This is a genomic window from Ohtaekwangia sp., assembly GCF_036786105.1.
Taxonomy (GTDB): Bacteria; Bacteroidota; Bacteroidia; order Cytophagales; family Cyclobacteriaceae; genus Ohtaekwangia.
On sequence record NZ_DAIQRQ010000039.1, the window covers coordinates 2100 to 48215 of the forward strand.

Annotated in this window: 46 protein-coding genes and 4 tRNA genes; 19 read left to right on the forward strand and 31 right to left on the reverse strand. The window is 44.2% G+C overall.

Features of this window, described 5'->3' with window-relative positions; genetic code table 11:
* A partial coding sequence (locus tag V7Q33_RS15480) for a hypothetical protein (protein WP_333820415.1) occupies nucleotides 1-1368 on the forward strand: 1368 nt, incomplete at its 5' end.
* Here V7Q33_RS15480 and V7Q33_RS15485 read toward each other — a convergent pair.
* From V7Q33_RS15485 to V7Q33_RS15525, 9 genes are all read right to left on the reverse strand, one after another.
* Nucleotides 1358-1615 (reverse strand): SemiSWEET transporter, encoded by a 258-nt coding sequence (locus V7Q33_RS15485; protein WP_331960916.1) that lies wholly within the window; start codon nucleotides 1613-1615, stop codon nucleotides 1358-1360. The genes V7Q33_RS15480 and V7Q33_RS15485 overlap by 11 nt on opposite strands.
* A 160-nt stretch (nucleotides 1616-1775) precedes the next feature.
* Nucleotides 1776-2579 carry an ABC transporter permease subunit gene (locus V7Q33_RS15490; RefSeq protein ID WP_331961645.1) on the reverse strand — a complete coding sequence of 268 codons (804 nt, stop codon included), beginning with the start codon at nucleotides 2577-2579 and terminating at the stop codon, nucleotides 1776-1778.
* Between the two features lie 59 nt (nucleotides 2580-2638).
* Complete coding sequence (locus V7Q33_RS15495) at nucleotides 2639-3529, reverse strand: ABC transporter ATP-binding protein (RefSeq protein ID WP_333820416.1); 891 nt, start codon at nucleotides 3527-3529, stop codon at nucleotides 2639-2641.
* A gap of 55 nt (nucleotides 3530-3584) precedes the next feature.
* Nucleotides 3585-4091 carry a DUF4252 domain-containing protein gene (locus tag V7Q33_RS15500; protein ID WP_333820417.1) on the reverse strand — a complete coding sequence of 169 codons (507 nt, stop codon included), beginning with the start codon at nucleotides 4089-4091 and terminating at the stop codon, nucleotides 3585-3587.
* A gap of 3 nt (nucleotides 4092-4094) precedes the next feature.
* Entirely contained in the window at nucleotides 4095-4574 is a 480-nt protein-coding gene (locus V7Q33_RS15505; protein WP_331974283.1) for a DUF4252 domain-containing protein, read from the reverse strand.
* Between the two features lie 119 nt (nucleotides 4575-4693).
* The gene (locus tag V7Q33_RS15510) at nucleotides 4694-5221 is read right to left on the reverse strand and encodes a DUF4252 domain-containing protein (RefSeq protein WP_333820418.1); all 528 of its coding nucleotides are present in this window, start codon (nucleotides 5219-5221) and stop codon (nucleotides 4694-4696) included.
* Nucleotides 5222-5293: 72 nt separating this feature from the next.
* The gene (locus V7Q33_RS15515) at nucleotides 5294-5806 is read right to left on the reverse strand and encodes a hypothetical protein (protein ID WP_333820419.1); all 513 of its coding nucleotides are present in this window, start codon (nucleotides 5804-5806) and stop codon (nucleotides 5294-5296) included.
* On the reverse strand, nucleotides 5796-6308 hold the full coding sequence (locus V7Q33_RS15520) for an RNA polymerase sigma factor (protein WP_331974289.1): 513 nt from the start codon (nucleotides 6306-6308) through the stop codon (nucleotides 5796-5798). Before V7Q33_RS15520 ends, V7Q33_RS15515 begins: the two co-directional genes overlap by 11 nt.
* An 87-nt stretch (nucleotides 6309-6395) precedes the next feature.
* Nucleotides 6396-7076, reverse strand: a complete 681-nt coding sequence (locus tag V7Q33_RS15525; RefSeq protein WP_333820420.1) for a Crp/Fnr family transcriptional regulator — start codon at nucleotides 7074-7076, stop codon at nucleotides 6396-6398.
* Nucleotides 7077-7111: 35 nt separating this feature from the next.
* On the opposite strand from V7Q33_RS15525, the gene V7Q33_RS15530 reads away from it, so the two are divergent.
* The 5 genes from V7Q33_RS15530 to V7Q33_RS15550 are packed head-to-tail and all read left to right on the forward strand — an operon-like array spanning nucleotide 7112 to nucleotide 10459.
* Entirely contained in the window at nucleotides 7112-7942 is an 831-nt protein-coding gene (locus tag V7Q33_RS15530; RefSeq protein WP_333820421.1) for an MOSC domain-containing protein, read from the forward strand.
* A complete protein-coding gene (locus V7Q33_RS15535) occupies nucleotides 7939-8475 on the forward strand; it encodes a CopD family protein (RefSeq protein ID WP_333820422.1) in 537 nt (178 codons plus the stop codon). The genes V7Q33_RS15530 and V7Q33_RS15535 overlap by 4 nt, the downstream gene beginning before the upstream one ends.
* A complete protein-coding gene (locus V7Q33_RS15540; protein WP_333820423.1) occupies nucleotides 8468-9148 on the forward strand; it encodes an SCO family protein in 681 nt (226 codons plus the stop codon). The genes V7Q33_RS15535 and V7Q33_RS15540 overlap by 8 nt, the downstream gene beginning before the upstream one ends.
* A gap of 20 nt (nucleotides 9149-9168) precedes the next feature.
* Nucleotides 9169-9666, forward strand: a complete 498-nt coding sequence (locus tag V7Q33_RS15545) for a c-type cytochrome (RefSeq protein WP_333820424.1) — start codon at nucleotides 9169-9171, stop codon at nucleotides 9664-9666.
* A gap of 19 nt (nucleotides 9667-9685) precedes the next feature.
* Nucleotides 9686-10459, forward strand: a complete 774-nt coding sequence (locus tag V7Q33_RS15550; RefSeq protein ID WP_333820425.1) for a tetratricopeptide repeat protein — start codon at nucleotides 9686-9688, stop codon at nucleotides 10457-10459.
* A 51-nt stretch (nucleotides 10460-10510) separates the two neighbouring features.
* Here V7Q33_RS15550 and V7Q33_RS15555 read toward each other — a convergent pair whose 3' ends face one another.
* Nucleotides 10511-10936, reverse strand: coding sequence for a DUF2141 domain-containing protein (locus tag V7Q33_RS15555; RefSeq protein WP_331974303.1), 426 nt, complete (start codon nucleotides 10934-10936; stop codon nucleotides 10511-10513).
* Nucleotides 10937-11161: 225 nt separating this feature from the next.
* Here V7Q33_RS15555 and V7Q33_RS15560 point away from each other — a divergent pair, with 225 nt between their 5' ends.
* From V7Q33_RS15560 to V7Q33_RS15590, 7 genes are all read left to right on the forward strand, one after another.
* Nucleotides 11162-11641, forward strand: a complete 480-nt coding sequence (locus tag V7Q33_RS15560) for a (2Fe-2S)-binding protein (RefSeq protein ID WP_331974305.1) — start codon at nucleotides 11162-11164, stop codon at nucleotides 11639-11641.
* A 93-nt stretch (nucleotides 11642-11734) separates the two neighbouring features.
* Nucleotides 11735-13903 carry a xanthine dehydrogenase family protein molybdopterin-binding subunit gene (locus V7Q33_RS15565; RefSeq protein ID WP_333820426.1) on the forward strand — a complete coding sequence of 723 codons (2169 nt, stop codon included), beginning with the start codon at nucleotides 11735-11737 and terminating at the stop codon, nucleotides 13901-13903.
* Nucleotides 13904-13974: 71 nt separating this feature from the next.
* The gene (locus V7Q33_RS15570; protein ID WP_331974309.1) at nucleotides 13975-14388 is read left to right on the forward strand and encodes a c-type cytochrome; all 414 of its coding nucleotides are present in this window, start codon (nucleotides 13975-13977) and stop codon (nucleotides 14386-14388) included.
* Between the two features lie 11 nt (nucleotides 14389-14399).
* On the forward strand, nucleotides 14400-14852 hold the full coding sequence (locus tag V7Q33_RS15575; protein WP_333820427.1) for a nuclear transport factor 2 family protein: 453 nt from the start codon (nucleotides 14400-14402) through the stop codon (nucleotides 14850-14852).
* A gap of 33 nt (nucleotides 14853-14885) precedes the next feature.
* Nucleotides 14886-16076: an XdhC family protein gene (locus V7Q33_RS15580; protein ID WP_333820428.1), complete on the forward strand. Its 1191-nt coding sequence runs from the start codon at nucleotides 14886-14888 to the stop codon at nucleotides 16074-16076.
* Nucleotides 16077-16274: 198 nt separating this feature from the next.
* Complete coding sequence (locus V7Q33_RS15585) at nucleotides 16275-18401, forward strand: outer membrane protein assembly factor BamB family protein (RefSeq protein WP_333820429.1); 2127 nt, start codon at nucleotides 16275-16277, stop codon at nucleotides 18399-18401.
* A 32-nt stretch (nucleotides 18402-18433) separates the two neighbouring features.
* Complete coding sequence (locus tag V7Q33_RS15590) at nucleotides 18434-19045, forward strand: nucleotidyltransferase family protein (RefSeq protein ID WP_333820430.1); 612 nt, start codon at nucleotides 18434-18436, stop codon at nucleotides 19043-19045.
* 36 nt (nucleotides 19046-19081) lie between these two features.
* Here the strand turns inward: V7Q33_RS15590 and rpsJ are convergent, their stop codons facing one another.
* The 20 genes from rpsJ to recF all read right to left on the reverse strand — a co-directional run bounded on the left by rpsJ (nucleotide 19082) and on the right by recF (nucleotide 38122).
* Entirely contained in the window at nucleotides 19082-19387 is a 306-nt protein-coding gene (gene rpsJ, locus V7Q33_RS15595) for a 30S ribosomal protein S10 (protein ID WP_079688288.1), read from the reverse strand.
* Between the two features lie 25 nt (nucleotides 19388-19412).
* Nucleotides 19413-21527 carry an elongation factor G gene (fusA, locus tag V7Q33_RS15600; protein WP_331974323.1) on the reverse strand — a complete coding sequence of 705 codons (2115 nt, stop codon included), beginning with the start codon at nucleotides 21525-21527 and terminating at the stop codon, nucleotides 19413-19415.
* Nucleotides 21528-21541: 14 nt separating this feature from the next.
* Nucleotides 21542-22009: a 30S ribosomal protein S7 gene (gene rpsG, locus V7Q33_RS15605; protein WP_331974325.1), complete on the reverse strand. Its 468-nt coding sequence runs from the start codon at nucleotides 22007-22009 to the stop codon at nucleotides 21542-21544.
* Between the two features lie 12 nt (nucleotides 22010-22021).
* Nucleotides 22022-22447 carry a 30S ribosomal protein S12 gene (gene rpsL, locus V7Q33_RS15610; RefSeq protein ID WP_331974327.1) on the reverse strand — a complete coding sequence of 142 codons (426 nt, stop codon included), beginning with the start codon at nucleotides 22445-22447 and terminating at the stop codon, nucleotides 22022-22024.
* Nucleotides 22448-22620: 173 nt separating this feature from the next.
* Entirely contained in the window at nucleotides 22621-22953 is a 333-nt protein-coding gene (locus tag V7Q33_RS15615; RefSeq protein ID WP_331974329.1) for a DUF3467 domain-containing protein, read from the reverse strand.
* Nucleotides 22954-23059: 106 nt separating this feature from the next.
* On the reverse strand, nucleotides 23060-27370 hold the full coding sequence (rpoC, locus tag V7Q33_RS15620; RefSeq protein ID WP_331974331.1) for a DNA-directed RNA polymerase subunit beta': 4311 nt from the start codon (nucleotides 27368-27370) through the stop codon (nucleotides 23060-23062).
* Between the two features lie 101 nt (nucleotides 27371-27471).
* On the reverse strand, nucleotides 27472-31344 hold the full coding sequence (gene rpoB, locus V7Q33_RS15625; protein WP_333820431.1) for a DNA-directed RNA polymerase subunit beta: 3873 nt from the start codon (nucleotides 31342-31344) through the stop codon (nucleotides 27472-27474).
* A gap of 161 nt (nucleotides 31345-31505) precedes the next feature.
* Complete coding sequence (rplL, locus tag V7Q33_RS15630) at nucleotides 31506-31886, reverse strand: 50S ribosomal protein L7/L12 (protein WP_331974335.1); 381 nt, start codon at nucleotides 31884-31886, stop codon at nucleotides 31506-31508.
* Nucleotides 31887-31923: 37 nt separating this feature from the next.
* Nucleotides 31924-32457 carry a 50S ribosomal protein L10 gene (gene rplJ, locus V7Q33_RS15635; protein WP_333820432.1) on the reverse strand — a complete coding sequence of 178 codons (534 nt, stop codon included), beginning with the start codon at nucleotides 32455-32457 and terminating at the stop codon, nucleotides 31924-31926.
* Nucleotides 32458-32468: 11 nt separating this feature from the next.
* Nucleotides 32469-33167, reverse strand: a complete 699-nt coding sequence (gene rplA / locus V7Q33_RS15640; RefSeq protein WP_333820433.1) for a 50S ribosomal protein L1 — start codon at nucleotides 33165-33167, stop codon at nucleotides 32469-32471.
* An 8-nt stretch (nucleotides 33168-33175) separates the two neighbouring features.
* Nucleotides 33176-33619, reverse strand: coding sequence for a 50S ribosomal protein L11 (gene rplK / locus V7Q33_RS15645; RefSeq protein WP_333820434.1), 444 nt, complete (start codon nucleotides 33617-33619; stop codon nucleotides 33176-33178).
* A gap of 7 nt (nucleotides 33620-33626) precedes the next feature.
* A complete protein-coding gene (gene nusG, locus V7Q33_RS15650; RefSeq protein ID WP_333820435.1) occupies nucleotides 33627-34184 on the reverse strand; it encodes a transcription termination/antitermination protein NusG in 558 nt (185 codons plus the stop codon).
* A gap of 12 nt (nucleotides 34185-34196) precedes the next feature.
* On the reverse strand, nucleotides 34197-34388 hold the full coding sequence (secE, locus tag V7Q33_RS15655) for a preprotein translocase subunit SecE (protein WP_333820436.1): 192 nt from the start codon (nucleotides 34386-34388) through the stop codon (nucleotides 34197-34199).
* Between the two features lie 45 nt (nucleotides 34389-34433).
* Nucleotides 34434-34506 (reverse strand) — tRNA-Trp (locus V7Q33_RS15660).
* 226 nt (nucleotides 34507-34732) lie between these two features.
* Nucleotides 34733-35920, reverse strand: a complete 1188-nt coding sequence (gene tuf, locus V7Q33_RS15665; protein WP_333820437.1) for an elongation factor Tu — start codon at nucleotides 35918-35920, stop codon at nucleotides 34733-34735.
* 206 nt (nucleotides 35921-36126) lie between these two features.
* A tRNA-Thr gene (locus V7Q33_RS15670) sits at nucleotides 36127-36198 on the reverse strand.
* 85 nt (nucleotides 36199-36283) lie between these two features.
* Nucleotides 36284-36356 (reverse strand) — tRNA-Gly (locus tag V7Q33_RS15675).
* 5 nt (nucleotides 36357-36361) lie between these two features.
* Nucleotides 36362-36444: transfer RNA gene (locus V7Q33_RS15680), tRNA-Tyr, on the reverse strand.
* A 211-nt stretch (nucleotides 36445-36655) separates the two neighbouring features.
* Nucleotides 36656-36958 (reverse strand): DUF721 domain-containing protein, encoded by a 303-nt coding sequence (locus V7Q33_RS15685; RefSeq protein WP_331978412.1) that lies wholly within the window; start codon nucleotides 36956-36958, stop codon nucleotides 36656-36658.
* 45 nt (nucleotides 36959-37003) lie between these two features.
* Nucleotides 37004-38122 carry a DNA replication/repair protein RecF gene (gene recF / locus V7Q33_RS15690; RefSeq protein ID WP_333820442.1) on the reverse strand — a complete coding sequence of 373 codons (1119 nt, stop codon included), beginning with the start codon at nucleotides 38120-38122 and terminating at the stop codon, nucleotides 37004-37006.
* 73 nt (nucleotides 38123-38195) lie between these two features.
* Between recF and pdhA the strand changes: the two genes are divergently transcribed.
* From pdhA to ribH, 4 genes are all read left to right on the forward strand, one after another.
* Nucleotides 38196-39239, forward strand: coding sequence for a pyruvate dehydrogenase (acetyl-transferring) E1 component subunit alpha (gene pdhA / locus V7Q33_RS15695; protein WP_331978408.1), 1044 nt, complete (start codon nucleotides 38196-38198; stop codon nucleotides 39237-39239).
* Nucleotides 39240-39330: 91 nt separating this feature from the next.
* A complete protein-coding gene (locus V7Q33_RS15700) occupies nucleotides 39331-40020 on the forward strand; it encodes a tetratricopeptide repeat protein (protein WP_331978406.1) in 690 nt (229 codons plus the stop codon).
* A gap of 26 nt (nucleotides 40021-40046) precedes the next feature.
* Entirely contained in the window at nucleotides 40047-40310 is a 264-nt protein-coding gene (locus V7Q33_RS15705) for a hypothetical protein (RefSeq protein WP_333820438.1), read from the forward strand.
* 271 nt (nucleotides 40311-40581) lie between these two features.
* Nucleotides 40582-41049 carry a 6,7-dimethyl-8-ribityllumazine synthase gene (ribH, locus tag V7Q33_RS15710; protein WP_331978402.1) on the forward strand — a complete coding sequence of 156 codons (468 nt, stop codon included), beginning with the start codon at nucleotides 40582-40584 and terminating at the stop codon, nucleotides 41047-41049.
* Between the two features lie 124 nt (nucleotides 41050-41173).
* Here ribH and icd read toward each other — a convergent pair whose 3' ends face one another.
* On the reverse strand, nucleotides 41174-42400 hold the full coding sequence (gene icd / locus V7Q33_RS15715; protein WP_333820439.1) for an NADP-dependent isocitrate dehydrogenase: 1227 nt from the start codon (nucleotides 42398-42400) through the stop codon (nucleotides 41174-41176).
* A gap of 142 nt (nucleotides 42401-42542) precedes the next feature.
* Between icd and V7Q33_RS15720 the strand changes: the two genes are divergently transcribed.
* On the forward strand, nucleotides 42543-43124 hold the full coding sequence (locus V7Q33_RS15720) for a CAP domain-containing protein (RefSeq protein WP_333820440.1): 582 nt from the start codon (nucleotides 42543-42545) through the stop codon (nucleotides 43122-43124).
* A gap of 154 nt (nucleotides 43125-43278) precedes the next feature.
* Nucleotides 43279-45897 carry an ATP-dependent chaperone ClpB gene (gene clpB, locus V7Q33_RS15725; protein WP_333820441.1) on the forward strand — a complete coding sequence of 873 codons (2619 nt, stop codon included), beginning with the start codon at nucleotides 43279-43281 and terminating at the stop codon, nucleotides 45895-45897.
* Nucleotides 45898-46116 lie beyond the last annotated feature (219 nt).

A 46116-nucleotide genomic window follows, 5' to 3' on the forward strand; every position in this document is an offset into this window, starting at 1 on the left:
ATGACGCTGATCACCGATTTCTCGTCCATCCTCCTCGACACCAGCGATAACACCATTATTCTTCCCCGGCCTGTAAGCGGGCAAACGCTATTCGCAGCGCGCCTCACGCATATACTGCTATACCTCGGGCAGCTTGCCATCGGGTTAACGATCTTCCCTGCATTAGTTATTATTATCAAGTACGGCTTCCTGTTGTTCGCAGTGTTTCTGCTCGCGGTAGCGTTATCGGTGCTTACCGCGGTGTTTGTTACCAATGCCTTTTATTTGCTGGTGATGCAGTTTGCCAGTGAAGAGAAGTTGAAGAACATCATCAATTATTTTCAAATCCTTATGGCGGTGCTCATTATGGGTGGCTACCAGATATTGCCGCGCATTATGGAACGCATGGATATAGCAAGCTATGAATTTGAGATCACATGGTGGAGCTTTCTGTTACCTCCGGTGTGGATGGCTGGCGCACTGGAAACTATACATTACAAACTGACGGACCTATCGCACATCGCGTTAACAATTTGTGCGTTGGTGTTGCCGATATTGGGCGCTTACCTGGTGAACAAATACCTGTCACCTATATTTACTAAAAAGCTGGGCACGATGGGTGCCGGCACGGAGCGTGTTGAAAAACCCAAAACAGAAAAGCAAAGCTATAGCAACAAGATCAGCGGCTGGATTACCAACAATCCGTTTGAGCAGGGTGCGTTTAACCTGATCTATAAAATTCTCGGTCGCGACAGAAAGATAAAGCTAAAGATATACCCGGCCTTCGGTTATGTGTTGATCTTCGGGGTGATCTTTGCCATGCAGGGTAAAAAAGATATTGTGGCCACGTGGCACAACCTGCCCAACACGCAATATCACCTCATGCTGATATACCTGTCGTTTATGATCTTGCAGGTAGCGGTGTATGAAGTTCCTTATTCAGATGATTTTAAAGCGAGCTGGGTATATTTCTCAGCGCCGTTAGATAAACCGGGAGAGATTCTGTCGGGCACACTGAAGGCTATTTTTGTGCGATTGTTCATACCCGGCTATCTGGTAATCAGTGCACTGATACTATTTATCTGGGGATCGCGGGCGGGCGTTGATATACTCTTCGGATTCTTTAACAACTTTTTGATGCTGCTCATCTTCGCGATGATAAACACACGACATCTGCCGTTGTCGATGGCACCGAATGTTCGCAGCCAGTCGGGAAATATAGCGCGGTCGCTGCTTACGTTTCTGCTTATTGGTATTCTGGGCTTTGGGCATTATCTGCTAGCGCGAATACCGTTTATACAGTTGGGCATGATACCCGTGCAGCTTGGTATAATTTTCCTGCTGCTACGGGCGTACAAGCGAACGGACTGGAACCAGCTTACTCTTTAAAGCGCAGTTTGAAGTACAGCAGTGTAGAGGCGAGCATCAGCGTAAGCATGTTGGCAGCGATTACCGGTATATCCTGCACCATAATGCCGTAGATAAGCCACAAGGCTACACCCAGACAAAAGATAGAGAACATGCTTAAAGAAAGATCTTTCGCAGAACGGGACTTCCAGGTTTTAATAACCTGCGGCAAAAAAGCGATGGTAGTACAACCTCCGGCAACCAGTCCTATTAATTGAATCGTGTTCATAAGGGTCAATAAAAGCTTTACAGTTTTCTTTACACGACAAAATTAATGAAACGTTGCGGTGGCAGACCGTTGATGTAATTTTATTAAACTACTTGCTTCTTAAAACGATTGCAGAAATTTTCTTCTTCAAAGCGATTGCATTCGGCTTCCGCGAAAGCGGTTAAATGTCCGAGCGCTTCAGCTTCCAATAGCTGGTATAATTGAAGATGAGTGTCCAACCGAGTACAATGGCCACAGACGACAGCTTGAGGTAGTCCTGTATCTCCTGGAACGCGTAACGGGGGAAAGGCCACGGTATCAGGTACCAGATGGAGCGCATGGGGAAGAACGGTATAACTTCCGGTAAGTAATTATCCACTTTAGCGGCTACAATCGCTTCGATGGCAGGGAACAACAACAGGAGAATGATAGTAAGACCGGCCCGTTGAATGAGTACACCCAACATGAGCGCAAACGACAGGAAGAAGAACAGCTCGAGGAAGTAAGCCGGGAAAAATTCAAGATCAGTCATTATACGATCCAGCTCGATAGAGGGGCTATAGATCATGCCGGTTACAAGACCGATCAGGAAGATCATCACCACACTTATCAAACTAAGCAACACATTCGTGATGATCTTGGAGAACAGAAATTCGCTGCGGCTTAATCCGTCTATTATATTTTGCCGTATCGTTCTATAGCTATATTCATTGGTGATGGAGATTGCCACCAGCACGGCCAGCACAATCTTGAGAAGACCTGCGCACCAGATCAAGTTCATCCACACATCCGGAAAATGATAAAGTGGTATACGGTTGATGTTTAACTTCTGCCCGAAGTCTTCGAATGTGCGTGCCAGCCACTTCAAAAATTCCATACCGCTGGCAGCACCAAGCCCCAGCGTTAAAAAGTATAAACCACCAATTACCCAGAAGGTACGGTAGCTTGTCATTTTCTTCAGGTCTATTTTGAGAAGGTGCAGCATAACGCGCAGATGTATTTATAGTACGATGTTGATGTGATTCAAAATATAGTATAGCTGGCTCACGCACCGGCCAGTATTTCAAGAAACTGTTTCTCCAGTGTCTTTTTCTTTGTAGTGAGGTGCGAAGCCACAATACCTTTCTCGAATAAGAACTTGTTCAGGTCTTTGCTATGAAAACCTTCGCGCATAGCCACCTGGAAACTTCCATTCTCACGACTGATGGATGATGTGCCGGCGAAGGCCAGCAACACTTCGTTCAGGTTCTCTGCCGAAGCCGCCACTTCAACCGTTTCTTCGCCTTTGCCAACCTCATCTACCGGACCAACATGTACCAGTGTTCCTTTCTTTAACACTGCGAAGTGTGTACAAACTTTCTGCACTTCATCCAGCAGGTGACTGGCGAGTATAATCGTTTTACCATTGGCTGCAATCTTTTTGATGAGTTCGCGTATCTCGGCTATACCCATTGGATCAAGACCATTGGTAGGCTCATCAAGTATCAATACAGTAGGATCATTTAGCAGCGCCGAGGCAATTGCCAAACGTTGTTTCATACCAAGTGAATACGTGCGATACTTGTCGTCTCTGCGTTCGTATAGCTCTACCAACTGCAGTACTTTCGGTATATTCTCTACCGGGCATTGCTTGATCATGGCGTTGAGCTCAAGATTTTTCTGCCCCGTGAGGTAAGGATAAAATATAGGATGCTCCAGCACCGCTCCCACCTTCTTGCGGAGATGATGTGTGGGGGCTTCACCAAACCATGTAAAGTCTCCTGCGGTAGGGTTTATCACCCCCATCAGCATGCCGAGTGTAGTAGTCTTGCCGCTACCGTTGGGGCCTAACATACCGAAAACCTGTCCGGCTTTTACTTCCAGCGACAGGTTGTTTACGGCCTTGATCCTGCCAAATTGTTTGGTCAGGTTTTTTATGGAGAGTACGGATTCCAAAAGTTTTTCTTTGTTAGCTATAGTATTGGTAGATCAAACGCGATGAGAATTACAGTTACTCCTCATCCTTGGTAAAATTCCGGATCTTCTTGCCGATGTCGGCACTCTCATCGAGTGTGGAATATAGCTTGGTAACTTTGTCGAGGGCAATCTTGCCCACTATATCCAGCACAAACAAATTCGTGGAGTCGTTGATGAGCACCAGCATGCCTTTGGTGTCGCCATTTTTTTCTTTGATAAAGATGTCGAAGTTCTTTCCCTGGTGGCGGCTGGTCATCGCTTCTTCAAACGACTCGGATTTATAGTTGCTTACAATCTTTTTATAGTCGCCCGTGGCAAAACCTTTTCGCTTGTCGATCATCAGGAACTTCATCTTCTCAATGTCTTTGATCAGCGCGTCAAAATCCTTGTCTTCCTTCTGGTTCAGCATGCGAAGGGTGTTATTGTAAAAGAACAGCGAGAGCGCTTCACTATATTTCTTATGCAACGCTTCGGTTGTGGCGCTCTGGGCTTGTGCAATATGCGCTGAAACCGCCAGCAGGATGATGAGTATATATCGCATGGGTTAGAGACTGGTTAGTCGTTCGTGATTTTTTTCTTCCAGTAATTTCTTAGGATCAAGATAGCCTTTTATTTCGATGGCTGTTAGCTCATCGTCACTTTCTACGAGCAGAAAATAGAGGTTGTTATTCTTTCCGTGTTCCTGCATATAAACGGTAGCATAGTCGCCATTATCGCTGGCAGAAACCATTTCTTCAAAGTCGTCATGCAGCAACAGCTTGCGGAAGCCGCTTACTTTCAGGTCGCGATCGCGTAGCTCGCGCATGGGTATACTCATGATGCGAACACTTTTAATCACTCCAAAATCTTCATCTTCATCCGATAGCCACAGCGCTGTGCGCAATACAAATCCGCCCACGCTGAAGGACACTACGTCTTCGGCACCGTGAAATTTATTTTGCAGTGTCCGAAAGCTTTTACTTTGCGCAAAAGATGTGGACGAAAGCGAACCGATAATAAGCAGGAGTGTTACGATGTGTTTCATATAGGAAGGGATTGGGTTGATGATAACACAGAGATGCAAAAGATATAGAGGCCGTTGCATCGGAGGGAAAAAATCCGGTGACAGTCGCATATAAAGTCACCGGATCATTTTAGGGCAGATTAGTTCTTCTTATTGCCGTCATTCATTTTTTCAAGCTTCTGCAAGCCGTCAACGTTCATTTTCTTGCCGATCTTGGAAACCTGTTTCAGGTCTATTTCTCCAAAGAGGCTCAGGATCATAAAGTCGTCTGTGCCGCCCATGATCATTACCAGCTCGGATATTTTTCCACCGCTTTCCTTGATCAGGAATTTCATGTCTTTGTCTTTATCCCGCACCGACATCAGCTCTTCAAATTCTTTGGTAGGAATCAGCGCGAAGGCTTCTTTATACAGGGCACGTGCATCGGACGTATTTTCTTTACCGAGTATACGCAGACCTTTCAATTTGCTGATGGCGTTGAGCACTTCCTGGTCTTCTTTGCTATCCACTTCCATGTTGGTGAAAAGGCTGAACATCTTGCTGCTCACGGTAACCTGTGTGAACGATTCATCGCCCTGGTATTTTGTGAAAAATTTGGAGATAGCATCCTGCGCAAAAGCTCCGTTCACAGCTACCAATATCAATGCAATTGCAAATATCTTTTTCATAATAATAGTATATTTTCTTGTTTAGAGGTTTTCCCTGTGTGCCCGTGTGTGAGTGGGTGTGGTATATATACTCTAGAGTTTATTATTCTTTTCCTTTTGTTTTTTCTGTATCTCTTCCTGCGCTTCGTTGAACATGTTTATTTTCTTGGCTTGTTCTTCTGCTGTTCCGAAGCTCTTGGAGATCATGAGCAGTGCTTTTTTGGTTTCTTCGAAGGCGAGCTGCGGGTCATCGTAGGTGTCTACCACTTCCTGCGGAGTTGATTTGCGAACTTCGTTGCGTACAAACCAAACTGCCATCAAGAGCACGGCAAGCCCTGCGGCAATGCGCATGGAGTTATAGAATATCTTTACTACCCGGCCACGCGGTGCTACCTGCATTTTGCCAGCCAGCGCAGCATCAAAAGACAGATCGTTGATTGCCTTTTTTTTACTTTCATCGAAGTAATGAAAGAGTGCTGCCGTTTCCTTCAGATGCTCGGGTATATTTCCGGCTCTGAAGTAAGCGTGCAACTGCTGCTCTTCTTCCAGCGAAGTTTCGCAGTTCCAATACTTGTTTAAAAGCTCTTCAATCCGGTTAGAGTCCATAAGCATTAATCTTCATCAGTTTTTCGCGCACAGCATTTCTGGCTCTGAACAGGTTTACTTTTACCTGGTTCATATCCAATTCGAGTATCTCGCAGATCTCGTTATAACTATACCCTTCCACATCGCGAAGGTGTATGACCTGACGCTGCTTTTCGGGCAGCGCTGCAATCAGTTGATTAATTCGCTGCATACTCTCCTGTATTTCTGTTGATTCATGCGGCGTTAACGCTTCGTTGTGAACATTGAAACTTTCTTCAATGGGATCTGTCTGCTTTCGGCTTATGGAGCGGATGCGGTCCAGCGAAAGGTTCTTGGTGATGCGCATGCACCAGGCCTCCCAGTTCTGTACCTCATTCATCTGCTCGCGGCCATTCCACACGCGGATAAATACTTCCTGCACTACATCTTTCGCTTCTTCTTCGCTGCCCACGAATTTCATGGCAAAGCGGAAGAGCTTATTTTTTACAGGCAATACCCGGTTTTGAAATGATTCGAGATTCATCCGTTGAAATTCAATAGCAAGACGCCCGGGTGTACCCGATGTTACAGCCCGTTTTAAAATTTATTAAAAATCTTTTTACAAGATCGTCTATCGCAGGTTATCGAGGTCGCGGATGAGAATTTTTTTGCGGTCGAAGTTTATCAGGTTCTGTTCTTTGAGCTCATTGAGCACGGTGGTAACGGTTTGCCGCGAGGTGCCGGTAAGGGCGGCTATATCTTTGTGGGTAAGCTTGGTGGGTATCATGGTTTCAAACCCCACTTTGCGGCCTTTCCAGGCAGCTGTATCCTTTAAAAATTCAATAATGCGTGTGCGGGCATCCTTGAATACCAGCAGTTCGAGCTTGCGCTCCAGCTTCATCAGACGCAGGCCTATGAGCTTTAATATCTTAAAACTGAGCTCGCGATTTTCGAACATCAGCTCCTTCAGCTCCATGATGGTAAGCGGGCAGATTACCGCATCGCTCATCGCCTGGGCAAAATCCCTGCGCGTATCTTCGCCTGCCAGCGCCAGTTCTCCGAAGAGCTCTCCCGTAGTAAGGATCGATGACACTACTTCTTTCCCGTCATCCAGGTAATGGCCTATTTTGATGCGGCCGTCCACAATCAGGTAAATATTAGAGGCAGCGTCTTCGGGCACATACACAAACTGATCTTTTTTATAGCGGATAAACTCGTGCTTATCGCCCATCTTTTTTACTTTGTGCGGGCAAAGAATGTTGTAAAGGTTAACACTTTCGAAGTACCAAAGTGCGGCTGCGGAGTTTGACATAACTATTAAGTTACTAAAAAATTAAGTGTACGTTCATGAAGAATCTGAAGCTCAGCGAAATCTGGATATATCCCATAAAATCGTTGGGGGGAATACGGTTATCATCGGCCAAAGTTATGGAGAAAGGTCTTCAATTTGACAGGCGGTTTATGCTGGTAGATGATGACGGCAAATTTATGACACAACGTGTTTTCCCCGCTATGGCGTTGTTTAAATTATCTATTCAGGATACAACCCTTACTATTCACCACCAGCAGCAATCTATAGAGGTTCCGGTGGTACCCGCCATCAATTCACCCGCCATTACGGTGCAGATATGGGACAACACGGTGCAGGCACACGAAGTTCACCCTTCGTATAGTCAATGGTTTTCTGAACGACTTGGCATATCGTGTCGCTTAATGTTCTTTCCGGAAGAATATGAACGGCCGGTTGATCCGCAATATAAAGTAAATGACGAGCACGTGAGCTTTGCGGATGCATATCCCTTCCTCATCATTGGGCAGGCTTCGCTGGATGATTTGAACAGGCGACTCAAAGAACCTGTTCCCATGAACCGTTTCAGACCCAATCTTGTCTTTACCGGAGGCGAACCGTATGAAGAAGACACGTGGCGGGAATTTACCGTAGGCCAAAACACCTTTGTAGGTGTAAAACCTTGCGCACGTTGCGTGCTCACTACAGTAAACCAGGATACTGCCGAAAAAGGAACTGAACCACTCAAAACGCTGGCGTCTTATCGCAACCGTAATAACAAAATATACCTCGGGCAAAACCTGGTGGCAATCAATCATACATCCATTCAGGTGGGCGATACCCTATCGGTTCTTTCCACGGTTGCCAATCACATGATCACTACACCATGACATCGCTATATCTCAAAGCTGTTCATATTATTTTTATTGTTACGTGGTTTGCCGGGCTCTTCTACATGCCTCGCTTGTATGTATATATCATTGAAGCGTACGATAAACCCGAACCGGAAAAATCCATTCTGCTCAGGCAACTGAACCTGATGGCGTCCCGTCTCTGGTATGGCATTACGTGGCCTTCGGCGATCATTACACTGGGAATGGGAACATCGCTGCTCATCAACCAGCCACAGTGGCTAACCATGAGCTTTATGCACATCAAGCTTACGCTGGTGTTTCTTCTGTATCTGTATCATATCTCGCTGCAGGTATTGCTGAACCAGCTGAAGAAAGGCGTTGTAAAATATTCTTCGCAGCAGATGCGCCTGTGGAATGAAGTATCAACGTTATTTCTGATCAGTATTGTATTTTTGATCGTTCTTAAAAACGCCCTGAGCATGCTCTGGGGCCTTGCAGGACTGATTGGCGTGGTGATCCTGATTATGACGGGAATGAAGGTTTATAAAAAACTAAGAAAAGATGACTAAGCAATTGACGTGGAGAAGTGAAACGATGCGGGCGGTGCTATACACTGCTCTGATATTGACAACAGGGAGTATTCTGTTATCATCATGCGCTAAAAAAGAAGAGCCGCCGCTGCCCATCTTTGGCGAGCGTGAAGTGGAAGGTAAGGATACGGTATACCACACGATCGATAATTTCAAGTTTGTTGATCAGGACAGTGCCGAGGTAACGAACGATACTTTCAAAGACAAGATCTATGTAGCCGATTTTTTCTTTACTTCCTGCCGTACCATCTGCCCCATTATGAAAACGCAAATGCTGCGGGTATATGATTCCATCCAGAACGATCCGGATGTATTGTTACTCTCGCACAGTATAGATCCTGAATACGACACCGTAGGTTTACTGCATGATTATGCCGAGCGCCTCGGAGTAAAGAGCAACAAGTGGCATTTTGTTACCGGCAATAAAGAAGATATATACAAAATCGCACAGACCAGTTATTTCGCTACCGCCCTCGAAGATAAATCGGAACCCGATGGCTTCATCCACAGTGGAGCATTTTTACTCATTGACAAAGACAAACGCATTCGCGGCAAGTATGACGGCACCAAGGAAGAAGATGTAAACCGCCTGCTGGCCGATATACAGCGATTGAAAAGAGAATACGCGAAGGAGCGGAAAGCTCAGGGCTAAAATTTAAAGTTTAATGTTTAATGTTCAAGGTTCAAGGTCTAAGGCTCAGGTTCTCAACTCGCATCCGGCTCTTTGCTTTTAGCTTTCTGCTTTCAGCTTTTTGCTTTTTACTTCCCGCATCTTGTGGTGAAAAGAAAAAAGACGCTGCTGAAACGAACGCTATATCTTCTGTTAAGGAGCAACAATATTATGTGCACGGCGAGCAGCTGTACCTGAAGCACTGCAGTAACTGTCACCAGGCTAGTGGAACGGGATTGGGTTTGCTATATCCACCCTTAGCCAAATCTGATTTTATAGATAAAAATTTTGAATCGGTAATCTGCCTGATGCGCCATGGTATAAATGGAGAACTGATCGTGAACGGCAAAAGCTTCAACAAGGAGATGCCTGGTATACCATCGCTCACTGATCTGGAGATTGCCGAGATCGCTACCTACCTGTATAACACCTGGGGCCATCAACGCGATAGCGTTGAATTAAAAGAAGTAAGCGCTATACTCGATCGCTGTGCGGAGTGAATTGCCAAGCACGTATAGTATGAGGAAGTTTTTGTGTATCGCCCTCGTGTTTATAGTCTGCATCAGATTATGTATTGCAAACCCGCTCCCGCCCGATCTGTTTACACAAGGACTAGCGCTCGAAAAAGATTTTAAAGTAGAAGCTGCGCTGGAGAAATATGAACAGTTTCTGAAAGCCTATCCCCATCATGCGCAGGCCTTGACACACGCCAGTCGTATGCTCTCCAATATAGGGGGACGCTTGCCGCTCGATAAGAAAGAAGAAAAGATAGCCTACTATACAAAAGCCAAAGCGTACGCACTGCGTGCTCTGCCGCTCAATCAGCAAAGTATAGAAGCGCATTTGGCTTATACTATATCGCTGGGTTTAATGGCTGAAGTAGCAGGCTCGCCACGCGACAAAATTCATGATGCCAAGATCATTCGTTCAGAAGCTGAAACCATCATTCATCTCGACTCTACCTGTGCCGCAGCGTACTTTATTTTGGGCAAATGGCATTTCGAGCTCGCACGTCTTAGCTGGGTAGAACAAGTGGCTTGTAAATTATTCTTCGGAGGTTTACCCGAAGGCGTATCAATGGATGCTGCTATCAGCAATCTCAAAAAGGCGAGTGCTTTACAACCCAACACTATATTATTTCTCTTTGGAGAAGCATCTGCATACCATTATCAACATAACGATGAAAAGGCTGTCAAGTTACTGAAGCAGGCAATGGCCTTGACACCAAAAGAACCGGATGATATACCGCGTAAGAAACGCTGTGCTGACCTTCTGGAAGAAATCGAAGGGTAATAACCAAGAATAACAAAAGGCCGTCCTGATTTTCAAGACGGCCTTTGTTATTTACATATACTTCATATCTATACTGATATCTTTATCCTTTTGATCGGGTTGCAGATCAAATTGAGCCTTCTCAAAAGACGGAGGCCCAACCGCTCCCATAGCATTGTTCGAAAAGCCAAACCCCTCTTTCGGTATTCCGAGCTTATTCTTGTCCATATCTTTATTCTGATTGGCATCGTGCAAAACGCTCACGGCATATTTACCGGGCTTGAGGTTTTCAAACACTACCGTTACCTGGTCTGCTGTTGCTTTGGCAATTTTGCCTTCTTTGGCATTCCGCGGAAAATCTTTATCGTTGTCAAAAAGTCCTACCAGAATATCGCCTTTATGTCCCTTTATATTCTTCACGGTTACCTGCAACGTGGTTTGTGCTATAGCGCTTGCCGCCAGACAGATCATAGCACCTAATGCCATCCATTTTTTCATGCTCTTCGAATTAAGATTCAATATATAAAACTTTACCCGTTTCCGGGTGTACTTGTATTGTTGTAAAAATTATGCCAGTTAGCCATGTCATTTGTCTTCTGCAAATTACCGTTCATCCGTTGTAATCATTTTTTTAAGTGTCCGTATGTTCTCCTTGTCAATTAACGACATCATATCACGAGTAATTTCGTAACTTTCATCTATTCCAACCCAAATACATATATCATGGCATCCCTTACTCTAAAAATCAACAACCAAAGTCACACCATCGATGTTGATCCGAAAATGCCGTTACTCTGGGCTATTCGCGATTTCGTTGGATTGACTGGTACAAAGTACGGTTGCGGAATTGCTCAATGCGGAGCCTGTACTGTACACCTCGGTGGTGTTCCAGTGCGATCATGCTCCATTCCAGTTTCGGCAGCTGCCGGTAAAGATATTCTTACCATCGAAGGGCTCTCTACCGATAATTCTCACCCGGTGCAACAAGCGTGGATAGCCGAACAAGTGCCTCAATGTGGTTATTGCCAGTCGGGCCAGATTATGGCCGCAACAGCTTTACTCAAGAAGACTCCCAATCCAACCGATAAAGATATAGATGCCGCCATGCAAGGGCACATCTGCCGGTGTGGAACGTATCCGCGCATTCGTAAGGCCATTAAAACGGCAGCCCAGTTAATGAATCAAAAAGCTAGTGTTAAATAGTGGTGGTGAGCACACCATACAGTTTATACCATAGATACTATAAGTATAGGCTGTATTCACTGCCCGTATAAATTATACTTATCATCTATACTTATGAGCGCTACAGAAAAGAACATATCACGCAGAAATTTCATCAGGCTTTCCGGCATGACCGGTGCGGCCCTTACAATCGGATTTTATTTTCCAGCCACCGGCAAAGAAGCTGAAGTAATGAAGCTCGAAACCGCCGAAGCAAAAGGCATTGACCTCAACGCATGGATCAGCATTGATACCAACGGCAAAGTAACCATTACCAATCACCGCTCCGAGATGGGGCAGGGCTCGTTTCAGTCTGTTCCGCAGATCATTGCCGAAGAACTGGAAGTAGATCTTAACAACGTAAATATAATTTTCGCACAAGGCAACAATGCCAAGTACGGAAGTCAGATCACTGGTGGTAGCTCTACCATTCGCGGCTCCTATAAAAAATTATTACACCTCAGTGCGTCCGCGCGCGAAATGCTGATACAAGCTGCTGCTAAAAAGTGGAATGTATCTCCAATCGAATGCTATGCTGAAAATGGTTTTGTTATTCATAAATCATCCGGCAAGAAATTCAACTATGGTGAGCTGGTAACAGAGGCATCGAAGCTTGAACCACCGAAATCGGTAAAGCTAAAAGATATTGAGGAGTATAAAATTATCCGCAAGCCCATGCCGCGTCAGGACACACCGCTCAAGACGAACGGCACAGCTATATTTGGTCTTGATAAAAAATTACCGGGCATGATGTATGCCGTGGTGGAACGCAACCCGCGCTTTCAGGGTAAAGTGAAAAGCTTTGACGACACCGAGGCAAAGAAAGTACCCGGAGTAAAACATGTGTTTCCGGTAAAGATGAGTGTGTTCAACACCTTCCGCGAAGGGGTAGCCGTTGTGGCTGACAATTTGTGGTCGGCCATGCAGGGACGCAAAGTATTGAAAGTAGAGTGGGATGATTCTGGCTTTGAACACTTGAGCACAGAACAGCTCTACACACGTATGAGCGATGCACTGAAAAGCAACGACAGCCTTTCTGTACGCACACGCGGAAATGCTGAAGGTGTATTTCAAAAATCTGCCAGCAAAGTGGAAGCTATATATGAAACACCATACGAAGCACATGCCTGCATGGAGCCACTCAACTGCGTAGCACATTATCAGGATGACAAACTGGAGATATGGGGACCTATACAGGGACCAGATTGGGTGCAGGATTTTTTAAGTCCGCTGATGGGTTTACCGAAAGAGAAGATCATTGTAAACATGACGTTTCTCGGTGGAGGTTTCGGCAGAAAAGCGTTTATGGATTATCCGCACGAAGCCGCGATCATTTCCAAAGAGATCAAGGCTCCTGTAAAAGTAGTATGGACGCGCGAAGATGATACTGCACAAGGACCATTCCGTCCGGGGATGATGTATCAGTGCAAAGGCTCTGTTACAGCTAACGGTGGTATTGAATCGTTCATTATGAAATCTGCCGGGCAGAACATGGATCACCAGTGGCCCAATGCTGATAAGAAATCCTATAATAATTCTGCAACAGAAGGTTTCCTCGAAACATACTTTGAATCACTCCCGCACTATAGTTTCTCCGATGCTCCGCTTGATGTGCCCATTCCGGTAATGTGGTGGCGTTCGGTATATGCTTCCACCAACACCTTTGCACTCGAAAGCTTTATGGATGAGTTGGCTGTGAAAGCCGGTAAAGATCCACTCGAATTCCGCAAGCAACACTTTCAGGAAGGACGCTACCACGAACTCGTAAATAAACTGGAAGAAGTATCTGGTTGGAAATCGCGTAAGAAAAACGAAGGCTATGGTGTGGCTATAGCAGAAAGTTTTTCAAGCATTGTAGGAGAAGTCGTTAAAGTATCGAAGAAACCTGACGGCAAACTCAAGGTAGATAAAGTGTGGGCTGTGATGGATTGCGGCTGGTATGTTAATCCGGATATCATCAAGGCACAGATTGAAGGAAGCATCATTATGGGATTAGGGGCAGCCGTAACACATGCCATTCATTTTGCCGATGGCAAAACCGTAGAGCAAAACTTCAATGTATACAAGATGCCTCGCATGATGGATACACCTGAAATCGAGATCCACATTATGGATAATGAAGAAAAAGCAGGTGGCGTAGGTGAGCCGAGTTTACCGCCTATAGCACCGGCTTTAACGAATGCCATTTTTGATCTTACAGCTAAACGCATCCGGAAACTACCTTTTAATCTGGAAGAAGTATAGGAGGCAAAAATTTACCTGCATAGTATCAGCAAAAAACTATACATTTTATCACAACCATTATTTCGACCCACATGAAGCTCAGATCAACATATATGATTATCACCATGATCGCCGCTACCGGCTTTTCATTGCTTGCCTTTCAACAAAAACCCAAGTTCGATATCAAAGCCAGTATAGCAAGAGGGAAGGAGATATATACTACCCAATGTATAACCTGCCACATGGAACAAGGCGAAGGACTGGAAGGAGTATATCCTCCATTGGCAAAGTCTGATTACCTGATGGCCGACAAAAAGCGTTCTATACAGCAGATCATTCACGGAGTGAGTGGAGAGATCAAAGTAAATGGCGTTACTTATAGTGGTGATATGCCCGCTGTAGAATTGACGGATGAACAGGTGAGCGATGTATTGAATTATGTACGCAACGCCTGGGGCAACAAAGGCGATGCTGTTAAGCCTGAAGAAGCAAAGGCAGCGCGCTAACTTATCTCCGCATGAAACAGCTCCTTGTATTTTGTATTTTGCTTCTTTGCTGCTGTGCACAAAAGCCGGAAACGAAACAAGACCAGCTTACACAACAGGAAGTTGAATCGATTGTGGATAGGTACGATCAGGCATGGAATAATAAAGACACGCTTCAGGTAAACGAACTGCTGGGGCCTGACTATATATACTTTAATTCGGAAGGCGGGCTGAGTACACGTATGGAGTCACTTCAATTTCTTGGCGACACAAGTTTTGTAATATTAAATGCAAGGCGATCGGAAGTAGAAACGAAGATCTCTGGAAACGTGGCCGTAGTAAGTTCGCATTGGAAGGGAGAGCTTGTCTGGAAGGGAGATTCCATCCACGACAATCAGCGATGCGGACAGGTATATATGAAACGAGATGGCAAGATACAACTCATATCAGAGCATTGTATTGCGATAAAAGAGCTAAAAAGGTAAATGGGAATGTGATTCGCAAGCAAAGAGGCAAGCATGAAAGATCTTAAAACAATTGTACACGAATCGGCAAAAATAGATTTCAGTCAGCGAAAAGCTGCTGTGGCAACGGTCGTTAAAGTAAGAGGTTCTTCGTATCGCAGCCCGGGCGCACGCATGCTCATCACCGATGACGGCAGGTGGGTAGGCTCGATCAGCGGTGGGTGCCTCGAAGGAGATGCTTTACGCAAAGCAAGACATGTTATGCTGTATAGCGAACCCATGACGGTTACGTACGACACACGCGAAGAGAGCAATCAGAATTTAGGTATTGGACTTGGATGCAATGGTGTGATTGACGTGCTCATCGAGCCGGTGGATATACAGGATATAAACAACCCTATTGCGTTCTTCGAAAGCATCATTAAGATGGATGCCCCCGTAGCACTGGCCACGATATTTGCTCACAATAATGAAAAAGAGATTGGGAAGAAATTATTGATCACTCCGGGAGCTACGAAGCTTCACAATCTGACGGATGTTGCGCTGGAAGAGCTGATCAGCCGTGATCTCGAAAAATTATTCGACACAAAGAAGTCTGAAGCCCGAAAGTATACTATCAACGGAAAAGAAAAGGAAGTATTCATTGAATTGATACAACCGGCCGTATCGTTGATCATTTTTGGAGGAGGATTCGATGCGCGGCCGGTTAGCCAGTTAGCGAAATCGCTAGGCTGGGATGTTACGGTTACAGATGAGTGCGTTGCTCATATAGCACCGCTGTTTTTTCCGGGAGCCGATAACCTGTCGCTCTGCCAACGGGAATTTGTAGAGCATCATTTTACCATTACACCTTATACCGCCTGTGTGTTGATGTCGCACAATTACGAGTATGATCGCGATGTACTGAAGAAACTATTAAAAACGGAAACACCCTATATTGGTATACTCGGTCCGCGCAAGCGCTTTGACAAAATGGAAGAAGAGTATAGCCGTGAGAATATTATACTTTCAGCACACGATCGCCACCGCATTCATTCCCCGATTGGATTAGATATAGGAGCTGAGGCTCCTGACGAAATTGCGGTGTCTATCATCGCAGAAATACAAGCTAAATTTGCCAATCGTTCAGGGGGGTTCCTGAAATACAGAACCGGGCCAATTCATCAACGTGACACTGCGGGCGATCAGGTATTCAAACAAGTATACCTGCACTCGTATGAACACGAATCGGCTAAAAGTTCATGAACGTATATTTAGAGAGCGAATACCTCCCGGTATATATCGCAACATGCATAGTCAAAATTTTAAGAAGGACGTAAGTGAATTGCTGTAAACCTTTCATCAAACATTATAGATGAAGCGAGAAATGCAGCAACCATCCATCACACGACTCTTGTTATCTTCTGCTATATTTTACAGATTCGTAGAACTCAACCAAGCTCTATGAAACCCACTCCTCTTATTCTTTTAGCCTGGATTTTTATCGGCATTAGCTGCAGTACGAAAACAGAGACTACCGCAGAGATCGCCCTCTATACTACCTGGCGCATAAAAGGTGGAACGGCCGATGGCATTCAATATTCATCGTTGCAGCAGATCAACAAACAAACTGTATTGAACCTGCGTGTTGCCTGGATATACCGAAGCGGAGATGCCGATACAATCGGCAATCGCACTGAGATTCAATGCAACCCGATTATTATAGATAATATACTCTATGGAACTTCCGCATCCTTGAAAGCCTTTGCTGTAGATGCCGCTACAGGTAAAGAGCTTTGGAAATTCACGCCTGATGAGAAAAATGATGGACTCGGTGTTAATCGCGGAGTAACTTATTGGGAGGATGGCAATGACAAGCGCATACTATATTCCTTCGGTCAATATCTCTACGCACTTGACGCGAGAACTGGTCACAAGATTCAGACCTTTGGTGATAGTGGCAGGGTAAGTTTGAAAGAAGGTCTTGGTGAACGTGCTGCCAATTTAATGGTGCTGGCTAACACGCCCGGCGTTGTCTACAAGCACCTTATCATTATGGGATCGCGTGTGCACGAAGGTCCTATAGCAGCTCCAGGGTATATACGTGCATTTGATATTAGAACCGGCAAGCTTGCCTGGGTATTTCATACTATACCACAGCCTGGAGAATTTGGTTATGACACCTGGCCGACAGAAGCCTGGAAGAAAGTGGGCGGCGCTAACTCCTGGAGTGGCATGACCGTAGATCACAAACGCGGGCTTGTATTTGCATCAACGGGGTCGCCTTCTTTTGATTTTTATGGTGGCAATAGAAAAGGAAATAATTTATTTGCCAACTGCGTACTTGCATTAAATGCAGAGACAGGTGAGCGCAAATGGCACTATCAGGTTATACATCACGATATGTGGGATCGTGATCTTCCCGCAGCGCCTATATTAACACGTATTAAGCATGACGGTAAAGACGTAGATGCTGTGACACAGGTTACCAAGAGTGGACATATATACCTCTTCAATCGCGATACTGGTGCACCAATATTCCCCATAAACGAAGTACCCGTAACACCCTCCGACCTCGATGGCGAAGAGGCAGCAAAGACTCAACCAATCCCTGAGAAACCCTTACCCTTCGCGCGGCAAGTGTTTACAGAGGATATGATCAATAATATTACTCCGGGAGCCGCGGCGTACGTTAAAGAAAAATTCAAAGGACTTCGAACCGGGAAGCAATTTATACCTCCCAGCAAAGAAGGTACGATTATATTTCCAGGCTTTGATGGAGGCGCAGAATGGGGAGGTCCGTCCTTCGATCCCGCTACTGGTATACTCTACGTCAACGCCAATGAAATGCCTTGGATATTAACGATGGTAGATGTTCGCATGAAAGGCGAAGCATGGGCTGGTATATCTTTATACAGAACGCATTGTGCCACTTGCCACGGTATAGACCGCGGTGGCGATGGCCATGTATTTCCTGCGCTGAAAAACCTTCAGTCCAAGTTTAACAAAGAACACCTGAAGCAGTTTATACTGAAAGGAAAAGGAGTAATGCCTGCCTTTACACATTTGAGCGAGCGTGAGCGCGATGCTATAGCCCGTTATGTGCTCGATCTTCAGGAACGAACCCAGGAAGAAAAGGAAGGTATATTTGAGCGAGATCCGGATATACTTTACTCCAACACCGGCTACAACCGTTTTCTTACACCCGATGGCTATCCGGCGGTGCAACCTCCCTGGGGAACGCTTAGCGCGATTGATCTCAACAAGGGTGAGATACTTTGGCAGGTACCGCTCGGTGAATTTGAAGAGCTGAAGAAGCAAGGTATAGCTCCTACGGGAACTGAAAACTATGGAGGCTCCTTTGTAACGGCCGGTGGACTCGTATTTGTAGCGGCCAGCCGCGATGAAAAGATTCGAGCCTTCGATAAAGACACTGGAAATATACTTTGGGAGTATCAACTTCCTGCCGGTGGATATGCTACTCCTTCCACATATGAAATTGGGGGCAAACAATATATAGTTATAGCTTGTGGCGGGGGAAAAATGAACACTAAATCAGGAGACAGTTATGTAGCTTTCGCTTTACCCTGACACCAGCGTAACAGACAGCAATGAAGGAAGGAATGAACGATATAGCTATAATTATTCTTGCAGCAGGCTCATCATCACGCATGGGGCAATCAAAACAGTTACTGCTGGTTGATGGTGAGCCGTTGCTACTTAAAACTGTAAAGACAGCTTTAGAGGTAAAGACTGCATCGGTTATCGTTGTACTCGGAGCACATGATCAAGAACACGCAACAGTAACACAAAATCATGCAGTCAACCTTGTGTTCAATGAACGCTGGCAAAGAGGAATGGGAAGCTCGCTAAAGGTGGGACTGCAATTTCTGGAGGATAACACTCCGGCAGCTGAATCCGTAATTATCCTCGTTTGCGATCAGCCTGCACTCACGACAGAACACTTGCTGAACCTTATTCAGACATATAAAAAATCAGGCAAATCAATCATAGCATCTTACTATTCAAACGCACCGGGTGTTCCCGCACTGTTCGACAAAACACATTTTAATGAACTCCTGCATCTTGATGACTTGCAAGGTGCCAAGAAAATTATTCAACAAAACATGGCCGTTACCGAACTCATTCATTTTCCAGAGGGCACTATCGATCTTGACACACCTGGAGATTATCAACAATATATCAACAGCCTTAAAATAGAAAAGCCATCATAACGATGGCTTCCTATTATACATATTGTTGTAAACTAACTACACTTTAATTTCAACATCAACACCGCTAGGCAATTCGAGCTTCATCAAAGCATCAACTGTTTTTGCGCTGTTTGAATATATGTCAACAAGACGCTTGTAAGTGCACAGTTGAAATTGTTCACGTGACTTCTTGTTAACGTGTGGTGAACGAAGTACAGTGAATTTCTCCTTTTCGGTAGGCAGCGGAATAGGACCGCTCACTACTGCACCCGTTGCCTTTACAGCTCTCACGATTTTCTCAGATGATTTATCAACTAAGTTGTGATCGTAAGATTTAAGTTTAATTCTGATTTTCTGGTTCATGATCTAAACGCCTTTTAGATTTAAATTATTTAGCGGCAACTGCGCCTTTTACTTCTTCAATTACTTTATCGGCAAGGTTCTTAGGAACCGGAGCGTAGTGTGAGAATGTCAGGGATGCGGAAGCACGTCCTGAAGTAAGTGTTCTCAGGTCTGTGATGTAACCGAAAAGTTCTTTCAGAGGAACATCAGCTTTGATAACCTGTGCACCAGCGCGTGTATCCATACCTTTCATAACACCGCGTCTTCTGTTCAAGTCTCCTGTTACAGAACCTGTGTACTCATCCGGGCTCATTACTTCTACTGACATGATAGGCTCCAGCAATTGAGGAGCACATTTAGCAGCTGCTTCTTTGAAACCAAGACGAGCAGCTAATTCGAATGACAGTGAGTCAGAGTCTACATCGTGGTATGAACCGTGGAAAAGACGAACTTTCATAGAGTCGATCGGATAGCCTGCCAGCGGTCCGTTCACCATCGCGCTTTCAAAGCCTTTTTGTACAGGCTGAATAAATTCGCGAGGGATAACACCACCAACGATATCGTTCACAAACTCCAATCCTTCCTTATCACCTTCTTTCAATTCACGCGGACCGATTTCAAATACGATATCGGCAAATTTACCACGGCCACCAGTCTGCTTCTTGTAAACTTCCTTGTGTTCAACCGTCTTGGTAAGAGCTTCTTTATAAGCAACCTGAGGTGCACCCTGGTTGATCTCCACTTTAAATTCACGCTTCAGGCGATCGATGATAATTTCAAGGTGAAGCTCACCCATACCACGAAGGATCGTCTGACCTGTTTCCTGATCTGTATTTACGCGAAGTGTAGGATCTTCTTCAACCAGTTTTGCGATTGCCATACCAAGCTTATCAACATCAGCCTGTTTCTTAGGCTCAATCGCGTAACCAATTACAGGCTCAGGGAATACCATCGATTCCAATACTACCTTACGTTTTTCATCGCAAAGCGTATCTCCTGTTTTAATATCCTTGAAACCCACTACCGCACCAATATCACCAGCAGCCAATCTTTCGATCTGGTTTTGCTTGTTAGCGTGCATTTGGAATACGCGGGAAATGCGTTCCTTAGCTTCAGAACGGGTATTGTATACATAGGATCCAGACTCCAGCACGCCAGAGTAAGCGCGTACAAAGCAGAGACGACCTACGAATGGATCGGTTGCAATTTTAAATGCCAACGCAGCGAAAGGCTCTTTTTCATCCGGTCTGATAACAACTTCTTCATCCGTGTCTGGATTAGTACCAATGATGTTATCTTTATCGAGCGGAGAAGGAAGAAGCTCCATCACATAATCGAGCATGGTTTGAACACCTTTGTTTTTGAAAGATGATCCACAAACCATAGGAACCACTTTCATAGCGATAGTCGCTTTGCGAAGGGCGGTAAGAATTTCCTGCTCAGAAATTGAGTTAGGATCTTCAAAGAATTTCTCCATCAATGTTTCGTCAAATTCAGCTACAGCTTCAAGAAGCTTCTCTCTGTATTCGAGTACTTCATCTTTCATATCGTCAGGAATCGGTACAACTTCAAAGGTCATCCCTTTGTCGCTTTCATTCCATACAATACCGCGGTTATTTACGAGGTCAACAACGCCTTTAAAATTATCTTCAGAACCGATTGGCAACTGAAGGGCTACAGCGTGGCTTCCCAATTTTTCTTTTACTTGTTTGCAAACACCAAGGAAGTCTGAACCAGCACGATCCATCTTGTTCACGAAACCGATACGGGCTACCTTATAGTTATCGGCAAGGCGCCAGTTGGTTTCTGATTGAGGTTCCACACCATCAACGGCACTGAACAAGAACACCAGACCATCCAGTACGCGAAGGGAACGGTTTACTTCTACAGTAAAGTCCACGTGCCCCGGAGTATCGATGATGTTTACATTATACTTATTGCCTCTATAGTTCCAGAAAACGGTAGTAGCAGCAGAAGTAATGGTAATACCTCTTTCCTGCTCCTGTGCCATCCAGTCCATGGTAGCAGCACCTTCGTGCACTTCGCCGATTTTATGGTTCACACCGGCATAGTACAGAATACGCTCAGTAGTTGTTGTTTTACCAGCATCGATGTGAGCAGCGATACCAATGTTTCTGGTGAATTTTAAATCTCTAGACATTACTAGTTCCCTGATTAGAATCTGAAATGTGAAAATGCCTTGTTAGCTTCTGCCATGCGGTGTGTATCATCTTTTTTCTTGATAGCAGCACCTTCGCCTTTTGAAGCAGCGATAATCTCAGCAGCAAGTTTATCCATCATGGTCTTTTCGCCACGAAGTCTTGAATAATCAATCAACCACTTGATGCTTAGGTTTATTTTACGCTCCGGACGTATTTCCACCGGAACCTGGAAAGTAGCACCACCTACCCGTCTACTTTTTACCTCAACAGCAGGCATCAGGTTGTTCATTGCGCGTTTCCAAACTTCCAAGCCACTTTCATTGGTCTTTTTTTCTACCAATGCAACAGCATCATAGAAGATACCATAGGCAACGCTTTTCTTACCTTGTTCCATCAGATAGTTCACGAATTTCGTTACCAACGTATCGTTGAACTTAGGATCAGGGAGAAGATATCTCTTTTTAGGTTTCGTTTTTCTCATGGCTCTTTCCTATTATTTTTTACCTTTTGCCGGTGCACCTTTACCTGCTGCAGGAGCTGCTGCACCTGGCTTAGGACGTTTAGCACCATATTTAGAACGGCTTTGTTTACGACCATTCACACCTGCGGTATCCAATGCACCACGGATGATGTGGTAACGAACACCTGGAAGATCTTTTACACGACCTCCGCGAATCAGCACGATAGAGTGCTCTTGCAGGTTGTGACCTTCACCCATAATATAAGCGTTAACTTCTTTACCGCTTACAAGGCGAACGCGTGCTACTTTACGCATCGCTGAGTTAGGCTTCTTAGGAGTGGTTGTGTACACACGTGTACATACTCCTCTTTTCTGTGGGCAAGAATCAAGGGCCGGAGATTTTGATTTGAACTCCAGTTTTCTACGCCCTTTTCTTACAAGTTGTTGAATGGTAGGCATTTATATTTCTTTTTATAAACCTCTCAAAAATTAGGACTGCAAAGGTATTCAAAGTCAGACAGCTTGCAAAGCCGTATCCGATTATTTTTAGCAGAATAATGGTTATTAATCTGTTAAATCCACCCCTTTTAAGGATTTACATCTCCTCCAGAAAAATAAAACTTCGTTGTTGTCTATGCTTCTCCCACGGTTCCACCAAAATTCATGGGGAATTTCGGGAGGTCTTCCGTACGTTTTATCGGCCCGAAGCTACTTTCGTACTTATCGATATTATCCTTTAATGCAAGCAAAAACCGCTTGGCATGTTCTGGTGTAATAACGATTCTGGACTTCACCTTAGCCTTCGGAACGCCCGGCATGAGGCGGATGAAGTCAATTACAAACTCGCTGTTGGAGTGTGCAATCATAGCAAGGTTTGAATAAATCCCCTCAGCAATCTCCTCGGAAAGCTCAATGTTGATCTGGTTTTGATTATTCTGAGACTGTTTGTTCTTGTCGTCTGCCATATCTTAAGTTTTTAGCCAGGGTATATTTCCAAGCTTGTAATCCCTATAAGCAAAATGCGGATGGCCATAAGGGCACATCCGCAGATTGTTTTATTCAGCATGCTGATTAATCCTGGAGTTCTTTCTCGCGATCGCGAGTTCTTTCCGGAGCATTAACCAATGTATTGTACTCATCCTTATGCGTCACGATCAGATCGCCAAACTTGCGTTGACCGGTACCCGCAGGGATCAAGTGACCAACGATTACGTTTTCTTTCAAGCCGTTCAACCAGTCGGTTTTACCACGGATAGCGGCTTCGCTAAGTACCTTGGTAGTTTCCTGGAAGGACGCTGCTGACAACCAGCTTTCAGTTTTCAACGATGCCTGGGTTATACCCTGAAGCGTTGGTCTTGAAACCGCAGCCAATGCATCGCGAACTTCTACCAGTTTCTGATCTTTTCTACGCAATACAGAATTTTCATCTCTGAGCTCGCGCGCTGTAATGATCTGACCTGGTTTCAGTGATTGAGAGTCACCAGCATCTACCACAACTTTCTTGTCGAGGATCTGGTCGTTATCTTCTCTGAACTGAAGTTTATCAACATATTCGCCCGGAAGGAAGCTGGTGTCTCCCGGATCGATGATCTCAACTTTTTGCATCATCTGGCTTACTATCGCTTCGATGTGCTTATCGTTGATTTTCACACCTTGCAGACGGTATACTTCCTGAATTTCATTCACGAGATATTCCTGAACAGCAGTCGGACCTTTGATCGACAAGATATCCGAAGGTGTAATTGAGCCATCAGAAAGTGGTTGGCCAGCTTTCACGAAGTCGTTGTCCTGAACAAGGATGTGTTTTGACAGCGGTACGAGGTAACGCTTCTGAACACCATCACGAGACTCGATAAAGATCTCACGGTTACCACGTTTAATACCTCCGTACGTAACAACACCATCGATCTCACTTACTACCGCCGGATTAGACGGGTTACGTGCTTCGAACAATTCTGTTACACGGGGCAGACCACCGGTGATATCGCGTGATTTACCCATTGTACGAGGGATCTTTGCCAGTACCTGACCAGCTTTGATCTTCTCACCTTCGTCAACCGCCAAGTGAGCTCCTACCGGAATGTTATATCCTTTTGTATCTGTTTTACCTTTTACTACGATCGCAGGGTTCTTGGTTTTATCACGTGTTTCAGTAATAACTTTTTCACGGTGACCAGTCTGTTCATCAGATTCCTCTTTGAAAGTAACACCTTCGATGATCGCTTCGTATTCGATCGTTCCATCAAACTCAGACAAGATCACAGCATTGTAAGGATCCCAGAAGCAAAGCTCCTCGCCTTTTTCAACTTTCTGTCCGTCCTTTACTTTCAAGAAAGCACCGTAAGGCACGTGGTTCGTGATCAGCACTCTGGTTTTCTCATTATCCACAATTCTGATTTCACCTGTACGACCCATTACTACCTGAATAGGATTATTATCATTATCAGTTGTGTCTATTGTACGAACACCTTCAAATTCAAGTATACCGCTGAATTTCGCTTTGATGTTGGCATCAACAGCGATGTTTGATGCAGTACCACCCACGTGGAATGTACGGAGTGTAAGCTGTGTACCAGGTTCACCGATAGATTGCGCTGCAATTACACCAACCGCTTCACCAGTTTGTACCATTTTACCAGTAGCCAGGTTACGGCCATAGCATTTCGCACAACCTCCTACTTTAGATTCGCAGGTAAGCAGTGAACGAATCTCCACTTCTTCTATTGCTGTATCTTCGATGAGCTTCGCCAATTCATCAGTAATTTCTGAATTAGCAGGGCAGATCAACTTATCAGAGATAGGATCATAAATATCATGTACGGTTACACGACCAAGGATACGCTCTGACAGAGGCTCAACGATATCTTCGTTGTCCTTCAGGGCCGTAACTTTCAAGCCGCGCAATGTTCCACAATCTTCTTCGCTAACCACGAGATCTTGAGCAACGTCTACCAACCTACGTGTTAAGTAACCGGCGTCCGCTGTCTTCAACGCAGTATCAGCAAGACCTTTACGTGCACCATGTGTAGAGATAAAGTACTCTAACACGTCAAGACCTTCTTTAAAGTTTGAAAGGATCGGGTTCTCAATGATCGAGCCTACTGAACCAGCGAGGTTCTTTTGAGGTTTCGCCATCAGACCGCGCATACCACCCAACTGACGGATCTGCTCTCTCGAACCACGGGCACCAGAGTGCATCATCATGTAAATCGAGTTGAAGCCTTGCTGGTCTTCTTCCAATTGCTTCATCAGTGTATTGGTCAGCAACGTGTTCGTACGAGTCCAGATATCGATTACCTGGTTATAACGTTCGTTGTCTGTGATAAGACCCATCATGTAGTTATTCCAAACTGCATCAACTTCTTCCTGTGCACCAGCAACAAGTTTCTCTTTTTCAGCAGGAACTTTCACATCGTTCAAGCCCATTGATAAACCACCTTTGTAAGCCATCTGAAATCCGAGTTCTTTGATATCATCAAGGAACTTCGCTGTTTTAGATTGGCCTGCTATCTTATAGATATCAGAGATGATTGTCTGAAGTTTTTTCTTCGTAAGAAGTTCATCCACGAAACCAACTTCTTCCGGAACAAACTGGTTGAAGATTACACGTCCAGCGACAGTGTCGATCATTTTTACTACCAGTTCGCCAGTTTTCTTATCTTTTACTGTAGCACGAACTTTAATATTAGCGTGCTTGGAAAGTCTTCCTTCATTGAAAGCAACTACTACCTCTGCAGCTGAATAGTAACGCTTGCCTTCACCTTTGATCGGATGATCAGGCGTGCCTTTTCTTCCTTTGGTAAGGTAATACAGTCCCAACACCATGTCTTGTGATGGTACTGTAATAGGCGCACCGTTAGCCGGGTTAAGGATGTTGTGCGATGATAACATCAATAACGAAGCTTCCAGGATTGCTTCCTGTCCAAGCGGAACGTGAACCGCCATCTGGTCACCGTCAAAGTCAGCGTTAAACGCCGTACATACGAGCGGGTGGAGCTGGATAGCTTTTCCTTCGATCAGCTTAGGCTGGAATGCTTGTATACCAAGTCTGTGGAGTGTTGGAGCGCGGTTCAAAAGAACAGGATGTCCTTTCAATACGTTTTCCAAAATATCCCAGATCACCGGATCTTTTCTGTCAACAATTTTCTTTGCTGACTTCACAGTCTTCACGATTCCTCTTTCGATCAGCTTGCGGATAATGAATGGTTTGAACAATTCTGCCGCCATATCTTTTGGCAGACCGCACTCGTGCAGTTTCAATTCAGGACCAACCACAATTACCGAACGACCAGAGTAGTCAACACGCTTACCAAGCAAGTTTTGACGGAAGCGTCCTTGCTTACCTTTCAGCATATCGCTCAATGATTTCAACGCGCGGTTTCCATCGGAACGAACAGCGTTTACTTTGCGTGAGTTATCAAACAGTGAATCAACAGCTTCCTGGAGCATGCGTTTCTCGTTACGGAGAATTACTTCAGGAGCTTTTATATCGATCAATCTTTTCAGACGGTTGTTACGGATAATAACACGTCTGTAAAGATCATTCAAATCAGATGTGGCAAAACGACCGCCATCCAGTGGCACCAGCGGGCGCAACTCCGGAGGAATAACCGGAACCATCTTAATCACCATCCACTCAGGCTTGTTCTCAATACGAGTTTTAGCATCGCGGAAAGCTTCAACCACTTTCAAACGCTTCAAGGCTTCTGCCTTACGTTGCTGTGATGTATCGGTTGCTGCCTGGTGTCTCAGCTCATAAGAAAGCGTATCAAGTTGTGTTCTTGACAAAAGCATTTCCAGAGCTTCAGCCCCCATCTTCGCGATGAACTTCTTTGGATCGTTGTCATCCAGCAATTGGTTCTCGCGTGGAAGTTTATCGATGATATCGAGGTATTCTTCTTCTGTCAGGAAGTCAAGACGGTTCACACCATCTTCTTCTTTAATACCTGGCTGAATTACTACATAACGCTCGTAGTAAATGATCTGATCGAGCTTCTTCGTAGCAAGACCAAGCAGGTATCCAATTTTATTAGGCAATGAACGGAAATACCAGATATGTGCTACTGGTACAACTAATTCAATGTGGCCCATGCGCTCGCGTCTTACTTTCTTTTCGGTAACTTCTACACCGCAGCGATCGCAGATGATGCCCTTATAGCGAATACGTTTATACTTTCCGCAATGACATTCCCAATCCTTCACAGGACCGAAAATACGCTCACAGAACAATCCGCCCATTTCAGGCTTATACGTTCTATAGTTAATAGTTTCCGGTTGTGTTACTTCACCATGAGAGCTTTCCAGAATAGATTCCGGAGAAGCCAGACTGATGGTGATCTTGGAGAAGTCGTTGTTGATCTTTTTATTTTTTCTGAAAGACATGCTTCAAGAGTTTTTCAGTTTACTAAATGATTATAAGTCGAAGTCGGAAAGTCGGAAAGTCCGTTTACTAAATATAGTACGGACTTTCCAGCTTTCGGACTTTAATCCATCGTGATCTCGAGTGCCAAGCCTCTGAGTTCGTGCACTAATACGTTGAACGACTCAGGAATATTTGGTCTGCGCATATTCTCACCTTTCACAATCGCTTCGTAAGCTTTTGCACGGCCAATCACATCGTCTGACTTGATGGTAAGGATCTCTTGCAGGATGTTCGAAGCGCCAAATGCCTCGATCGCCCAAACCTCCATCTCTCCGAAACGCTGACCACCGAACTGAGCTTTACCACCAAGCGGCTGCTGCGTGATAAGTGAGTAAGGTCCGATAGAACGTGCGTGCATCTTATCATCCACCAAGTGGCCGAGTTTCAGCATGTACGCCACACCTACAGTTACTGGCTGATCAAACTTATCACCTGTCAAACCATCGTATAGATACGTTCTTCCATAAGGAGGAAGACCTGCCTCTTTCAATTCTCCCTGTACTTCATCAAGTGATGCCCCATCGAAGATCGGTGTTGCATACCTGCGGCCGAGCTTCAATCCTGCCCATGCAAGTACTGTTTCGTAGATCTGCCCCAAGTTCATACGCGATGGTACACCAAGCGGGTTCAAGCAGATGTCTACAGGCGTTCCGTCTTCAAGGAATGGCATATCTTCTTCACGAACGATACGTGCCACAACCCCTTTGTTACCGTGGCGACCTGCCATCTTATCACCCACTTTCAGTTTACGTTTCTTAGCAATGTAAACTTTGGCAAGCTGTACGATACCTGTAGGAAGTTCATCTCCTACCTCCAATGTAAAGCGTTCGCGCTTGAACTCACCAGCGTAGGTGTTACGCTTGATGATATAGTTTTTCACCATCTGACCGATGAGCTCATTTGTATGCTCTTCAGACGTCCAGTTTTCCAGGCTAACATCCGAAATCAGGTTAACTTCTTCCGGTACGTTATAATTGCTTTCATCACGGTAGATGTTCTTATCAGGGAACAGGTTGTTCTCGATAACTTTTGCAGAGAACTTCACACCCTTGCTTACCAATTCATCACCGAATTTATGCTTCACACCGTTGCTGGTCTTTCCGTTCAGCAGTTGTGTAAGCTTCTTGATCATCTCCTCACGAAGATCGCTCAATTGCTTGCTGTATTTGCTCTTCAGTGCATCAAGCTCTTTCTTAGATTTCGTGCGAACATCTTTGTCACGCTTCGGTCTTGAGAAGAGTTTTGTATCGATAACTACACCTTTCAATGATGGAGGTGCTTTCATAGAAGCATCTTTCACATCACCAGCCTTATCGCCAAAGATGGCACGGAGAAGTTTTTCTTCCGGCGTAGGATCTGTTTCTCCTTTCGGAGTGATCTTACCGATAAGAATATCACCTTCACGAACCTCAGCACCAACACGGATGATACCATTCTCATCCAGGTGCTTCACCGCTTCTTCGCTTACGTTCGGTATCTCAGAAGTAAGTTCTTCTTCACCGCGCTTCGTATCGCGAACTTCCAGTTCAAATTCTTCGATGTGTATAGAAGTATATACATCGTCTTGAACAACCTTCTCAGAGATTACAATCGCATCCTCGAAGTTGTAACCTTGCCATGGCATGTACGCTACCAACAGGTTGCGTCCAAGCGCAAGCTCACCGTTTTGCGTTGCGTATCCCTGACAAAGAGGTTGTCCTTTTACCACTTTCTCACCCTTGCGAACAAGCGGCGTTAAGTTGATACAGGTATCCTGGTTTGTCCTTCTGAATTTGATCAGATTGTAAGTTCTGAATTCGTCATCAAAGCTTACAAGACGTTGTTCATCAGAAATCTCGTATTTAATTACGATCTTCTTCGCATCTACAAAGTCAACAACACCCTCACCTTCAGCCAAAATCAGCGCACGTGAATCCAATGCTACACGGCCTTCAAGACCAGTACCTACAATCGGTGCTTCGGGCCTCATCAAAGGCACAGCTTGGCGCTGCATGTTCGATCCCATCAATGCACGGTTTGCATCATCGTGCTCCAGGAATGGAATCATGGAAGCAGCTACCGAAACAATCTGATTCGGAGCAATATCCATATACTTCAGGTCTTTCGGTTCAATTACCGGGAAGTCACCTTCAAAGCGAGCTTTGATTTTCTCATCAATAAACTCACCAGTGGCTTTGATCGGTACCTTAGCCTGAGCGATATAGTTTGTATCTTCTTCCTCTGCAGTCAGGAATACTACAGGGTCTTTCACCTTCACTTTACCGTTTTCGACTTTACGGTAAGGTGTTTCAATGAAACCCATTTTGTTCACTTTTGCGTGAACGCAGAGCGATGAAATCAATCCAATGTTCGGACCTTCAGGAGTCTCGATCGTACAGAGACGTCCGTAGTGCGTGTAATGCACGTCACGAACCTCGAAACCTGCACGCTCGCGGGAAAGACCACCAGGGCCGAGTGCCGACATTCTGCGTTTATGTGTAATCTCAGCAAGTGGATTGGTTTGATCCATGAACTGAGACAACTGGTTCGTTCCAAAGAATGAGTTTATCACAGAAGACAATGTACGAGCGTTGATCAGATCAACCGGCTTGAAGTCTTCATTATCGCGAACATTCATTCTTTCTTTGATGGTTCTCGCCATGCGGGCAAGACCTACACCAAATTGAGAATACAACTGCTCGCCTACTGTACGTACACGTCTGTTGCTCAAGTGATCGATATCATCGACAACTGCTTTTGAGTTGATCAAACCGATCAGGTATTTCACAATAAGGATGATATCCTCTTTCGTCAATACACGCTGATCGGAGCTGATATCAAGACCGAGTTTCTTGTTGATTCTGTAACGACCAACTTCACCAAGGTCATAGCGCTTCTCAGAGAAGAACAAGCTGTTAATAATATCGCGAGCCGTCTGCTCATCCGGAGCTTCAGTATTCCTCAACTGACGATAGATATATTCAACCGCCTCTTTTTCGGAGTTGGAAGTGTCTTTTGCCAGTGTATTGAATATGATGTTATAGTCAGCAATGTTGATATCATCGCGGTGCAGGATGATTGATTTCACTCCTGACTCAACAATTATATCTACATCTTCTGCTGCAATAGTATGATCACGCTCTAACAACACTTCGTTACGATCGATAGATACCACTTCACCAGTATCTTCATCCACGAAGTCTTCAGTCCAGGTCTTCAACACACGCGCAGCGAGTTTGCGACCTACAGTTTTCTTGAGCGTATTTTTGTTTGCTTCAACTTCTTCAGATAAACCGAAGAGGTCGAGTATATCTTTATCCGAACCGTAACCAATAGCACGTAACAATGTAGTTACAGGGAATTTCTTTTTACGATCGATGTACGCATACATTACCGCGTTCACATCGGTAGCGAATTCAATCCACGATCCTTTGAATGGGATGATTCGCGCTGAGTACAATTTAGTACCGTTTGTGTGTTTGCTCATCGCGAAGAACACGCCTGGTGAGCGGTGCAATTGAGATACAATAACACGCTCTGCACCATTGATTACAAAAGATCCCTTTTCGGTCATATATGGAATATTGCCGAGGAATACTTCCTGCTCTATGGTTTCAAAATCTTCATTATCCTCATCGTTGCAAGTAAGACGAAGCTTAGCTTTCAACGGCACGGAAAAGGTCAATCCACGATCGATGCACTCATCTACGGAATACTTCGGTGGATCAATCGTATAGTCTACAAACTCTAATACAAAGTTTTCGCGCGAATCACTTATCGGGAAGTTCTCAGCAAAAACCTTGTATAAGCCTTCATTTTGTCTTTTTTCGGCCGGAGTTTCGATCTGTAAGAAATCTTTGAAAGACTGGAGTTGAAGGTCCAGAAAATCCGGGTATTCGAGGATCTTCTCAATTCCTGAGAAGTCGATTCTACCGTTAATAGTCTTCTTTGCCAAGGTGTTTAACGTTTAAGTTCTTTGTCCTGGACGGCGAACAATAAAGAGAAATACAAGTTCGAGTACAAATAGGAATAGACCCTGTCCCTCCCGATCAATGATCAGGACAGACACAGGGTCTAACCGAAGCTGTCAGACGGTACTCTTCGTCTGCAAGAAGATTACTTCAACTCAACTTCGGCACCAGCCTCAACAAGTTGCTTCTTCAGGTTCTCAGCTTCGTCTTTTGGTAAGCCTTCTTTGATAGTTTTAGGTGCACCATCAACTACATCTTTAGCTTCTTTCAAGCCAAGACCAGTAAGATCTTTCACCAATTTCACAATTTGAAGTTTGTTAGCTCCAGGAGCTTTCAATACTACATCAAAGTTAGTTTTTTCAGCAGCAGCTGCGCCACCACCGGCAGCACCACCCGCAGCAGGTCCAGCTACTACAGCAGCAGCAGGTTCAATGCCATAGGTTTCTTTCAGGTAAGAAGCCAGTTCGTTAACTTCTTTAACAGTGAGTTCAACGAGTTGATCTCCGAGTGCTTTAATATCAGCCATTTTCGTAAAGTTTAATTAAGTTCTTGTTGTTAATAAATTATTTAGATCCGCGTTCTTCCAATGCTTTTACCAAGCCAGCCACGGTGCTTTTTCCGCTCTGAAGAGCAGAAATAACATTTTTGGCAGGAGATTGAAGCAATGCAATAACATCGCCGATGAGCTCATTCTTAGATTTCAGCTCGCTCAGCATAGTGAGGTTCTCATCACCTATGAAAAGGTCTGAGTTAATGGAAGCTGCTTTCAAAACAGGCTTGCCTTCGAGCTTCAGACGAAACTCTTTAATCACTTTTGCCGGAAGATTACCTGCTTCTTTAGAGAACAATACTCCTGAGAAACCATGTAATGCGTTGAACAAAGGTGAATAGTCAGTACCCTCCTGTTTCTCCAATGCTTTACGAATCAATGTGTTCTTGTACACTTTGTATTCGATGCCGCTTTTGAAGCACAGTCTTCTGAAATTATTGATCTGCTCTACGGTAAAACCGCCGGCATCAGTAATGTAGAAGTGGGCGTTGTTGGCAAACTTCTCTGAAAGCTCTTCGATAATTTGTGCTTTTTCTTCTCTGGTCATGTCTTTAAATCTTAAATGCCAGCAATCGAATTCTTGTCAACTGCTATACCCGGGCTCATTGTAGTTGAAATAGTGATGCTTTTGAAGTAATCACCCTTCGCTGAAGCCGGTTTTAGCTTAGCAACAACATTGATCATTTCTGCAGCATTGTCCCGGATTTTATCAGCCGAGAAGGAAGCTTTACCAATGCCCACATGGATGATTCCTTGTTTATCAATTTTGAAGTCGATTTTACCCGCTTTAACTTCTTTCACGGCTTTACCAACTTCGAGCGTAACAGTTCCTGATTTAGGATTTGGCATAAGGCCTCTTGGACCAAGTACTTTACCAAGTTTACCAACTTTTGCCATTACAGTAGGTGTACAGATTATCACATCGATATCTGTCCAACCACCTTCAATTTTCTGAATATAATCATCCAGACCAACGTGATCTGCACCGGAATCTTTAGCTTCCTGAACTTTGTCAGGAGTACAAAGTACCAATACACGAACCGTTTTACCAATACCATGTGGTAATGAAACCACTCCCCGCACCATTTGATCTGATTTTTTAGGATCTACACCTAAACGAATGTCAAGATCAACAGAAGCATCAAACTTTGTGAAAGTAATATCTTTCAACACTTTTGCTGCATCTTCCAGAGAATATTCCTTCTCAGGGTTGTATTTCGCAAGGACCGCTTTTCTGTTTTTAGAAATCTTCGCCATCGCTGTGATTATTTATCCCAAGGGGGAGTTCCTGATATTGTTATACCTAAGCTTCTTGCAGTACCAGCCACCATTTTCATAGCTGACTCAATTTTAAATGCATTGAGGTCTGGCATTTTAGTTTCTGCAATTGTCTTCACCTGATCCCAGGTGATCGCGCCAACCTTTGTACGGTTAGGTTCTGCTGAACCCTTCTGTTTCTTAGCGGCATCCAAAATCAGGATTGCAGCGGGAGGAGTTTTTATTACGAAGTCAAATGACTTATCGTTATAAATACTGATCAATACGGGCAACACCTGACCGGGTTTATCCTGCGTACGTGCATTGAATTGCTTGCAAAAGTCCATGATGTTAAGACCTTTGGAACCCAACGCAGGACCGATCGGAGGTGCCGGATTTGCCGCTCCACCTTTTACCTGTAATTTCAGATAACCAATTATTTCTTTTGCCATGTTATCTTTATTCTAACTTTTCTACCTGCATATAACTCAATTCAACCGGAGTATTCCGGCCGAATATTTTCACCATTACATTGAGTTTCTTTTTGTCTTCAAAAATTTCCTCAACGCTTCCGGTAAATCCGCTGAATGGACCATCCATTACTTTTACTGATTCACCTTTAATAAATGGTGTCTCGAGTTTTTCCTCGAGTTCGTCAATCTCATCAACTTTACCGAGAATCCGGTTAACCTCTGATTGACGAAGAGGTACAGGATCCTTGGAAGCCCCGGTGCCGTTGTTACCGAGAAAACCGATCACTCCTGGTATACTATTTACCGCGTGAAAGGCTTCTCCATTCGAGAGATCTGCAGAAAGGAGAATGTAACCCGGAAAGAAGTTGCGCTCACGAACACGCTTCTTACCGCCTCTCATTTCATATACTTTTTCAGAAGGGATCAACACCTGAGGAATAAAATCCAGCAGCTTTGAACGCTCGATCTCAGTCTCAAGGTAAGATTTTACCTTTTTTTCCTGGCCGCTAACGACCCTGAGAACATACCATTTCAGCTCGGGCATTGACTTCTATAATTAAAATTCTCTATAAAACCACTGAAGACCGGTTTTGAAAACCCAGTCGATTGCGCCAATCACAAGGGCAAAGATGGTTGATGCCACCAATACCAGGATTGCACTACCCTGCAATTCGCTGTATTTGGACCAAGTTACTTTGTTCTTGATCTCATCCCAGGATTCTGCCAAATAGGTTTTTAACTTCTCCATTGATTTTCAAGTTTTTTGTAGAAGCTTCTGCTTCCTTTACTTCTGCACGGGTGGAGAGACTCGAACTCCCAGCCAACGGTTTTGGAGACCGCTACTCTACCAATTGAGCTACACCCGTTTATTTCTAACCTTTGGATTCAGCTCTTGACCGGAAACTCCATCCATGAACTGTTCCTTATATAAATCCCTTTTTTGACGCTTTAGCCGGAACCTGCTCAAACCCTTGAGCCGCATCCAAATACACTCAGCCCAAAAAGGGACTGCAAAAATAGAAGATTCACAAGGAAAATAAAAGCGTTCTTGAAAAATTCTCCAAGAACGCTTTCTTATTATAAATCAGACGATTAGTCCAAGATTTCAGTTACCTGACCAGATCCTACGGTACGGCCACCTTCGCGAATCGCGAAACGAAGACCTTTTTCCATAGCGATTTTGTTGATCAACTCTACTTCAATAGAGATGTTATCGCCAGGCATAACCATTTCTACACCTGCAGGAAGTTTCACTTCACCTGTTACGTCAGTTGTACGGAAATAGAACTGAGGACGGTATTTATTAAAGAATGGAGTGTGACGACCACCTTCTTCTTTAGACAATACGTAAACTTCAGCTTTGAATTTAGCGTGAGGCTTTACTGAACCAGGCTTACAGATAACCATACCTCTGCGGATTTGCTCTTTTTCAATACCGCGGAGCAGAAGACCTACGTTGTCACCAGCTTCACCTCTGTCGAGGATCTTGCGGAACATTTCCACACCTGTGATTGTAGACTTCAGGTTTTCAGCACCCATACCAAGGATTTCTACTGCATCGCCAGTGTTAACAACACCTCTTTCGATACGACCTGTGGCCACTGTACCACGACCCGTGATCGAGAATACGTCTTCAACAGGCATCAAGAAATCTTTATCGATAAGACGAACTGGAAGAGGAATGAATGTATCAACTGCATCCATCAATTCTTCAACTTTAGCAACCCATTTTGGTTCGCCGTTAAGAGCTCCTAAAGCAGAACCTCTGATAACAGGCATAGTATCGCCAGGGAAGCTATAAGCAGACATCAATTCACGAACTTCCATTTCAACGAGGTCTAACAATTCAGAATCGTCAACCAAATCTACTTTGTTCATGAATACTACAAGAGCAGGTACACCTACCTGACGAGCAAGAAGAATGTGCTCGCGAGTTTGTGGCATAGGACCATCAGTAGCAGCTACCACGAGGATAGCACCGTCCATCTGAGCAGCACCAGTAACCATGTTTTTCACATAGTCAGCGTGACCTGGACAGTCTACGTGAGCATAGTGACGGTTAGCAGTAGCGTACTCAACGTGTGAAGTGTTGATTGTAATACCGCGTTCTTTTTCTTCAGGAGCATTGTCGATTGAAGAGAAGTCGCGCATAGAAGCGAGACCTTTAGATGCGAGAACTTTAGTAATCGCAGCAGTAAGAGTAGTCTTACCGTGGTCAACGTGACCGATAGTACCCACGTTAACGTGTGGTTTCGAACGATCAAAATTTTCTTTAGCCATATTTGAAAATCCCAGTTAAAAGTTTAAAATTATTAGTGTTATGAAAATTTGTTGCTTATTCATGAAGCCCGGCCTTCTGCCAAACTAACACCCTGAACATTTTAAGCCTTTCGAAAAGGGTTATTCATTATGTCTATGAATGCTGACAGCCGTGATTCGCTACTTCGCGGCGCTTATTGCCAAACATTTCATTTTTGTTTCGAGAGAGCTGTTGATGAGGATTGAACTCACGACCTCTTCCTTACCAAGGAAGTGCTCTACCACTGAGCTACAACAGCCTAGTAGCCATTATATGTTATCCGTTATCGTCAACCGCATTTTTACGACCAACGGAAACGATTAACGAATAACGGCTCAAAAGAGAGCGGGAGACGAGGCTCGAACCCGCGACCTATAGCTTGGAAGGCTATCGCTCTACCAACTGAGCTACTCCCGCGTTAGTGGGGGAAATAGGATTCGAACCTATGAAGTCATAAGACAACAGATTTACAGTCTGTCCCAGTTGGCCGCTTTGGTATTCCCCCTTAATTATTTTCCATTCTTCCCATAACCGGTTTATTACGGCTATATGAACTAATGGTGCTTCAGAATTTCTTAGAACTATTCCGTTTTCAGCGCTGTTTTCCCAGCCCTTTTAAAAACAGGAGTGCAAAATTATACGCTTTTCTACTTTTTCAAAACTTATGCAGAGAATTTCGAAAATTCTTTCGCGAGAAAAGTTCAAATTATTGTGAATCACATTGGAATAATCTCTGTGATAACGCCTTCTCCGAATTCTTTCCGGAACGTTTCAAGCACTTGGGCCTTATGGAGGGAGAAATCTTTGCGCATAGTCGGCGAGTCGAATTCAACAAAAAGCACTTTATTCTTTATAAATAATTTTTTAGTCCGCCTGGCAATCGGTTTACCCACAACCCGTTCCCAGGAGTCTATCAGATTTGCTTCATCAAATTTAGAAGTAAGGCGATAGGAATTCAGCAGATCACGGATTGCTTCTCCAACGGATTGAGCCTCACCTCCTCTATATTTCTTTGACATGCTGCAAATATACAATGGGTTTTATTCGATTTGTTTCTCTTGTCCTTATGAAGAAACAGAGTTATTGACGGGAGTGACATCGCCTTTATTAACAGAAAACACGAAGGCCGGAACTTGGATTGACCGGAGCAATTCGCCCGTTCGGTCGGGGCGGGCATCCGTAATAAAGAGCTGGCCCAGCTCACTTTTCATCAATTCCAAGAGCTTTGCAATTCGGAAATCGTCAAGCTTATCAAAAATATCATCCAGTAATAAGATCGGTTTAAATCCTTTTGCTCTCTGTACTATTTCAAATTGTGCGAGCTTCAGCGCTATAACAAATGATTTTTGTTGGCCCTGCGATCCCAGCTTTTTTAAATCGCCATTCCCTAGTGTAAAAAGATAGTCATCGCGGTGGATACCGAACGAGGTGCGTTGCAGCATCACGTCTTTCTGACGATTCTTTATCAAGCCCTCTTCAAAGCTTTTGTCTTTCAATTCGGAAGCATACTCCAAATCGGTCACCTCATCCTCTCCTACTATATATTGAAAGTATTTTCTGAATACAGGCAAAAATTCTTCTGCAAAAGAAAATCGCCTGGTGTAGATCAATTTACCTACGCGAATAAGTATTTGATCGTATAATTCCAGTGCAAGCCAATCGGGTGTTCCTCGTTCCTGAAACATACGTAGTAAACTATTTCGTTGCTTCAGCGCCTGATTGTATTGCATAAGAGCCTCAAGGTAAGTCTTATCAAGCTGAGAAATAATGCTATCGAAAAACTTCCTTCGGGCTTCACTGCTTTCGCGAACAAGCTCTACATCATCGGGTGCTATGAGTACTACCGGGTATTTCCCAATGTGATCGCTCAGTTTTTGGTAATCTGCTCCTTCTTCCCGAAAAGTCTTTTTGGTACCAGTCTGAACGGAGCTCATCAGTTCATAAAACTTTCCAGCTTTGTTGAACTTTCCTTTAATCATAAAAAAGGGTTGCCCAATCATAATACACTGGGCATCGGAAGAAGCAAAGGCGCTCTTTGTAAAAGACAGCGAATAAATTGCATCAAGTAAATTGGTCTTTCCGCTCCCGTTTTTTCCTACTAAAACGTTTACGGATGGCGAAAAGCGGACATTAGCTTCCTGGTAGTTTTTAAAATTCAGCAAATGAAGTTCATCCAGGTACATGAGGAATTGCCTTGAAAGTTTGGCTAATGTTCGTTGGGGGGTTATTTTCGCAGCTCGGATCAAAAATAGGGATATGCCTGCTACAACAAAAGCCAAGAATGAGCCCGCCGTGGCGAAGAAGAGTGATTCAACTGAATTCTCAAAAGAAACCTACCTGTATTGGTATGAGAGTATGCAACTGATGCGGAAGTTCGAGGAGAAAGCCGGTCAGCTTTACGGTATGCAGAAGATCAAAGGATTCTGTCATTTATATATAGGCCAGGAAGCATGTGCCTCAGGCTCTGTTTCGGCTTTACAAAAAGGAGATAAGTATATTACAGCGTATCGCGACCACGGTCATCCATTGGCTTTGGGAACAGACCCTAAGGCTATTATGGCCGAGCTTTACGGTAAAGAAACCGGAACCACGAAGGGTAAAGGTGGTTCTATGCACATCTTTGACAAGGAGCATAATTTCGTGGGTGGCCATGGTATTGTAGGTGCTCAGGTTCCACTGGGTGCTGGTATCGCTTTCGCTGAAAAATACAATAAGACTGGCAACTTGTGCATCTGCTATATGGGTGATGGCGCTGTGCGTCAGGGTGCTTTTCACGAAGCATTAAACCTGGCAATGCTATGGAAATTGCCTGTGATATTCGTGATTGAAAATAATGGATACGCTATGGGTACTTCTGTTCAGCGTACCTCTAACGTTCATGAACTGTACACGCTGGCAGAAGCATACGATATGCCTGCAGAGCCTGTTGATGCTATGCGTTGCGAAGATGTTCACAATGCTGTTTCGCGCGCTGCAACACGAGCCCGTGCTGGTGAAGGTCCTACCTTACTGGAATTCAGAACCTATCGCTATAAGGGTCACTCGATGTCGGACCCTCAGAAATACCGGACGAAGGATGAAGTTGAGCAGTACAAGCACCGTGATCCGATCGAGGTTACTCGCAAAACTATTCTTGACAAAAAATTCGCAACGGAGAAAGAACTCGAAGACATTGACAATAAAGTAATTGCACAAGTGGAAGAGAGCGTGAAATTTGCAGAGGAATCGAAATTCCCTGATCCTTCTGAGGCGCTGACGGATGTTTATGTACAGAGTGACTATCCATTCATCATGGACTAATCACTTGTCTCTGTGCAGTTTGTTTAGTATGATCTAATTTGTAGTTTTGCGCCCTCCCGTTAAATCAGGAGGGCGCAATTTTTAAATAACAATGGCAAAAAAAGTAGAACACAAGCACGAGTTGCTGGAAAACCCGGAAGCAATCAAGCACAAACTCGAAGATGCTGAAAACTGGGTAGAGAGTAATCCTAAGACCATTATTGGTATTGCTGCGGTAATCCTTCTGGCAGTAGGTGGTTATTTTGCATTCCAATATTATAAAGGAACTCAAAATGATGCTGCTCAAAAGGAAATGTTCCAGGCCGTTTATTATTTCGAGCAAGATAGTCTGGACCTCGCCCTGAACGGTGATGGAAACAACCTCGGTTTCCTGGCTATCATCGATGATTATGGGGTGTCTGAAGCCGCCAATCTTTCAAATTATTATGTGGGTGTTATTTACCTGAAGCAAGGTAAATTCAGCGCAGCACGTTTATACCTGGAAGATTTCAGCTCTAACGATCTTTTGGTTCAAGCCCGCGCTTACAGCCTGATTGGTGATACTTATATGGAGGAAGAGAAGTATGAAGATGCTGCCAAATACTATAACAAAGCAGCAAACTATAAATCCAACAAATATTTCTCGCCTGCCTATCTGATGAAAGAAGCCCTCGCTTATGAGAAGCTTAACCAGAACGATAAAGCAAAAGAAGTTTACGACAAGATCATTAATGAATACTGGGAATCTGCGGAATACCAGAATGCCCGCAAGTTCAAGGCTAGACTGGAAAGCAATTCATAATAAGATTTTATTTTAACTTTACAGGGATGGAGATAAACTCCATCCCTTTTTTGTTTATGGATGCCTCGCAACTTAGAAGAGAGCTGCATGAGTATATTGATCAGGCAGATGAACGGATAATCAGGCTTATGCATGGTATGCTCAAGGCTGATCAGGAGCTTCCTGCTGACCAAAAAGCCTTGTTGGATGAACGCTTAAAAGAATATTATTCACACCCTCGCGAAGTACTGACGTTGCAAGAAATGCAGGCAAAATATTCATCCAAGAATGAGCCAGGAAGTAGTATTTAGCAGAGGAGCTGATCTTGACATTTTTGAATCAATTCAATGGTATAATGAGCAGCGACCAGAGCTTGGTAATATATTTTTTGACCGAATAATTGAAAAAGTAAAAGTAATAACCGACAACCCTAAGCTCTTTAGCATCCGATATGAAAATGTGTATTGTGCAGCACTTGATCAATTCCCCTGTCTGATTCACTACAAATAGTTGTTATCGCTGTGTTACATACGAAGAAAAATCCAACACACTGGAAGCAAAGAATATCACAAAAATAAATTTATGGCCGGACCACTTAAATCGGGAAAAGTAAAAACCAACATCAATCTCTCCAGAAAGAAATTTGCGATTGTTGTTGCTGAATGGAATTCAGAAATAACAGAAGCACTGTATTCCGGAGCTGTTGAATCGCTTATTAAAAATGGGGTAAAGAAGAGTAACATTATTCGTAAAACTGTGCCAGGCACTTTCGAACTTACACTCGGTTCGTTGTGGGCTGCAGAAGATAAGCAGGTTAGCGCGGTTATCAGTTTAGGTTGTGTTATCCAGGGAGAAACACCTCATTTCGACTATATATGCCAGGCTGTAGCGTATGGCATTACAGAGGTAAATATCAAAACCAGGAAGCCGATCATCTTTGGTGTACTCACCACGTTGAACAAACAACAGGCGATGGATCGTGCGGGTGGTAAATATGGCAACAAGGGCGAAGAAGCTGCATTGACGGCTATATCTATGCTGACCTTCTAAAACATCTGCCACATTCTATAAATAAGCAAAGTCGGATTGAGTCCGGTGTCGTAAAATCAATGCTAACAAAAAAGCCACCTCAATGCAAAGGTGGCTTTCTTATATACTTGTTAAACTTTATTGCTTAGAAATTCTTCACAATCTCCTGAGCAAACTCAGAGCATTTCAGCAATGTAGCACCTTCCATCAGGCGGTGGAAATCGTACGTTACCTTCTTCGAAGATATTGCACCTTCCAAGCCTTTAATGATCAGGTCTGCAGCTTCCTGCCAGCCCATATATTCGAGCATCATTACACCTGAGAGAATTACAGAACCCGGATTTACTTTATCCTGACCTGCATACTTCGGTGCTGTGCCGTGTGTAGCTTCAAATATAGCGTGACCTGTTTTGTAGTTGATGTTACCACCCGGAGCGATACCAATGCCACCTACAATCGCTGCAAGTGCATCAGAAATATAATCACCATTCAGGTTCAAGGTTGCTGCTACTGAATATTCATCTGGTCTCAACAAAATCTGTTGCAGGAATGCATCTGCAATAGCATCCTTGATGATCAGCTTATGGCCATCTTTTTCAATGATCTGCCATGGACCGCCATCCAGATCTTTAGCACCAAATTCTGTTTTCGCCAGTGCATATCCCCAATCACGGAAACCACCTTCAGTAAATTTCATGATGTTGCCTTTGTGTACAAGCGTTACACTCGGCTTCTTGTGCTGTAATGCATATTCGATTGCAGAACGCACCAAACGTTCGGTACCTTCTTTTGATACTGGCTTAACACCAATAGCCGTTGTTTGTGGAAAACGAATTTTCTTGTACAACTTCGAGAAATTCTCTTCAAAGAACTTCAGAAATTTTTTGTTGTCGTCAGATCCTTCCTGGAACTCGATACCAGCATATATATCTTCCGTATTTTCGCGGAAGATGATGGTGTCTGTTTTGTGCGGTTCTTTTACCGGTGAAGGAACTCCCTTGAACCAACGTACCGGGCGTACGCAGGCATATAGATCAAGCTCCTGGCGAAGGGCAACGTTCAATGAACGGATACCACCTCCTACCGGAGTTGTAAGAGGACCTTTAATTCCTACGAGATATTCTTTAAAAACTGTGAGCGTTTCATCGGGCAGCCAGTTACCTGTTTTATTGAAAGCTTTCTCTCCTGCCAATACTTCTTTCCAGTTGATTTTCTTTTTTCCACCGTAAGCTTTTTCAACAGCTTTATCGAACACTAATTTAGATGCAGGCCAAATGTCTACACCGGTTCCATCACCTTCGATGAATGGGATGGTCGGATTATCAGGAACGTTGAGCTTACCGTTGCTGATGCTGATTTTCTGATCGCTCATTGTACTTAAAATGTTTTAATGTTTTTGCGTGTTAAGGTGTTTTGTAGGGCACCTACCCTGAATTTGGGCGCGGAAAATTAAAAAATAAAGGTCACAAATGAAGATATTTTGTATTTCTATCGTTTAACCCTGAAAATATTATATGAAATCGATTGTAATGGCCTTATTCCTTTTCCTGGTGCTCACTGCGTTTGACCAGCGCAGGCCGGTAGCCAACGAATCTATCTGCTTGTCGCAGGAGGAGATGAAGTTATACGACCTCATCATGGAATATCGGAAGAGCAAAGGATTGGAGCCTATATCATTGTCATCGAAGCTCACAAAAGTAGCGCAGGTACATGCACGCGATCTTACCGACAACTATACATTTGATCCCGACAACAAATGCAATCCACACAGTTGGTCGAAGAAAGGCAAATGGACTTCCTGTTGTTATACCAGCGATCATAAACAATCTCAGTGTATGTGGGACAAGCCGAAAGAGATTGCTGACTATCCTTCGCAAGGATTTGAGATCGCCTACTGGAGCTCCAGCGGAGCCACAGCACAGGAGGGTTTGGCCGGGTGGAAGGTAAGCTCCGGGCACAATCCTTTATTGATAAACTCTGGCATCTGGAGTAAAGTAAAATGGAAGGCGATAGGTGTTGCCTTGTATAAAGAATACGGACTGGTTTGGTTTGGCGAAGTAACAGATCCGGAGACGCCCTCGCTCTGCAATCAATAATTGTTATAACCTATTCTGCTGATCACAAGACTGCCTGGTTTCAGGTCAAAACGACCGAACTATATAATTCTACAAGCTCATTTGAGTGCCAATTTTTCAGAAAAGGTGCTCAGGTTTATTTTTTGTTAAAACGAACCGGAGGATTTTGAATACCATGAACTTCGAAAAATTTACTATAAAATCGCAGGAGGCATTACAGAAATCCGCTGAAATAGCCACCAGCAATCAACAACAGGCCATTGAACCTGGCCATATATTAAAAGCCATTCTTGAAACAGATGAAAATGTATCGGGCTATCTATTTAAAAAACTGAACATCAATGAAAATATTCTGAACACTAAACTTCAGGATATTCTCAACGGCTATCCGCGTGTTTCCGGTCAGCAACCGTACTTGTCATCCACTACTAATACTGTATTGCAAAATGCAGAAAAGGAGTTACGCGAATTTAAAGATGAGTATGTTGCCATTGAGCACTTATTACTCGCGTTGTTAGCTACAAAAGACAAGGCATCGTCTGCCATGAAAGATGCAGGCTTTGAACGTGCATCGCTTATCAAAGCAATCAAAGAACTTCGCGGAGGATCGAAAGTGACTGATCAAAATGCAGAGGCAAAGTATAAATCACTGGAGCGCTATTCCAAGAACCTGAATGAGCTTGCAAAAGACGGCAAGATCGATCCTGTAATTGGTCGCGATGAAGAAATCAGACGCGTACTCCAAATATTATCACGAAGAACAAAGAACAATCCTATACTGCTGGGTGAACCAGGCGTAGGTAAAACAGCCATTGTTGAAGGTATGGCACAGCGCATTGTAGATGGCGATGTTCCGGAAAATTTGAAAGATAAAATTCTGGTGTCGCTTGATATGGGTTTGCTCGTGGCAGGAGCCAAATACAAAGGTGAATTTGAAGAACGTCTGAAAGCAGTTATCAAAGAAGTAACGGACTCTAATGGACAGATTATTTTGTTCATAGACGAGATCCACACATTGATCGGTGCCGGTGGTGGTGGCGAAGGCGCGATGGACGCTGCTAACTTATTGAAACCGGCGCTGGCACGTGGCGAACTGCATGCTATTGGTGCTACTACGCTCAAAGAATATCAGAAGTATATAGAGAAAGACAAAGCACTTGAGCGCAGGTTTCAGGCGGTAATGGTAGATGAACCTTCGGTTGAAGATTCTATCTCTATACTTCGCGGCATAAAAGATAAGTATGAACTGCATCACGGTGTTCGCATCAAAGACGATGCTGTTATTGCTTCGGTAGAGTTATCGAGCCGCTATATCAGCGACCGTTTTCTTCCTGACAAAGCAATAGACCTGATGGATGAAGCTGCTGCCAAACTCCGCTTGGAAATGGATTCATTACCGGAAGAACTTGATGAGCTCAATCGCAGGATCATGCAACTGGAAATTGAGCGCGAAGCGATACGCCGGGAGAGAGATCGTGAGAAAGAATCCATCCTCAGCAGAGATATTGCAGAGCTTTCTGAACAACGTAATTCTCTTAAAGCTAAGTGGGAAAGTGAGAAGGAAGTAGTACACGGCATACAGAAAGAAAAGGAAAATATAGACAAGCTGAAGTTTGAAGCCGAGCAGGCCGAAAAGGCTGGCGACTATGGAAAAGTTGCTGAAATACGCTATGGCAAAATAACGGAAGCAGAAAAGCGACTGAATGAATTCCAGTTGAAGATGAAAGAAATGCAAGGAGAAAAAACCTTGCTGAAAGAAGAAGTCGACAGTGAAGATATAGCGGAAGTAGTAGCGAAATGGACGGGTATACCGGTTTCCAAAATGCTGCAAAGCGAACGCGAAAAATTACTGAACCTGGAAGAAGAATTGAGTAAACGCGTAGCGGGACAGGAAGAAGCTATTGAAGCATTGAGCGATGCTGTTAGAAGAAGTCGTGCCGGATTGCAAGATCCGAAACGCCCGATCGGTTCATTTATATTCATGGGTACAACCGGTGTTGGTAAAACAGAATTATCAAAAGCGCTCGCGGAATACCTCTTCAACGATGAGAATGCATTGGTGCGCATCGATATGAGCGAGTATCAGGAACGACACAGTGTAAGCCGTTTGATTGGTGCGCCTCCTGGCTATGTAGGTTACGATGAAGGCGGACAACTGACAGAAGCTGTTCGCAGAAAACCATACTCTGTTGTGCTATTGGATGAAATTGAAAAAGCACATCCTGATGTATTTAATATACTCCTGCAGGTGCTCGATGACGGAAGGTTAACGGATAACAAAGGTCGTGTGGCAAATTTTAAGAACACGATTATTATAATGACCACCAATATCGGTTCACACCTCATCCAGGAAAACTTTGAGAAGATAACCGATATCAACTACTTCGATGTATTGGAAACCACGAAGGAAGAAGTATTGGATTTGCTGAAGAAATCTGTGCGCCCTGAGTTTGTGAACCGCATTGATGAAATCATCATGTTCCGTCCGCTCAGCAGAAAAGATGTTCGCAAGATTGTTGATATCCAGGTTAATCTTGTATGCAAGCGTTTGGAAGAGTCTGGCATAAAGCTGGAGATCACCGAATCTGCACGTGAGCGTATCGCCAAACTTGGATTTGATCCGCAGTTCGGAGCTCGTCCGTTGAAACGTGTTATGCAACGTGAAATTCTGAATGAATTATCGAAGCAAATACTGGCTGGGAAGGTTCACAAAGATTCTGTGATACTCGTTGATCTGAAAAATGACACAGAATTTATTTTTGAAAATATAGAGAATGCCGAATTGGTGAATTAGAAAACACATCAATCGAAAAATGAAAGCCATGCAATGCGTGGCTTTTCTTTTTTTAATACAACTGCTAAATATTCAGCGCAATGCAATATGAACCAAGTATATGCGTCTACTGTTATAGTATTAGGTTTAAGGATTGGTGATCCCGACTTCCCGGTCGGGACGATGTTGGTATGAGGGGTTTGGTTTAAGCCCCGGGGTGGTTCCCGGGGCTTTTGTTTT

Bases quoted from the DNA above. Each gene is read 5' to 3' on its own strand.
- V7Q33_RS15510 (WP_333820418.1), bottom strand. From the start codon at position 5,221: ATGAAAAAGATATTTGCAATTGCATTGATATTGGTAGCTGTGAACGGA.
- pdhA (WP_331978408.1), top strand. From the start codon at position 38,196: ATGCCTGCTACAACAAAAGCCAAGAATGAGCCCGCCGTGGCGAAGAAG.
- rplL (WP_331974335.1), bottom strand. From the start codon at position 31,886: ATGGCTGATATTAAAGCACTCGGAGATCAACTCGTTGAACTCACTGTT.
- nusG (WP_333820435.1), bottom strand. From the start codon at position 34,184: ATGCCCGAGCTGAAATGGTATGTTCTCAGGGTCGTTAGCGGCCAGGAA.
- V7Q33_RS15615 (WP_331974329.1), bottom strand. From the start codon at position 22,953: ATGGCAGACGACAAGAACAAACAGTCTCAGAATAATCAAAACCAGATC.
- V7Q33_RS15545 (WP_333820424.1), top strand. From the start codon at position 9,169: ATGTTCAAGGTTCAAGGTCTAAGGCTCAGGTTCTCAACTCGCATCCGG.
- V7Q33_RS15490 (WP_331961645.1), bottom strand. From the start codon at position 2,579: ATGCTGCACCTTCTCAAAATAGACCTGAAGAAAATGACAAGCTACCGT.
- V7Q33_RS15540 (WP_333820423.1), top strand. From the start codon at position 8,468: ATGACTAAGCAATTGACGTGGAGAAGTGAAACGATGCGGGCGGTGCTA.
- V7Q33_RS15520 (WP_331974289.1), bottom strand. From the start codon at position 6,308: ATGAATCTCGAATCATTTCAAAACCGGGTATTGCCTGTAAAAAATAAG.
- tuf (WP_333820437.1), bottom strand. From the start codon at position 35,920: ATGGCTAAAGAAAATTTTGATCGTTCGAAACCACACGTTAACGTGGGT.
- rplA (WP_333820433.1), bottom strand. From the start codon at position 33,167: ATGGCGAAGATTTCTAAAAACAGAAAAGCGGTCCTTGCGAAATACAAC.
- V7Q33_RS15525 (WP_333820420.1), bottom strand. From the start codon at position 7,076: ATGTCAAACTCCGCAGCCGCACTTTGGTACTTCGAAAGTGTTAACCTT.
- V7Q33_RS15560 (WP_331974305.1), top strand. From the start codon at position 11,162: ATGGCATCCCTTACTCTAAAAATCAACAACCAAAGTCACACCATCGAT.
- V7Q33_RS15505 (WP_331974283.1), bottom strand. From the start codon at position 4,574: ATGAAACACATCGTAACACTCCTGCTTATTATCGGTTCGCTTTCGTCC.
- rplJ (WP_333820432.1), bottom strand. From the start codon at position 32,457: ATGACCAGAGAAGAAAAAGCACAAATTATCGAAGAGCTTTCAGAGAAG.
- rpsG (WP_331974325.1), bottom strand. From the start codon at position 22,009: ATGAGAAAAACGAAACCTAAAAAGAGATATCTTCTCCCTGATCCTAAG.
- V7Q33_RS15500 (WP_333820417.1), bottom strand. From the start codon at position 4,091: ATGCGATATATACTCATCATCCTGCTGGCGGTTTCAGCGCATATTGCA.
- recF (WP_333820442.1), bottom strand. From the start codon at position 38,122: ATGTACCTGGATGAACTTCATTTGCTGAATTTTAAAAACTACCAGGAA.
- rpsJ (WP_079688288.1), bottom strand. From the start codon at position 19,387: ATGAACCAGAAAATCAGAATTAAACTTAAATCTTACGATCACAACTTA.
- V7Q33_RS15555 (WP_331974303.1), bottom strand. From the start codon at position 10,936: ATGAAAAAATGGATGGCATTAGGTGCTATGATCTGTCTGGCGGCAAGC.
- V7Q33_RS15515 (WP_333820419.1), bottom strand. From the start codon at position 5,806: ATGGACTCTAACCGGATTGAAGAGCTTTTAAACAAGTATTGGAACTGC.
- secE (WP_333820436.1), bottom strand. From the start codon at position 34,388: ATGGAGAAGTTAAAAACCTATTTGGCAGAATCCTGGGATGAGATCAAG.
- V7Q33_RS15575 (WP_333820427.1), top strand. From the start codon at position 14,400: ATGAAACAGCTCCTTGTATTTTGTATTTTGCTTCTTTGCTGCTGTGCA.
- V7Q33_RS15530 (WP_333820421.1), top strand. From the start codon at position 7,112: ATGAAGAATCTGAAGCTCAGCGAAATCTGGATATATCCCATAAAATCG.
- V7Q33_RS15585 (WP_333820429.1), top strand. From the start codon at position 16,275: ATGAAACCCACTCCTCTTATTCTTTTAGCCTGGATTTTTATCGGCATT.
- V7Q33_RS15535 (WP_333820422.1), top strand. From the start codon at position 7,939: ATGACATCGCTATATCTCAAAGCTGTTCATATTATTTTTATTGTTACG.
- icd (WP_333820439.1), bottom strand. From the start codon at position 42,400: ATGAGCGATCAGAAAATCAGCATCAGCAACGGTAAGCTCAACGTTCCT.
- V7Q33_RS15590 (WP_333820430.1), top strand. From the start codon at position 18,434: ATGAACGATATAGCTATAATTATTCTTGCAGCAGGCTCATCATCACGC.
- rpoC (WP_331974331.1), bottom strand. From the start codon at position 27,370: ATGTCTTTCAGAAAAAATAAAAAGATCAACAACGACTTCTCCAAGATC.
- V7Q33_RS15720 (WP_333820440.1), top strand. From the start codon at position 42,543: ATGAAATCGATTGTAATGGCCTTATTCCTTTTCCTGGTGCTCACTGCG.
- V7Q33_RS15550 (WP_333820425.1), top strand. From the start codon at position 9,686: ATGAGGAAGTTTTTGTGTATCGCCCTCGTGTTTATAGTCTGCATCAGA.
- V7Q33_RS15565 (WP_333820426.1), top strand. From the start codon at position 11,735: ATGAGCGCTACAGAAAAGAACATATCACGCAGAAATTTCATCAGGCTT.
- rpsL (WP_331974327.1), bottom strand. From the start codon at position 22,447: ATGCCTACCATTCAACAACTTGTAAGAAAAGGGCGTAGAAAACTGGAG.
- V7Q33_RS15580 (WP_333820428.1), top strand. From the start codon at position 14,886: ATGAAAGATCTTAAAACAATTGTACACGAATCGGCAAAAATAGATTTC.
- rplK (WP_333820434.1), bottom strand. From the start codon at position 33,619: ATGGCAAAAGAAATAATTGGTTATCTGAAATTACAGGTAAAAGGTGGA.
- V7Q33_RS15700 (WP_331978406.1), top strand. From the start codon at position 39,331: ATGGCAAAAAAAGTAGAACACAAGCACGAGTTGCTGGAAAACCCGGAA.
- clpB (WP_333820441.1), top strand. From the start codon at position 43,279: ATGAACTTCGAAAAATTTACTATAAAATCGCAGGAGGCATTACAGAAA.
- ribH (WP_331978402.1), top strand. From the start codon at position 40,582: ATGGCCGGACCACTTAAATCGGGAAAAGTAAAAACCAACATCAATCTC.
- V7Q33_RS15485 (WP_331960916.1), bottom strand. From the start codon at position 1,615: ATGAACACGATTCAATTAATAGGACTGGTTGCCGGAGGTTGTACTACC.
- V7Q33_RS15570 (WP_331974309.1), top strand. From the start codon at position 13,975: ATGAAGCTCAGATCAACATATATGATTATCACCATGATCGCCGCTACC.
- V7Q33_RS15705 (WP_333820438.1), top strand. From the start codon at position 40,047: ATGGAGATAAACTCCATCCCTTTTTTGTTTATGGATGCCTCGCAACTT.
- V7Q33_RS15685 (WP_331978412.1), bottom strand. From the start codon at position 36,958: ATGTCAAAGAAATATAGAGGAGGTGAGGCTCAATCCGTTGGAGAAGCA.
- fusA (WP_331974323.1), bottom strand. From the start codon at position 21,527: ATGTCTAGAGATTTAAAATTCACCAGAAACATTGGTATCGCTGCTCAC.